The organism is Embleya hyalina (genome assembly GCF_003967355.1).
Lineage (GTDB): Bacteria > Actinomycetota > Actinomycetes > Streptomycetales > Streptomycetaceae > Embleya > Embleya hyalina.
The window spans coordinates 56,584-111,826 of sequence record NZ_BIFH01000029.1; the positions used below are offsets into that span (position 1 = coordinate 56,584).

The 55,243-nt window shown below is 72.4% G+C and carries 57 protein-coding genes (2 of these 57 running past the window's edge); 38 read left to right on the forward strand and 19 right to left on the reverse strand.

The features are described 5' to 3' along the window. A protein-coding gene (locus EMA17_RS31505) for an FtsW/RodA/SpoVE family cell cycle protein (protein ID WP_126640569.1) crosses the window boundary here: on the forward strand, positions 1-434 show its end. Its footprint begins 943 nt before the window's first position; the window shows 434 of its 1,377 coding nt (coding positions 944-1,377); its start codon lies beyond the left edge, outside the window; it ends in the stop codon at positions 432-434. Then, positions 431-1,900: a penicillin-binding transpeptidase domain-containing protein gene (locus EMA17_RS31510; RefSeq protein WP_126640570.1), complete on the forward strand. Its 1,470-nt coding sequence runs from the start codon at positions 431-433 to the stop codon at positions 1,898-1,900. The genes EMA17_RS31505 and EMA17_RS31510 overlap by 4 nt, the downstream gene beginning before the upstream one ends. Before the next feature lie 78 nt (positions 1,901-1,978). On the opposite strand, the gene EMA17_RS31515 is transcribed toward EMA17_RS31510, so the two are convergent. After that, positions 1,979-2,587 carry a TetR/AcrR family transcriptional regulator gene (locus EMA17_RS31515; RefSeq protein ID WP_126640571.1) on the reverse strand — a complete coding sequence of 203 codons (609 nt, stop codon included), beginning with the start codon at positions 2,585-2,587 and terminating at the stop codon, positions 1,979-1,981. Between the two features lie 138 nt (positions 2,588-2,725). Between EMA17_RS31515 and hpnH the strand changes: the two genes are divergently transcribed. From hpnH to EMA17_RS31535, 4 genes are all read left to right on the forward strand, one after another. Beyond that, a complete protein-coding gene (hpnH, locus tag EMA17_RS31520) occupies positions 2,726-3,730 on the forward strand; it encodes an adenosyl-hopene transferase HpnH (RefSeq protein WP_126640572.1) in 1,005 nt (334 codons plus the stop codon). Between the two features lie 267 nt (positions 3,731-3,997). Next, the gene (locus EMA17_RS31525; RefSeq protein WP_126640573.1) at positions 3,998-4,369 is read left to right on the forward strand and encodes a hypothetical protein; all 372 of its coding nucleotides are present in this window, start codon (positions 3,998-4,000) and stop codon (positions 4,367-4,369) included. 373 nt (positions 4,370-4,742) lie between these two features. Then, positions 4,743-5,711 (forward strand): DJ-1/PfpI family protein, encoded by a 969-nt coding sequence (locus EMA17_RS31530; RefSeq protein ID WP_126640574.1) that lies wholly within the window; start codon positions 4,743-4,745, stop codon positions 5,709-5,711. After that, on the forward strand, positions 5,708-6,175 hold the full coding sequence (locus tag EMA17_RS31535) for a GNAT family N-acetyltransferase (protein WP_126640575.1): 468 nt from the start codon (positions 5,708-5,710) through the stop codon (positions 6,173-6,175). The genes EMA17_RS31530 and EMA17_RS31535 overlap by 4 nt, the downstream gene beginning before the upstream one ends. Positions 6,176-6,235: 60 nt before the next feature. On the opposite strand, the gene EMA17_RS31540 is transcribed toward EMA17_RS31535, so the two are convergent. Beyond that, on the reverse strand, positions 6,236-6,490 hold the full coding sequence (locus EMA17_RS31540) for a hypothetical protein (protein ID WP_078978779.1): 255 nt from the start codon (positions 6,488-6,490) through the stop codon (positions 6,236-6,238). Between the two features lie 49 nt (positions 6,491-6,539). Further along, positions 6,540-7,781 carry an MFS transporter gene (locus EMA17_RS31545; protein ID WP_126640576.1) on the reverse strand — a complete coding sequence of 414 codons (1,242 nt, stop codon included), beginning with the start codon at positions 7,779-7,781 and terminating at the stop codon, positions 6,540-6,542. Between the two features lie 246 nt (positions 7,782-8,027). Between EMA17_RS31545 and EMA17_RS31550 the strand changes: the two genes are divergently transcribed. The 8 genes from EMA17_RS31550 (at position 8,028) to EMA17_RS31585 (ending at position 15,379) form a co-directional block, all read left to right on the forward strand. Further along, positions 8,028-8,801, forward strand: a complete 774-nt coding sequence (locus EMA17_RS31550) for an acyl-CoA thioesterase (RefSeq protein ID WP_160161633.1) — start codon at positions 8,028-8,030, stop codon at positions 8,799-8,801. Positions 8,802-8,843: 42 nt separating this feature from the next. After that, positions 8,844-9,230, forward strand: coding sequence for a VOC family protein (locus EMA17_RS31555; protein WP_126640578.1), 387 nt, complete (start codon positions 8,844-8,846; stop codon positions 9,228-9,230). Positions 9,231-9,392: 162 nt separating this feature from the next. After that, positions 9,393-10,172 (forward strand): enoyl-CoA hydratase/isomerase family protein, encoded by a 780-nt coding sequence (locus EMA17_RS31560; RefSeq protein WP_078978775.1) that lies wholly within the window; start codon positions 9,393-9,395, stop codon positions 10,170-10,172. 3 nt (positions 10,173-10,175) lie between these two features. Then, positions 10,176-11,081 (forward strand): SDR family oxidoreductase, encoded by a 906-nt coding sequence (locus EMA17_RS31565; RefSeq protein ID WP_174861462.1) that lies wholly within the window; start codon positions 10,176-10,178, stop codon positions 11,079-11,081. 246 nt (positions 11,082-11,327) lie between these two features. Beyond that, complete coding sequence (locus EMA17_RS31570; RefSeq protein WP_126640579.1) at positions 11,328-12,458, forward strand: magnesium and cobalt transport protein CorA; 1,131 nt, start codon at positions 11,328-11,330, stop codon at positions 12,456-12,458. Positions 12,459-12,580: 122 nt separating this feature from the next. After that, positions 12,581-13,321 (forward strand): alpha/beta fold hydrolase, encoded by a 741-nt coding sequence (locus tag EMA17_RS31575; protein ID WP_126640580.1) that lies wholly within the window; start codon positions 12,581-12,583, stop codon positions 13,319-13,321. A gap of 127 nt (positions 13,322-13,448) precedes the next feature. Further along, entirely contained in the window at positions 13,449-14,765 is a 1,317-nt protein-coding gene (locus EMA17_RS31580) for a sensor histidine kinase (protein WP_126640581.1), read from the forward strand. Further along, positions 14,729-15,379, forward strand: coding sequence for a LuxR C-terminal-related transcriptional regulator (locus EMA17_RS31585; RefSeq protein ID WP_126640582.1), 651 nt, complete (start codon positions 14,729-14,731; stop codon positions 15,377-15,379). Before EMA17_RS31580 ends, EMA17_RS31585 begins: the two co-directional genes overlap by 37 nt. 183 nt (positions 15,380-15,562) lie before the next feature. Here EMA17_RS31585 and EMA17_RS31590 read toward each other — a convergent pair whose 3' ends face one another. Beyond that, positions 15,563-15,766 carry a hypothetical protein gene (locus EMA17_RS31590; RefSeq protein WP_126640583.1) on the reverse strand — a complete coding sequence of 68 codons (204 nt, stop codon included), beginning with the start codon at positions 15,764-15,766 and terminating at the stop codon, positions 15,563-15,565. Positions 15,767-16,312: 546 nt separating this feature from the next. Between EMA17_RS31590 and EMA17_RS31595 the strand changes: the two genes are divergently transcribed. From EMA17_RS31595 to EMA17_RS31605, 3 genes are all read left to right on the forward strand, one after another. Next, on the forward strand, positions 16,313-17,749 hold the full coding sequence (locus tag EMA17_RS31595; RefSeq protein ID WP_126640584.1) for a hemolysin family protein: 1,437 nt from the start codon (positions 16,313-16,315) through the stop codon (positions 17,747-17,749). Beyond that, entirely contained in the window at positions 17,746-18,813 is a 1,068-nt protein-coding gene (locus EMA17_RS31600; protein ID WP_126640585.1) for a hemolysin family protein, read from the forward strand. Before EMA17_RS31595 ends, EMA17_RS31600 begins: the two co-directional genes overlap by 4 nt. Positions 18,814-18,906: 93 nt before the next feature. Continuing rightward, on the forward strand, positions 18,907-19,593 hold the full coding sequence (locus EMA17_RS31605) for a TIGR00266 family protein (protein ID WP_126640586.1): 687 nt from the start codon (positions 18,907-18,909) through the stop codon (positions 19,591-19,593). 21 nt (positions 19,594-19,614) lie between these two features. Here EMA17_RS31605 and EMA17_RS31610 read toward each other — a convergent pair whose 3' ends face one another. Next, positions 19,615-20,376: an AraC family transcriptional regulator gene (locus EMA17_RS31610; RefSeq protein ID WP_126640709.1), complete on the reverse strand. Its 762-nt coding sequence runs from the start codon at positions 20,374-20,376 to the stop codon at positions 19,615-19,617. 162 nt (positions 20,377-20,538) lie between these two features. On the opposite strand from EMA17_RS31610, the gene EMA17_RS31615 reads away from it, so the two are divergent. Both EMA17_RS31615 and EMA17_RS31620 read left to right on the forward strand, forming a co-directional pair. Further along, the gene (locus EMA17_RS31615) at positions 20,539-21,696 is read left to right on the forward strand and encodes an MFS transporter (protein WP_126640710.1); all 1,158 of its coding nucleotides are present in this window, start codon (positions 20,539-20,541) and stop codon (positions 21,694-21,696) included. Positions 21,697-21,735: 39 nt separating this feature from the next. Further along, complete coding sequence (locus EMA17_RS31620) at positions 21,736-22,482, forward strand: HAD family hydrolase (protein WP_126640587.1); 747 nt, start codon at positions 21,736-21,738, stop codon at positions 22,480-22,482. Here EMA17_RS31620 and EMA17_RS31625 read toward each other — a convergent pair. Beyond that, a complete protein-coding gene (locus tag EMA17_RS31625; protein ID WP_078978764.1) occupies positions 22,448-22,900 on the reverse strand; it encodes an RpiB/LacA/LacB family sugar-phosphate isomerase in 453 nt (150 codons plus the stop codon). The two genes, EMA17_RS31620 and EMA17_RS31625, sit on opposite strands and share 35 nt — an antisense overlap. A gap of 75 nt (positions 22,901-22,975) precedes the next feature. Between EMA17_RS31625 and EMA17_RS31630 the strand changes: the two genes are divergently transcribed. The 3 genes from EMA17_RS31630 to EMA17_RS31640 all read left to right on the forward strand — a co-directional run bounded on the left by EMA17_RS31630 (position 22,976) and on the right by EMA17_RS31640 (position 24,931). Continuing rightward, positions 22,976-23,833 carry a helix-turn-helix domain-containing protein gene (locus EMA17_RS31630; protein WP_126640588.1) on the forward strand — a complete coding sequence of 286 codons (858 nt, stop codon included), beginning with the start codon at positions 22,976-22,978 and terminating at the stop codon, positions 23,831-23,833. Positions 23,834-23,968: 135 nt separating this feature from the next. Further along, positions 23,969-24,376, forward strand: a complete 408-nt coding sequence (locus EMA17_RS31635) for a VOC family protein (protein ID WP_126640589.1) — start codon at positions 23,969-23,971, stop codon at positions 24,374-24,376. A gap of 84 nt (positions 24,377-24,460) precedes the next feature. Then, positions 24,461-24,931 (forward strand): GNAT family N-acetyltransferase, encoded by a 471-nt coding sequence (locus EMA17_RS31640; RefSeq protein ID WP_218043127.1) that lies wholly within the window; start codon positions 24,461-24,463, stop codon positions 24,929-24,931. A gap of 121 nt (positions 24,932-25,052) precedes the next feature. Here EMA17_RS31640 and EMA17_RS31645 read toward each other — a convergent pair whose 3' ends face one another. From EMA17_RS31645 to EMA17_RS31665, 5 genes are all read right to left on the reverse strand, one after another. Continuing rightward, a complete protein-coding gene (locus EMA17_RS31645; protein WP_246127023.1) occupies positions 25,053-26,618 on the reverse strand; it encodes an MFS transporter in 1,566 nt (521 codons plus the stop codon). A gap of 71 nt (positions 26,619-26,689) precedes the next feature. After that, positions 26,690-27,247: a TetR/AcrR family transcriptional regulator gene (locus EMA17_RS31650; RefSeq protein WP_126640591.1), complete on the reverse strand. Its 558-nt coding sequence runs from the start codon at positions 27,245-27,247 to the stop codon at positions 26,690-26,692. 99 nt (positions 27,248-27,346) lie between these two features. Further along, on the reverse strand, positions 27,347-27,862 hold the full coding sequence (locus EMA17_RS31655) for a pyridoxamine 5'-phosphate oxidase family protein (protein ID WP_126640592.1): 516 nt from the start codon (positions 27,860-27,862) through the stop codon (positions 27,347-27,349). A 67-nt stretch (positions 27,863-27,929) separates the two neighbouring features. After that, complete coding sequence (locus EMA17_RS31660) at positions 27,930-28,541, reverse strand: hypothetical protein (RefSeq protein WP_126640593.1); 612 nt, start codon at positions 28,539-28,541, stop codon at positions 27,930-27,932. Between the two features lie 222 nt (positions 28,542-28,763). Further along, positions 28,764-29,360 (reverse strand): hypothetical protein, encoded by a 597-nt coding sequence (locus EMA17_RS31665; RefSeq protein ID WP_126640594.1) that lies wholly within the window; start codon positions 29,358-29,360, stop codon positions 28,764-28,766. A 269-nt stretch (positions 29,361-29,629) separates the two neighbouring features. On the opposite strand from EMA17_RS31665, the gene EMA17_RS31670 reads away from it, so the two are divergent. The 6 genes from EMA17_RS31670 to EMA17_RS31695 are packed head-to-tail and all read left to right on the forward strand — an operon-like array spanning position 29,630 to position 36,195. Beyond that, positions 29,630-31,183 carry an efflux RND transporter periplasmic adaptor subunit gene (locus EMA17_RS31670; RefSeq protein WP_160161634.1) on the forward strand — a complete coding sequence of 518 codons (1,554 nt, stop codon included), beginning with the start codon at positions 29,630-29,632 and terminating at the stop codon, positions 31,181-31,183. Beyond that, the gene (locus tag EMA17_RS31675) at positions 31,180-31,956 is read left to right on the forward strand and encodes an ABC transporter ATP-binding protein (protein ID WP_126640596.1); all 777 of its coding nucleotides are present in this window, start codon (positions 31,180-31,182) and stop codon (positions 31,954-31,956) included. The genes EMA17_RS31670 and EMA17_RS31675 overlap by 4 nt, the downstream gene beginning before the upstream one ends. Continuing rightward, entirely contained in the window at positions 31,953-33,173 is a 1,221-nt protein-coding gene (locus EMA17_RS31680) for an ABC transporter permease (protein ID WP_126640597.1), read from the forward strand. The genes EMA17_RS31675 and EMA17_RS31680 overlap by 4 nt, the downstream gene beginning before the upstream one ends. A 39-nt stretch (positions 33,174-33,212) precedes the next feature. Then, entirely contained in the window at positions 33,213-33,992 is a 780-nt protein-coding gene (locus tag EMA17_RS31685; protein ID WP_126640598.1) for a hypothetical protein, read from the forward strand. Further along, positions 33,993-34,721, forward strand: a complete 729-nt coding sequence (locus EMA17_RS31690) for a response regulator transcription factor (protein ID WP_126640599.1) — start codon at positions 33,993-33,995, stop codon at positions 34,719-34,721. Positions 34,722-34,731: 10 nt separating this feature from the next. After that, positions 34,732-36,195 (forward strand): sensor histidine kinase, encoded by a 1,464-nt coding sequence (locus tag EMA17_RS31695; RefSeq protein ID WP_126640600.1) that lies wholly within the window; start codon positions 34,732-34,734, stop codon positions 36,193-36,195. Between the two features lie 40 nt (positions 36,196-36,235). Here EMA17_RS31695 and EMA17_RS31700 read toward each other — a convergent pair whose 3' ends face one another. Continuing rightward, positions 36,236-38,311 (reverse strand): MMPL family transporter, encoded by a 2,076-nt coding sequence (locus EMA17_RS31700; RefSeq protein WP_246127024.1) that lies wholly within the window; start codon positions 38,309-38,311, stop codon positions 36,236-36,238. Positions 38,312-38,617: 306 nt separating this feature from the next. On the opposite strand from EMA17_RS31700, the gene EMA17_RS31705 reads away from it, so the two are divergent. Next, complete coding sequence (locus EMA17_RS31705) at positions 38,618-40,579, forward strand: sensor histidine kinase (RefSeq protein ID WP_126640602.1); 1,962 nt, start codon at positions 38,618-38,620, stop codon at positions 40,577-40,579. A gap of 266 nt (positions 40,580-40,845) precedes the next feature. Then, the gene (locus EMA17_RS31710; RefSeq protein WP_020548622.1) at positions 40,846-41,421 is read left to right on the forward strand and encodes a TerD family protein; all 576 of its coding nucleotides are present in this window, start codon (positions 40,846-40,848) and stop codon (positions 41,419-41,421) included. Between the two features lie 398 nt (positions 41,422-41,819). Here the strand turns inward: EMA17_RS31710 and EMA17_RS31715 are convergent, their stop codons facing one another. Next, complete coding sequence (locus tag EMA17_RS31715) at positions 41,820-42,548, reverse strand: TetR/AcrR family transcriptional regulator (RefSeq protein WP_126640603.1); 729 nt, start codon at positions 42,546-42,548, stop codon at positions 41,820-41,822. Positions 42,549-42,617: 69 nt separating this feature from the next. Here EMA17_RS31715 and EMA17_RS31720 point away from each other — a divergent pair, with 69 nt between their 5' ends. Next, the gene (locus EMA17_RS31720) at positions 42,618-43,067 is read left to right on the forward strand and encodes a PaaI family thioesterase (RefSeq protein WP_246127025.1); all 450 of its coding nucleotides are present in this window, start codon (positions 42,618-42,620) and stop codon (positions 43,065-43,067) included. Positions 43,068-43,109: 42 nt separating this feature from the next. Here EMA17_RS31720 and EMA17_RS31725 read toward each other — a convergent pair whose 3' ends face one another. Beyond that, the gene (locus EMA17_RS31725) at positions 43,110-44,039 is read right to left on the reverse strand and encodes a LysR family transcriptional regulator (protein WP_126640604.1); all 930 of its coding nucleotides are present in this window, start codon (positions 44,037-44,039) and stop codon (positions 43,110-43,112) included. Positions 44,040-44,127: 88 nt separating this feature from the next. Here EMA17_RS31725 and EMA17_RS31730 point away from each other — a divergent pair, with 88 nt between their 5' ends. From EMA17_RS31730 to EMA17_RS31740, 3 genes are read left to right on the forward strand one after another with little or no spacing between them, the layout of a single operon-like run. Beyond that, the gene (locus EMA17_RS31730) at positions 44,128-44,841 is read left to right on the forward strand and encodes a succinate dehydrogenase cytochrome b subunit (RefSeq protein ID WP_174861463.1); all 714 of its coding nucleotides are present in this window, start codon (positions 44,128-44,130) and stop codon (positions 44,839-44,841) included. A 5-nt stretch (positions 44,842-44,846) separates the two neighbouring features. Next, on the forward strand, positions 44,847-46,805 hold the full coding sequence (locus tag EMA17_RS31735; protein ID WP_126640605.1) for a fumarate reductase/succinate dehydrogenase flavoprotein subunit: 1,959 nt from the start codon (positions 44,847-44,849) through the stop codon (positions 46,803-46,805). Then, on the forward strand, positions 46,802-47,548 hold the full coding sequence (locus EMA17_RS31740; protein WP_126640606.1) for a succinate dehydrogenase/fumarate reductase iron-sulfur subunit: 747 nt from the start codon (positions 46,802-46,804) through the stop codon (positions 47,546-47,548). The genes EMA17_RS31735 and EMA17_RS31740 overlap by 4 nt, the downstream gene beginning before the upstream one ends. Before the next feature lie 152 nt (positions 47,549-47,700). Here EMA17_RS31740 and EMA17_RS31745 read toward each other — a convergent pair whose 3' ends face one another. Further along, positions 47,701-48,222, reverse strand: coding sequence for a hypothetical protein (locus EMA17_RS31745; RefSeq protein WP_126640607.1), 522 nt, complete (start codon positions 48,220-48,222; stop codon positions 47,701-47,703). Between the two features lie 412 nt (positions 48,223-48,634). On the opposite strand from EMA17_RS31745, the gene EMA17_RS31750 reads away from it, so the two are divergent. Continuing rightward, the gene (locus EMA17_RS31750; RefSeq protein ID WP_126640608.1) at positions 48,635-48,994 is read left to right on the forward strand and encodes a hypothetical protein; all 360 of its coding nucleotides are present in this window, start codon (positions 48,635-48,637) and stop codon (positions 48,992-48,994) included. Between the two features lie 22 nt (positions 48,995-49,016). Here EMA17_RS31750 and EMA17_RS31755 read toward each other — a convergent pair whose 3' ends face one another. Beyond that, positions 49,017-49,823 carry an enoyl-CoA hydratase/isomerase family protein gene (locus EMA17_RS31755; protein ID WP_126640609.1) on the reverse strand — a complete coding sequence of 269 codons (807 nt, stop codon included), beginning with the start codon at positions 49,821-49,823 and terminating at the stop codon, positions 49,017-49,019. Positions 49,824-49,922: 99 nt separating this feature from the next. On the opposite strand from EMA17_RS31755, the gene EMA17_RS31760 reads away from it, so the two are divergent. Together EMA17_RS31760 and EMA17_RS31765 are read left to right on the forward strand one after the other, a co-directional pair. Continuing rightward, entirely contained in the window at positions 49,923-50,387 is a 465-nt protein-coding gene (locus EMA17_RS31760; protein ID WP_126640610.1) for a DUF4442 domain-containing protein, read from the forward strand. A 76-nt stretch (positions 50,388-50,463) separates the two neighbouring features. Further along, entirely contained in the window at positions 50,464-52,743 is a 2,280-nt protein-coding gene (locus EMA17_RS31765) for a phosphoinositide-specific phospholipase C-related protein (protein ID WP_126640611.1), read from the forward strand. A 29-nt stretch (positions 52,744-52,772) separates the two neighbouring features. On the opposite strand, the gene EMA17_RS31770 is transcribed toward EMA17_RS31765, so the two are convergent. From EMA17_RS31770 to EMA17_RS31780, 3 genes are all read right to left on the reverse strand, one after another. Further along, positions 52,773-53,237 carry a glycoside hydrolase family 3 protein gene (locus EMA17_RS31770; RefSeq protein WP_126640612.1) on the reverse strand — a complete coding sequence of 155 codons (465 nt, stop codon included), beginning with the start codon at positions 53,235-53,237 and terminating at the stop codon, positions 52,773-52,775. Positions 53,238-53,348: 111 nt separating this feature from the next. Beyond that, a complete protein-coding gene (locus tag EMA17_RS31775; protein ID WP_126640613.1) occupies positions 53,349-53,939 on the reverse strand; it encodes a hypothetical protein in 591 nt (196 codons plus the stop codon). Next, positions 53,936-54,658 carry a DUF3558 family protein gene (locus EMA17_RS31780; protein ID WP_160161635.1) on the reverse strand — a complete coding sequence of 241 codons (723 nt, stop codon included), beginning with the start codon at positions 54,656-54,658 and terminating at the stop codon, positions 53,936-53,938. Before EMA17_RS31780 ends, EMA17_RS31775 begins: the two co-directional genes overlap by 4 nt. A gap of 138 nt (positions 54,659-54,796) precedes the next feature. Between EMA17_RS31780 and EMA17_RS31785 the strand changes: the two genes are divergently transcribed. After that, positions 54,797-55,243, forward strand: partial view of a nucleotidyltransferase family protein gene (locus EMA17_RS31785; protein ID WP_078978742.1) — the 5' portion only. The gene runs 300 nt beyond the window's last position; only the first 447 of its 747 coding nucleotides appear in the window; the start codon lies at positions 54,797-54,799; the stop codon falls past the right edge of the window.

The following is a 55,243-nucleotide window of genomic DNA, read 5'->3' on the forward strand; positions in this document are numbered from 1 at the left end:
CCGGCGGCCTGCTCGGCGCGGGCCTCGGCCTGGGCCACTCGATCCTGGTCGGGTTCGCCGCAAAGAGCGACTTCATCCTCGCCACCGTCGGCGAGGAGCTGGGACTCACCGGCATCGCCGCGCTGTTGGTGCTCTACGCGCTCCTGGTCGCCCGCGGCTTCCGGGCGGGGCTGACCGCGCCGGACGCGTTCGGCTCGCTGCTGGCCTACGGGCTGTCCGCCGTGCTGGCGATCCAGGTGTTCGTGGTCGCCGGCGGGGTGACCGCACTGATCCCGCTGACCGGCATGACCATGCCCTTCCTCGCCCAGGGCGGCTCGTCCGTGGTCACCAACTGGGCCCTGATCGCCCTGCTGATGAAGATCAGCGACCGGGGCCGCCGCCCGCTCGCGCCGATCGAGGAACCCGTCCCGCTGCCCGAGGAGGTGCGCGCGTGATCGTCACCGCCCGACGCGCCGCCGGATTCTGCCTGCTGCTGCTGCTCGCGCTGCTCGGCAACGCGACCTGGGTCCAGGCCCACAAGGCCGACACCTACGACCACATGAGCGGCAACCGCCGTCCGCAGATCATCCGTTACCAGCAACCGCGCGGCGACATCCTGGTGGCCGACGCGCCGATCACCGGATCGCCGCACACGGCCGATTCCTTCGACCTGGCCTACGGACGCAGCTACACCGACGGCCCGCTCTACGCCCCGGTCACCGGCTACGCCTCCCAGCTCTACGGCACCTCGCTCCTGGAGGGCGTCGAGGACGACATCCTCGCGGGCACCGATCCGCGCCTGGGCGCCTGGCCGGTGATCACCGCCGTCACCCGCAGGCGCAGCGCCGCCGGCAACGTGGCCACCACCATCCTGCCCGCGGCCCAACAGGCCGCGTTCAACGGCCTGGCGAGCACCGGCAACAAGGGCGCGGTGGTCGCCCTCGACCCCACCACCGGCGCGATCCTGGCCCTGGTCAGCACCCCGTCCTACGACCCGGGCGCGGTGGCCGGCGCGAACCGGGCCGCCCGCGCCGCGTGGGCCGCGCTCGACGGCGACCCCGACCGGCCGATGCTCAACCGCGCGCTGCGCGAGACCTATCCCCCGGGCTCCACGTTCAAGGTGGTCACCGCCGCCGCCGCGCTCGCCTCCGGCACGGTCGCCGACCCCGACGAGCCGACCGCCACCCCCGACCCCTATCCGCTGCCGGAGACCCACACCCTGCTCGGCAACGAGGCCGACGGTTGCCGCAACGCCTCGCTGCGCCACGCGCTGACGGTGTCCTGCAACACGGTCTTCGCCAAGCTCGGGGTGGACATGGGCGCCGAGGTGATGCGTCGTCAGGCCACCGCGTTCGGATTCGACGACCCGAAGTTGCGGATCCCGGTCGCGGTCACCCGGAGCGTGTTCCCCAAGAGCCCCGACCGACCGCAGACCGCGCTTTCCTCGATCGGCCAGTTCGACACCCGCGCCACCCCGCTCCAGATGGCGATGGTCGCCGCCGGCATCGCCAACGACGGCGAGGTGATGCGCCCGTACCTGGTCGAACGGCTCACCCGCGACGACGGCAGCACCGTAGTGGGCACCGAACGACAGACCCTGGCCCGCGCCGTCCCCCCGTCGGTGGCCCGCCGACTCCAGCGCATGATGCAGGACGTGGTCACCACCGGCACCGGCGGCAACGCCCGGATCGACGGCGCGGTCGTCGGCGGCAAGACCGGTACCGCCCAGCACGGCGAGCAAAACCGCGCCGTGCCCTACGCGTGGTTCATCGCGTACGCCAAGCCGAGCCCCGACGCGAAGCCCGCCGTCGCGGTCGCGGTCGTCGTGGAGGACGGCGCGGCCGACCGCGCCGACATCACCGGCGGCGGCCTGGCGGCCCCGATCGCCAAGGCCGTCATGACCGCCGTCCTGTCCCGCTGACCACCCGCCCCGCAGGCCACCGCCGACCCGGCACCCTCACCGACTCCGCCGCCCCGGCCGCGACGGACCCGCCCGCGGTCAGCTCTTCCGCAACCCCGCCAGCACCCGGTCGATGACCTCTCCCACCTCGCGCCGCGCCACCGCCGGATCGGCGGCACGCGCGGTGTACATGCTCGCCTCCGAGATCAACGAGGCCAGCAGCCGAGCCAGCGGCGGCACCGGCAACTCGTCGATCTCGCCGTTGTCCATCGCCTGCCGCAGCCACGCCGCGAGCAACCCGTGCCCGTGCTCGTCCACCAACGCGTCCCACGACCCGGGCCCCAGCACCGCCGGGCCGTCCACCAGCACGATCCGCTGGAAGTCCCCGGTCGTACATACGTCCAGGAACGACTGGAAACCGTGTCGCAACTGATCCCAAGGTTCACTCGGATGGTCCTGGGCATGACGCATCTCGTGGGCGACGAGCGCCTCGGCCGCCTCGGCCGCGACGGTCTCCATCACGGCGCGGAACAGGTCGGCCTTGTCCTTGAAGTGGTGATAGAGCGCACCCCGGGTCACCCGGGCCTGCGCCACGATCTCCTCGGTACCGGTCTGTGCGTAGCCCCGGGTCGCGAACAACTCGCGGGCGGCTGCCAACAGGGCCGCACGGGTGTCTGCGACATGTTGTGCCCGACGCGTGACCGCCATACAACCCCCACGTGACGTACAGCCTGTATGTTGAAGATGTTGTCATCATCGGGCGCCCCCGGGCAACGACGCCACGCCGAGCACGGTTTCAGCGGACGCCGACGCCCCCGGGTACGGGGATAGAGAGGTGCGACGGTCATGGGCCTGCCGCTGAACCTGGCTGTGAAAATCGGCACGCATCTGGTCAAGCAGAAGATCAAGCGCGTGGACAAGTTCGCGATGATCGTGGAGGTCGAGCCACTCTTCGCGTGCAACCTCAAGTGCGGCGGATGCGGCAAGATCCAGCAGCCGCACGACGTGCTGCGCAAGCGCATGTCGGTGGAGCAGGCGGTGGCGGCGGTCGAGGAGTGCGGCGCCCCGATGGTCTCGCTGGCCGGCGGCGAACCGCTGATGCACAAGCAGATCGACCTGATCGTCGAGGAACTGCTCAAGCGCAAGAAGTTCGTGATCATCTGCACCAACGCGGTGCTGCTGCCCAAGCACCTGCACAAGTTCAAGCCGAACAAGAACTTCGCGTGGATGGTGCACATCGACGGCCTGCGCGAGAAGCACGACCAGGCGGTGGCCAAGGACGGCGTCTTCGACGAGGCCGTGGCCGCGATCAGGATGGCCAAGGCGGCCGGATTCCAGGTCTACACGAACAGCACGTTCTTCAACACGGACTCCCCCGAGACCATCGTCGACGTGCTGGACTTCCTCAACGACGACCTCAAGGTCGACCGAATCCAGATCTCCCCCGGATACGCCTACGAGAAGGCGCCGGTGCAGAACCGCTTCCTCGGCGTCGAGCAGACCCGCGCGTTGTTCAAGGCGGCCTTCTCCGGCGGCAACCGCAAGAAGTGGCGGCTCAACCACTCCGCGCTGTTCCTCGACTTCCTCGAGGGCAAGCGCGATTTCGAGTGCACGCCGTGGGCGATTCCGTCCTACTCGCTGCTCGGCTGGCAGCAGCCGTGCTACCTGATGGGCGACGGCTACGTGCAGAGCTACAAGGAACTGCTCACCGACACCGAGTGGGAGAACTACGGTCGGGGCAAGGACCCGCGCTGCGACAACTGCATGGCGCACTGCGGCTACGAGCCGACGGCCGTCCTGGCCACGATGGGTTCACTCAAGGAAAGCCTGCGCGCGGTGGTCTCGGGCTGATCCGCCCACAAACGCGGCACATCGGAAATTGGGAGGCTCGGGCACCCCTCACCGGCGCCCGAGCCACCACAACCTGATGAGGCGTGAGCGTAGCGGAAGCCGCGTTGACACGTGTCGCATGGGGGGCGTCCAAACCAAATCTTGACCCTTTTCTGCACGTGGACACTGGCGTGTCGGGTAGCTTCGTCCCGCTGTCGGCCCACCACGGGGCCGGGGCGACACCGCGAGGCGCATGTTCCGCGGGGTTCGAAATGGGGGCTTGTCCAGATGGTTCAACGTTTTCTTCGGCGTCTCGCCGGTCCGATCCTGCTCGCCGTGTTCGCGGCGGTCCTGACCGCGGCGCCCGCGCAGGCCGCGCCCGACCGGGCGCAGGTGCGTCAGGTCTCGTCCGCCTCGACGCAGACCTCGCTCACCTCGACCGGCGCGTCGACCGGTGTGCACACGGTCGCGGACACCTCTGCTCGAACCACCACCCAGCGGGCCTCGGTCGCGCAGCCGCACCCGGCCAAGAAGACGAAGAAAAAGAAGAAGAAGAGCTTCTTCAAGAAGGCCGGGAAGTTCATCTTCGCGATCATCGGCATCATCGTGCTCGCGATCATCATCTACTTCGTCTGGCGCGCCCTCAAGCGCCGCAGCTGACCGACCGCCGGTCGACCACCGATACGCCATAGGCGATACCCCGTCGATCGTCGACCGATCCGCTTCCCGAAACACCACGCGCGCCCGGCCGGGTCCCCCCGTCCGGGCGCGCGTTTCGCGTATCCGGCCCCACGCCGGACCGCATCAGTGGTGCCACGAGGGGGACTTGCCCCCGTCGCGCGTATCGGCCGACCGCCCCAGGGCGGACAGCACACCGAGAATCACCGTGATCACCAGGAAAATCGCCAGAACCGTCATACCCCGAGCATGCCATTTGCTTGCACATGCATCGAGTGGCCGGACTGCCTGATTACCGCAACATCCTGCCATCCGCGTCCTGTCCTCACGATCACCGCGCCGGCATCCTGGACGCATGCTGCGCAACGTGGTCGTGATCGTCCAGGACGGGGTCGCCCCCTTCGAACTCGGGGTGCTGTGCGAGGTGTTCGGCATCGACCGAAGCGAGGAGGGCTGCCCGGTCTACGACTTCGCCGTCTGCGCGGTCGCCCCCGGTCGGGTGCGCGCCAAGGCCGGCTACGACCTGTACGCCGAACACGGCCTCGACCGGGTCGCCGACGCCGACCTGATCGCCATCCCGGCGGGCGTCGAGCACGACGAACGGGTGGCGTCCGACCCGGTGCTCCTGGACGCGTTGCGGGCGGCCGAGGCCCGGGGCGCGTGGATCATGAGCGTCTGCACCGGCGCGTTCACCCTGGCCCGGGCGGGGCTGCTCGACGGCCGCCGCTGCACCTCGCACTGGAAGTACACCGACCGCCTGGCCCGGCTGTTCCCCCGGGCCGTGGTCGAGCCGGACGTGCTCTACGTCGAGGACCGCCGGGTGATCACCAGCGCGGGCACCGCCGCCGGGATCGACGCCTGCCTGCACCTGGTCCGGCTGGAGGACGGCAGCCGGGTCGCCAACGCGATCGCCCGCCGCATGGTCGTACCGCCGCACCGCGAGGGCGGCCAGGCGCAATACATCGCCCGCCCGCTGCCCGGGCCGACCGGCAGCCCGCTCCAGGCCACGCTCGCCTGGATGACGGAGCGCCTGGCCCGGGACCTGACCGTCGAGCGCATGGCCGAGCACGCGCTGATGTCCCCGCGTACCTTCGCCCGCCGATTCCAGCAGGAGACCGGCACCACGCCCTACGACTGGCTCATCGCGCAACGGGTGCTGCTCGCCCAGGAATTGCTGGAGGAGACCGCGCTGTCCGTCGACGCGGTCGCGGAGCGCTCCGGTTTCGGCAGCGCGGCGACCCTGCGCCACCACTTCCTCCGCCGACGCGGCACCACGCCGCAGAACTACCGCCGGACCTTCTGCCCCGGGAGCGCCACCGCATGACCGAACCCACGATCCGCACCGCCCGCGCCGACGACTACGACGCCGTCGTCGCGGTCGTCGACGACTGGTGGGGCCGGCCGATGACCGCCGCGCTGCCCCGCCTGTTCCTGGACCACTTCCACACCACCAGCCTGGTCGCCGAGGACGCCGACGGGCTCGGCGGCTTCCTGATCGGGCTGCTCTCGCCCGCGCACGCGGACGAGGCGTACATCCACTTCGTCGGCATCCGCCCGGACCTGCGCCGATCGGGCCTGGGCGCCGAGTTGTACGAGCGTTTTCTCGTGCTCGCGCGGGCGGCCGGGCGGGTCCGGGTGCGCGCGATCACCAGTCCGGGCAACACCGGTTCGATCCGCTTCCACACGGCGATGGGCTTCGCCGTGCACGGACCGGTCGCGGACCTGGACGGGCCCGGTCGGGACCGGATGCGGTTCGAACGGCGCCTGGATGTCGGACCGGGCGCGTAGCCTTCGAGGTTCGACGGTCCGGTCCGGCACCCTCTTGCCCCTGTCCGGCCCGGACCGTCGTCAGGACAGCCGGGCCGCGGCCCGCAGCGCGCGCATGACCTTGAACCGGTTCGGCCCCAGCACCATCATCGGATGCGCGTGCAGCGCGTGTATGGCGTTGCGTTCCGCGCGCACCGCCGCCGACCACTGCCGGGTCAGTTCGGCGTCCAGCCGCCCCGGGTTCTCGCGCGCGAAGGTGGTGACCACCTCGGCCGCGTGGTCGCGGTCCCGCTGAAGGGCAATCAGCTCCGCCGGGATTTCCGCCGCTTCATACATGCGGATCATCGTAGGTGGCGGAAAGCCCGACACCTAGGACATGCGTACATCACATATGCCGCGAATCCTCCGGGGTGCTCGCCGGCGTCGCCTCCTCCACCGGCGCCGTCTCCCCGCGCCCCGCCGCGCAGTACAGCGCGACCACCACGCCGAGCGCCGCGGCCCCGAGCAGGATGAGCCGATAGTCCACCACGACCAGCAGACCCGCCACGCCGAGCAGGGCGAACGCGGTGGGCGCGAACATGATCGTCCCGGCCGTCGCCGCGACCCGGCCGACCAGATGCGCCGGCGTCTCCCGCTGCAACACGGTCATCGCCGCCACGTGCACCGCCGGCAGCCCGAACCCGTTCAGCACACTGCCGGTAGCCACCGCGGGCAACCACGGCAGCACCCGCAGCCCCACCCCGATCGCGAACAGCACCAGGCCGAGCACCGCGAACCCCTTCGCGCCCAGCCGCCGGATCAGCGCGCCCGCGGCCAGCCCGGCCGCCACCGAACCCGCGCCCTGGGCCATGTACAGGACCCCGGCGAACGCGGGCGAGCGGCCGAGCCCCTCGTCGACCACGGCGTACACCGCCCCGCCGCTGATCCCCGACACCACCATCGCCAGCCCGCCGGCGACCACCAGGCGGCGCAGCGGACGGTGCGCCCACAGGTGGCGCACCCCTTCCGAGGTCTCCGCGACCCACCCGGTCGCCGTGCGTTCCCGCACCGGCTGTTCGAAGCGCATCAGCGTGAACACCCCCGCCGCGAGCACGAACGTGCCCGCGTCGAGCAGCGCGACGGTGTGTCCGCCCGACCACGCGAACAGGCCCGCGCCCGCGAGCGGGGCGATCAGTTTCATGCCCTCGGAGGCGCTGAGCCGCAGCCCGTTCAGATCGCCCAGGATGCCCGGCGCCACCGCCGCGGAGAGCGCGGTCGACTCCCCCGCGTCGATCAGCACGAAGCCGAAGCCGTAGCCGAGCATCACCGCGAACAGGATCCACACCTGCGCCTCGGAACGCACGGTGAGGGTGGCGGTGAGCAGTACGGCGAGCATCGTGTTGACCACCACGAGCAGCCGTTTGGCCGGCCATCGGTCCGCGAGCGCGCCGAGCACCGGGCCGAGCAGGGTCGGCGCGAACACGCCGAGCGCCATCAGTGCGGCGATGCTGTCCGATCCGGTCAGCGACTTGGCCCAGACCCCCGCGACCAGGGTCATCGCGCTGCTGCCGAAACCGGAGATCACCACCCCGCTCAGATACAGGCCCGCGTTGCGGTCCCGGAGCACTTTTACCCCACTCCACGCCACGCCTTCACCACGCCCCTCGTCGTCGGTGTCGCGGCCGTCATTGCTCTACTTGCAGCCATGAGCAGCGCCGTCAGCCGATTCGTCGCAGAAGTTGAGCCCACCAGACTCAGGCCCGAGGGGGTCGAGCGTAGTGGACCGGGGGGCACCGAAGTTGAGCCTTCCGCACTCAATCCCGAAAAACTTGAGCCCAGCGGACTCAAGTTCGACCTTTTCGAGGGGAAAAGTCCCGATCCGGACGCGCTGCGGGTGTTCGGCGGTTGGCTCGTCGCCCAAGCCCTGGCCGCCGCCGGGGCCACCGTCGACGCGGACCGGGTGCCGCATTCGCTGCACACCTCGTTCCTGCGGCCCGCCGACGCGACGCTGCCGCTGACCTACCGGGTCACCCGGACCCTCCAGGGACGCACGCTGAGCCACCGTCGGGTCGACGTGCTCCAGGGCGACAGGATCGTCGTACACCTGGTCGCGTCCTTCCGGGTGACCCGCCCCGAGAGCCCCTTCGACCACGCTCCGAGCGCCCCCGCCGTGCCCGCCCCGGACACGCTGCCCACCCTGGAGCGGCTCGTGGACACGCTGCCCGGTCCGCTGCGTCGACCGGGCCTGGTCCGGTACAACCCGATCGACATGCGCTTCGTCGACCCGCCGACCTGGGCGGACGAGACGTTCGCCGCCCGCCCGCCGCACAACGCGCTGTGGTGTCGCACCGACGGCGAACTCCCGGACGCCCCGCTGCTGCACGCGTGCGCCGTCGCCTACGCGACCGACCTGACCTTCCTCGACGCGCTGGTGCTGCCGCACGCGGACACCCTGGCCGGGCGCTGGATGCCGCGGGCCAGCCTGGACCACACGATCCGCTTCCACCGCCCGTTCCGCGCCGACCGATGGTGGTTGTTCGACCAGGAGGGCATCACGCTGCACGGCGCGCACGGCACGGCGCACGGTCGACTGTTCGACGCGGCGGGAAAGCTGTTTGCGACGGTCGGTCAGGAGGCACTGTTCGGCGAGCCGGTCGAACACCGGTAGCCGGGCCGCCGACGGCCGGTGGCCCCAGCCGAGGGAGTGCGCATGTCGCAGGTCGGATTGCAGGTCGGAAAGGTCTCGCTCAACGTCAGCGACCAGGACGCGGCCAAACGATTCTGGGTCGAGAAGATGGGCTTCGAGGAGGTCCTCGACACCCCCATGGGCGAGGCCGGCAGCCCGCGCTGGATCGAGGTTCGCGCCCCGGGCGACGGCATCACGCTGATCCTGTTCAGCCAGCGCTTCGACATGGAGAAGGTCGGCAGCCTGAACAACGTCCTGTTCACCTGCGACGACCTGCGACGCGCCTACACCGAGCTGAGCGCGAGGGGCATCGACTTCCCGGACAAGCCCGCGCAGCAGGAATGGGGTTGGTGGGCCACCTTCCGCGACAACGAGGGCAACTTCTACGGCCTGACCCAGCGCAACCCCTGACCGGGCACCGCCGCCGATCCGGCGCGCCCCCGGACCGAACACGGCCCCGGCGACCGGCCGCGGCCGTCGCCCCGCGCGGCCGACTGTGATCTTGGCCGCTTGCGCGGCCCCCGGGCCCACGCCTCTCGATTCCTGCGCACCGTTGGGATATCCCAGGGTGTCATGGCGGACAAGCTGCTCCTCGACTACGACGGTCCGATCGCGACGATCACCAACAACAACCCGGACCGGCACAACGCGTTCGACGACGAGATGGACGCACTGCTGTGGCGGATCCTCGGCGAACTGCGGCAACGTCCCGAGATCCGGGCGGTGATCTGGCGCGGGGAGGGCAAGTCCTTCTCCTCCGGCCGCGACGTGTCCTCGATCGGCGGGCACCGGGTCGAGGACACGCACCACGAGTTGATGACGCGCGGCCATCGCGGCATCCAGCAGCTGTTCGACCTGGACGCGCCGGTACTGGTCGCCTGCCGGGGCTGGTCGATCGGCGCGTCCTTCCAGCGTGCGCTGCTGTGCGACATCCGGGTCGCCGCCGAGGGCGCCCGGTTCATGCTCCCGGAGACCACCCACGGGGTGATCCCGGACACCGGCGGGGTGGCCCGCCTGTTCCAGATCTGCGGCCACGGCGTGGCGGCCGACCTGGTGCTGACCGGGCGGCCGATGGACGCCGCCGAGGCGTACGCGCACGGCATCGTCTCGCGCGTGGTGCCCGCCGACGCGCTGGACGCCACCGTGCGCGAGATGGCCGAGCGCATCGCCGCCGCGCCGGCCGTGACGATCAAGACCGCCCGCCGGATGCTCGGCCGGCTCGCCGAACCCGCCGTGCGCGCCTCGATGGCCGACGAGTTGATCGCCCAGACCTTCGTCAACAAGTCGGACGACTACGCCGAGTTCCGCGCCGCGCGCGCCGAACGGCGGCCCGCCCACTACACGGGGAGCTGACCCATGACCGAGACGACCGGCACGACCGACGGCATCATCGGCCTGCCCGAGCCGCCCGCCCTCGGCGCGAGCGCGCTGCCCGCGGGCACCTACGCGGGCCGTACCGTCTTCGTCACCGGCGGCGGCACCGGCCTGGGCCGGGCGATCGCCCTCGAATTCGCCCGCCTCGGCGCGAACCTCGTCGTCGCCAGTCGCAAGGAGGAACACCTGGCGGCGGCCCGCGAGACGCTGGCCGAGACCGGCGCGAAGATCCGCACCGTGAGCTGCGACATCCGCGAGCCCGAGCGGATCGCCGCCGCCTTCGACGCGGCGGTCGAGTCGTTCGGACCGCCCGACGTGCTGATCAACAACGCCGCGGCCAACTTCCCGGTCCCCGCCGAGGAGATGTCGCCCAACGCCTGGCGCACGGTCGTCGACATCACCCTCAACGGCACCTACTTCTGCGCGCGCGAGTTCGCCCGCCGACACCTGGCGGCGGGCACCCCCGGCTCGATCGTCAACATCGGCGCGTCCTACGCCTGGACCGGCGGCCCCGGCTTCGCGCACAGCGCCGCGGCCAAGGCGGGCGTGAAGAACCTGGTCGAGACACTGGCCGTGGAGTGGGGCCCGTACGGGATCCAGGTCAACGGCCTGGTCCCGGGCCTGTTCCCGCACGAGGACATGACCGCCGACATCAAGGGCAACCTCGCCGGCACCCACGACAAGGACCCGTGCCAGCCCGCGATGCGGGTCGGCCGGCTGCGCGAGCTCGGCTGGGCCGCGACGTTCCTCGCCTCGCCCTACGCCCGCTTCGTCTCCGGCCACACCCTGGTCGTGGACGGCGCCAACTGGCAGCGCCGCGGCCTGGTCAACCCGCCGGTGGTCACCGTGCGGCAGCAGATGGGCAGGGGGCCGTTCGTCCTGCCGTAGCCCGACTCCGGCCGGGTCGGGACGCCTCGATCCGCCCCGCCCCGGCCGGGTTTGCGCCGAAGCCCACCCGGCGGAAGCCCGACGGATCGGCGCGGGCCCGCATCGGGCGATGCCCTGAATGGCATACATACGCGATATCTGCGCGGAAATATGGACAATACGAAAGTAGGGCCGACCGCGACTCCCGGCACGATCGGCCCGATGTGGTGTCCGTGTTCGTCGCCGCCCAGTGTCCCGGAGCCCCGCATGTCCGATCGGCGTCTACCCTTCCGCGCCCGCAGGCACGGCACGCCCGAACCGCCCGAGCGCTCGATGGACCCCCGCGCGGCGGACACCCCCGAGCCCCCGCCCGTCGAGCACAGCCTGATCGACACGGCGATCTACGTGGAGGGGGTACGCGTCGCCTCGCCGACCACCCTCGCCGACACCTACCGCGAACTGCACGCCCGCCCGGGCGCCATGGCCTGGATCGGCCTGTATCGCCCCTCCGAAAGCCAACTCCTCTCCGCCGCCGAGGAGTTCGACCTGCACGCGCTGGCCGTCGAGGACGCGATCGTGGCCCACCAGCGCCCCAAGCTCGAACGCTACGGCGAGACGCTGTTCGTCGTCCTGCGCGCCGCCCGCTACCTCGACGACGTCGAGGAGGTCGACTTCGGCGAGCTGCACGTCTTCCTCGGCCGCAACTTCGTGGTCACCGTCCGGCACTCCGAGTCCCCCGACCTGTCGGCCGTGCGCCGCTGGGCGGAGGAGCGGCCCGAACTCCTGCGCCAGGGCCCCGAGGCGGTGCTCTACGCGATCCTGGACAGCGTCGTGGACGCCTACGCGCCCGTCGTCGGCGGGCTGCAGAACGACATCGACGAGATCGAGGCGGAGGCCTTCCTCGGCGCCCCGAACGTCTCCCGGCGCATCTACGAACTCTCCCGCGAGGTGATCGAGTTCCAGCGCGCGACCCGCCCGCTGCTGCACATGCTCGCCGACCTGTCCACCGGCTTCGACAAGTACCACGTGGACGAGGAACTGCGCCGCTACCTGCGCGACGTCCAGGACCACGCGACGATCGCCGTGGAGCGCGTGGTCGGCTTCCGCCAACTGCTCGAAGGCATCATGCGGGTCAACGCGGTGGTGGTGACCCAGGCCCAGAACGAGGAGATGAAGCAGCTCACCGCGGCCAGCAACGCGCAGAACGAGGAGGTCAAGAAGATCTCCGCGTGGGCGGCCATCCTGTTCGCACCGACCCTGATCGGCACCGTGTACGGGATGAACTTCGACCACATGCCCGAACTGCACTGGGCGTACGGCTACCCGTACGCGATCGCCCTGATGCTCGTGGTCTGCGTCGTCCTGTACCTGATCTTCAAGCGCCGCAACTGGCTCTGAGCCGCCGGGAACCATCGCCGCGTGTGCCATTCCCGAAATCAAACCTGTCGTGATCTGTCAGGTACACGCGACAGGATCTTGATCGCAGGACGAACACCGAACCAAGATCGAGGAGCATCACCATGGCGAACATCGTTCTCGTGCCCGGCTACTGGCTCGGCGCGTGGGCCTGGGACCGGGTCGCCGAACCGCTGCGGGCCGCCGGCCACGAGGTCGTCGCGATCACCCTGCCCGGCCTGGAGCCGGACCGCACCGACGGGACGGGCGTCGACCTGGCCGCGCAGTCCCGCGCCCTGATCGAGGAGATCACCACGCGCGACCTCACCGACGTGGTCCTGGCCGGCCACTCGGGCGGCGCGTTCGCCGCGTACGAGGCGCTGGACCGGATCCCGGAGCGGATCGCCCGGATCGTCTACGTGGACGCCGGCCCGGTGGCCGCGGGCATCTCGCTCCTCGACCTCCAGGAGCCCGAGGAGCGGGCCCGGATCGAGGCCGAGGTCGCCGCCCGCGGCGACGGTCGCTACGTCCACCCCTGGGACCCGGCCGCCGACCCGGTGATGCTCGACGGCCTGTCCGACACCGACCTCGCCGAACTGCGCGCCCGCGCGATGCCCCAGCCGTACGCCGTGGCCGCGAGCCCGCAGCAGGTCGCCGACCCGGCCCGGCTGCGGGTGCCGGCCCACCTGATCACCTGCCTGTTCCCGGCCGAGCAGGTCGAGGCCATGATCGCCGCCGGGCACCCGTTCATGGCCGAGTTCGCCGCGGCCGAGCAGCGCACGGTGCACAGCCTGCCGACCGGTCACTGGCCGATGTTCTCGCGCCCGAAGGACCTCGCCGAATTGTTGTCGGACATCGCCGGCTGACCCCGGCTCCGGGGTGGGCCCAGGCCCACCCCGGTTCGGGGTGCCTCCCCCGTGACCTGCCCCGTCGGCGCCCGACACACTGATGACAGAGGACATCGCAGTCACGGTAGATCCACGGGAGGACCCCATGAGCACGCTCACGCCAGACAGAGCCGACCCGCCGGCAACCCGGTGGCGGCTCGGCTGGGCGCTGCTGTGCGCCTGGCGCGGCTTCGCTCTGGTCTTCCTCTCGATCCCCGCCCTCGCGCTGTTCATCACCTGCGTGGTGTTCATGGCGCTGCTGCCGATCGGCGTCGGCCTGCTGTTCTTCTTCCCCCTGATGTTGCTGCTGCGCGCGACCGCCAACCTGACCCGCAACGCGATGGGCGCCTGGGCGCACGTCCCGATCGGTACCCCCTACCGTCGACTGCCCACGGGCGGCGGCGTGACCGGGCTGTGGGCGCGCACCAAGCGGATGATCACCGAGGCGGCCACCTGGCGGGACCTGCTGTGGGCGCTGCTCTACCTGCCGTCGAGCCTGCTGATCGCGTGCTTCCCGATGTTGCTGATCGTCAACGGCCTGCACGGCGTGCTGATGCCGTTCCTGTGGGAAGTGGCCTACCGGCACGTCGACGACGCGCAGTGGTACACGTTCATCAAGGTGGACAGCTCGCAGCGGGCCGGCCTCGCGGTGCCGTGGGGCCTGGTCCAGATGGCCGCCGGCCTCGCCCTCGCGCCCTGGTTCGCCCGGGTCAACGGACTGTGGAACCGGTCCCTGCTCGCCCCCACCAAGCAGGCCGAGTTGGCGCTGCGGGTCCAGCACCTGACCGAGAGCCGGACCGACGCGGTGGACGCCTCGGCGGCCGAACTGCGCCGGATCGAGCGTGACCTGCACGACGGCGCGCAGGCCCGCCTGGTCGCGATGGGGATGAACCTGGGCGCCGCGGAGGCGCTGATGAAGACCGACCCCGACGCGGCCCGCGTGTTGCTCGCCGAGACCCGCGAGGCGTCCGCGAAGGCGCTGCACGAACTGCGCGACCTGGTCCGGGGCATCCACCCGCCGGTGTTGTCCGACCGGGGCCTGGCCGACGCGGTGCGCGCGGTGGCCCTGGAGAGCCCGCTCGACGTCAACGTCAACGTCTCGTTGCCGGGCCGGCCCGAACTCCCGCTGGAGTCCGCCGCCTACTTCGCGGTCACCGAGGTGCTGACCAACGCGGCCAAACACTCCGGCGGCCGGCACGTGGAGATCGATCTCACGTACACGGACGGCACGTTGCGGATCTCGGTCACCGACGACGGCGTCGGCGGCGCCGATCTGATGAAGGGCACGGGGCTGCGCGGCATCCAGCGCAGACTCGATACATTCGACGGGACGCTCGCCCTGCACTCCCCGGTGGGCGGCCCGACGACTGTGATCATGGAGCTGCCGTGCGACTTGTCCTCGCGGAAGACCTCGCCCTCCTGAGGGACGGGCTGGTCCGCCTGCTCCAGGCGCACGGCTTCGAGATCGTCGCGGCCGTGGACAACGGGCCCGAACTGCTCCGGGCCCTGGTGCAGCACAAGCCGGACGTCGCGGTGGTCGACGTCCGGCTCCCGCCGACCTTCACCGACGAGGGCCTCCAGGCCGCCCTGGAGGCCCGCCGGCAGGTCCCCGGACTGCCGATCCTGGTGTTGTCGCAGTACGTCGAACAGCTCTACGCCCGCGAACTGCTCGCGGACGGCACCGGCGCGGTGGGGTATCTGCTCAAGGACCGCGTGTTCAACACCGACGAGTTCGTGGACGCGGTCCGCCGGGTCGCGTCGGGAGGTACCGCGATGGACCCCGAAGTGATCTCGAAGCTGCTCGCCCGCAACGTGCGGGACAAACCGCTGGCCCAGCTGACGCCGCGCGAGCGCGAGGTCCTGGAGCTGATGGCGGAGGGATGCTCGAACGCGGCCATCGCGGGCCGCCTGTTCGTCTCGGAGGGCGCGGTGAGCAAGCACACCACGAACATCTTCGCCAAGCTGTCGATCGACACGTCGGACGAAACGAACCGTCGTGTCCTGGCGGTTCTGGCCTACCTCAACGGAACCAACTAGGCGAACCCGCACGAACCGCCGGCCCGGCCGAGGGCATCACGAGCGGGCGATCACGCCACGGTGGTCGCACCCGCTCGGCCCGGGACGGCGCGGTGGCGATTCACCCGTGCCGTGCGGACGGGCCGCGACGCGTCGGGGATCGACGCCTTCGCCGTGGCTCGCTCGGCGGTCGGGAACCGGCGGTCAGGAGCCGGTGGTCAGGCGCAGCAGGCGGTCCCGCTCCTCCTCCACGATGCGTTGGGCCCGGAGGACGACGGCCTCGGGCACCCCTTCGGGCAGCTCGCCGAAGTCGCGGAATCGGCGGAGGTCGCGTGGACGAACGCCGGTGATGTCGTAGGCCTTCAACGCGGCGAGCGACACGGCGTAGTCGTCGAGTGTGCGAGGCATGGTCTCCTTCTCGCGCGCTGAGAGGTCCGATCCGGGCACCTCGGGCGAGCCGGCGTCGGCCGGATCAGGGCTGCTGTCGTACACGCTGCCCCCGTCTGATGTTGTCAACGTCATTGCGGCGGTGCGGGTTCCCGATACCAATCTTCCGGACGGGAGGGCGTGGGTCGCTCCCCCGTACGGATGAACTTCGCGACGCCTGTGGCAGGAGACGCGGTTTTTCGCTACTTCACCCGCCGCGATGTGTGCGTCGCACGCACCGGACGAGCCCTCATCACCTCACGGTGTTCGAGGACGCACAGATTGTCATGACGCGGGGTGGAAAGCCAAGCATCTTTGGATACTGGTTCGAATCCGACCCTTCTCGCCCGCATCAACGCCCGGCCCCGGGGAACAAGGGCGCGCGATGATACGTTCGGCGTGGTAAGTGTTTGACCCTGAATCGCCCGTTGAGCAAGGAGCGTGTGTGTCCGCCCAAGAGACGGACCCCCCTAGTACCGGTCCCTCCCGAGACTGTGATCGAAGCCGCGACGTCCGGGAGGCGGTCTCATGACCGCGGCTCTGGGCATAGCCGCGATCGTCGTGCTGACCCTCGGTACCGGTTTCTTCGTCGCCCAGGAATTCGCCTACGTGGCGGCCGACCGGAGCCTGTTGCGCCGTCGCGCGGAGGCCGGTGACAAGGCCGCGGCCCGGGCGATGACCGTGATGGGGCGACTGTCGTTCATGTTGTCGGGTGCCCAGTTGGGCATCACCGTGACGGCCCTGCTGGTCGGTTTCATCGCCGAGCCCGCGCTGGCCGCCGTGATCTCCCCCTTCCTCGAACTGGTCTCGGTGCCCGACGGCGCCGTCCCGGTGATCTCCCTCGTCCTCGGCTTCGCGGTCGCCACCGCCATCCAGATGGTGCTGGGCGAGCTGGTCCCGAAGAACTGGGGCATCGCCGAACCGGAGCGCGTCGCGGTCCTGCTGGGCCGGCCCACCATCGTGTACCTCAAGGTCGCCGGCCCGCTGATCCGACTGTTCGACACCCTGGCCAACCGCATCGTGCGCTCGATCGGCATCGAACCGGTCGAGGAGCTGCACGGCGGGGCCACCACCGAGGAGCTGGCGCACATCGTCGACGAGGCCGGCCGTGACGGCGACCTCGACCCCGGTCTGTCCGGGATCCTGCGCCGCGCGATCGCGTTCGGCGACCTGACCGTGGACCAGGTGATGGTGCCGCGGCCGGACGTGGTCCGGGTCCGCGCCGAGACCACCGCCGCCGAGCTGATCGAACTGGTCGCCGAGCGCGGCCACTCGCACTACCCGGTGGTCGGCGAGCGGGTCGACGACGTGCTGGGCGTGGTCGGCGTGGCCTGCCTGCTCGAGGTGGCCCCCGAGGACGCCGCGCACGTCACCGCCGGATCCATCGCCCGGCCCGCGCTGCTCGTCCCCGACACCGCCGGGCTGGCCTCGCTGCTCGAACAACTGCGGGCCGCCAACGAGGAGTTCGCGGTCGTCCTGGACGAGCACGGCGGACTCGCCGGGATCGTCACCTACGAGGACGTGGCCGAGGAACTGGTCGGCGAGATCGCCGACGAGAGCGACGACGAGGACCCCGTCGACACCGAGCCCGAGGACGGCTGGTGGCGCCTGGACGCCGGACTGCGCGTGGACGAGACCGAGCGGATCGTCGGCGCCGAGTTGCCCGACGGGCCGTACGACACCCTCGGCGGTCTGGTCATCGCGCACCTGGGTCGGCTGCCCGAGGTGGGCGACCGGATCCGGGTCCCCGACCCCGACGAGGTCCGCGCCGGGCGCTCGGCCGAGGAGGACGACGAGCCGATCCGCTACACCGAGATCGAGGTGCTGGCGGTCGAGCGGCACGTGCCCGCCCTGGTCCGGCTCCGGGTGCTGACCTCCGAGCCCGCGTTCCCCCGCGACATTCCCGAATGGAGCGCCGATCGGCGCGCCGGACACGAGACACGCACCACAGAGGTGACCGCATGACCCCGTCCCTGGCCTCCGCCGGCGGCCTGGGCTCGATGGAGCTGGGCCTGTGGCCGGCCCTGGCCGTCACGGTCGCGCTGCTCGTGGGCAACGCGTTCTTCGTCGCCGCCGAGTTCGCGATGGTCGCCGCGCGGCGACACCGTCTGGAGGCCCTGGCCGCCGAGCGCAAGCGCGGCGCCAAGTCGGCGCTGGCGGGCGTGCGGGAGTTGTCCCTGATGCTGGCCGGTGCCCAGTTGGGCATCACCATGTGTTCGCTGGGCCTGGGCATCGTGTCCGAGCCGGCCATCGCCACCATGCTCGACCCGCTCTTCGACGCCGTCGGCATGCCGGCCGCGGCCGGGCACGCGGTGTCGTTCGCGATCGCGCTGGTGGTCGTGGTGATCCTGCACATGGTGCTCGGCGAGATGGCGCCCAAGTCGTGGGCGATCGCCGGCCCCGAGAAGGTCGCGCTCGTCCTCGCCCCGTCGTTCCGCGGCTACACCCGCGTGGTGCGACCGCTGCTGCGCGCGATGAACGGGGTCAGCAACGGGATCCTGCGGCTGGCCCGGATCGACCCCAAGGACGAGTTGTCGCACCCCAAGGACGCCGAGGGGCTGCGCCGCCTGGTGGGCGAGTCCCGTCGGCTCGGCCTGATCGACAACGCCTCGCACGACGTGCTCTCGGGCACGCTGCGCACGCACACCGAGCCACTGGCCCGGCTGATCGTGCCGACCGCCGAGATCGACTCGGTGCCGGCCGACGCGGGGCCGGAGGAGATCGCCGCGGTCTCCCGCCGCAACGGCCGCAATCGGCTGCTCGTGCGGAGCGAGGACGGCACGCTGTTCGGGGTGGTGCACATCCGCAAGGTGCTCACCTCCCGCACGCAGGCGTCCGGGAACACCGCCGGCGAACTGGCCACCGCGGTGCTCACCCTCACCGTGGACACCCCGATCCAGCGCGCCGTGGCCGCCCTCCAGGAACGCCGCGCGTCCCTGGCCCTGGTCCACGCCGCCGACGGCACCCTGCTGGGCCTCGTCGGCCTGGACGACCTGCTCGGCAGCGTGCTGGGCGCCAGAGCCGCGTGACCGCGCCCCGGGCCGACCCGATCGGGTGATGCCGGTCGGCCGGTCGGGTTGCTTTGGTCGGGGGTCGGGGGCGGGGCGTGTCACGTTCGCGGGATGAGAGTCGAAGTCAGACACGGTCCCGCCTTCGCCGCCGCGCGCTGCCTGCTCGATCCGGGCGAGGCGATGCGGGCCGAATCCGGCGCGATGATGGCGCACAGCGCGGACGTGGAGATCTCCTCCAAGGTCGAGGGCGGCCTCATCCGGGGCCTCAAGCGCAGCATGCTGGGCGGGGAGTCGTTCTTCCAGACCACGTTCACCGCGCCCGCGCGGGGCGGGTGGGTGGACGTGGCCACCGCCCTGCCCGGCGACATCGCCAACGTCACGCTCACCCCCGAGGTGCCCGAGTTCCTGCTCACCCGGACCAGCTGGCTGGCCAACTCGGCCGGGGTGCACATCGACACCCGGTGGGGCGGGCTGCGCAACCTGGTCGGCGGCGAGGGCGGGTTCCTCGTGCACGCGTCCGGGCAGGGCGAGGTGATCATGGGCTGCTACGGCGCGCTGGACGTGCTGGACCTGGAGGCCGGCGAGCAGGTCGTGATCGACACCGGCCATGTGGTCGCCTACGCGCCGACCATCACGTTCACCACCCGGCGGGCCGCACGCGGGCGCACGATCGCCTCGGTCACCTCCGGCGAGGGTCTGGTCTTCGACTTCACCGGGCCCGGCCGGGTGCTCACCCAGACCCGCAACCCGTCCGCGTTCGCGTCGTTCGTCGCCGGTCTGCCGGGTGTTCGCAACTGAGCGGCGGCGAGCGGCGGCGGCTCAGCCCGACGCGCGGTGCGCTCCCGGCGTGTGGCCGAAGGCGCGCCGGAAGACGTCGATGAACGCGCTCGCCGAGGACCACCCGCAGCGGTGCGCCACGGTGGTCACCGGTACGTCCTCGGCGAGCAGTACCAGCGCGTGGTGCAGCCGCGCCTGGGTACGCCACTGCGGGAACGTCATGCCCACCTCGGCCGCGAACAGCCGGGTCAGCGTGCGCTCGCCCGCCCCCACCTCCGCGCCCAGGGCGGCCAGGGTGCGCTGATCGGCGGGATCGGCCCGCAGCAGCGCGCAAACCGCCACCAGGCGCGGATCCCGGCCGGTGGGCAGGTGCAGCGCCTGCCGGGGGCTGTGCCGGAGCTGGTCCAGCAGGACCGCGAGGATGCGCCGCCCCTCGTCGGTGCCCACGAGGTCGGGGCGGCTGTAGGCGATGATCAGCTCGCGCAGCAGCGGGCCGACGGCGAGCACCGCGGGGCGGGCCGGGTCCAGCGGGTCGGCGCCGGCGGGGATGCCCACCGCGTGCAGCACGGTCCGCCCGTGCGCGCGATGCCGGTGCAGGGTGCCGGCCGGGATCCACAACGCGCGGGTGGCGGGCGCGACCCAGGTGCCCGCGTCGGTGCTCACCGACAACACGCCCCGACCCGCGTAGACGACCTGGTGCACCTCGTGCCGGTGCGGCGCCACCCCGCCCCCGGCGGGCAGGTGACGGGTGGTCGTGCTGAGGCCGGTGGGCGGCTCGGCGAGGGGTTGGCGGGAGATCGGCATCACTTGGCAGATTATCGGAAGCCCGCCGACGGTGTCGGAATCGACGATCGACGGGTGACCAATCCCCCGCCCACCGGGCACCCCGAACAGCTTCGATCGACTCCCGACGCCGACCCCACCGCCGACGCGTCGCCCACCGCCGCCGACCGACGGGCCATCCCGATGATGGCCGTCGGGCACGCGACCGTGGACTTCTACCAGGGGGTCGTGCCCTGCCTGGTGCCGTTCCTGGTGGCCGAGCGGCACTACGGCTATGTGGCGGCCTCCGGGATCGTGCTGGCCGCGACCCTGCTGTCCTCGATCGTGCAGCCGCTGTTCGGCGCCCTCACCGACCGCTGGACGATGCCGTGGCTGATCCCGCTCAGCACCACCGGCGCGGGCCTGGGCATCGCCTTGGCCGGACCGGCCGACTCGTACCCGCTGACCTGGCTGGCCATCGCGCTGTCCGGGATGGGCGTGGCCGCCTACCACCCCGAGTCCGCGCGGCTGGCCCGGGTGGCCTGCCGAGGCAGTCACGTCGCGATGGGCTGGTACTCGCTCGGCGGCAACGTGGGCTTCGCCCTCGCCCCGATCATCGCCTCCCCGATCCTGTCCGCCGGCGGTCTCGACGCGACCCCGTGGCTGCTGCTGCCGGCCCTCGCCGGGGTCGCCGTCACCGCCTCCGTGATCCGCCGACTGGCCCGCTACGCCGCCGCCACCCGAGCCGCCTCCGTCCCCACCCGCCCGGACGACTGGCCCGCCTTCACCCGGCTGACCGCCGTCATCGTGTGCCGGTCCATCGTCTTCGTGGGCCTGAGCACCTTCGTCGCGCTGTTCGCCGAACGGCACCTCGCCGGCGGCGACACGGCCGGCTCGATCGCGCTGTTCTGCCTGTTCGCCGGCGGCGCCGTCGGGACCGTGCTCGGCGGTCGGCTGGCCGCCCGCTGGGGCCGTACCCGCACCCTGCGCCGCGCCTACGCCGCGTCCGTGCCGGCCACCGCCGGCCTGGTGCTGATCCCGGGCCCGACCCTGTACCTCTTCGCCGCCGCCACCTCGATCGCCCTCTACGTCCCGTTCTCGCTGCACGTCACCCTCGGCCAGGACTACCTGCCGCACCGCATCGGCACCGCCAGCGGCGTCACCCTGGGCCTCGCGGTCAGCATCGGCGGCGTGGCCACCCCCGCCATCGGCGCGCTCGCCGAGGCGAGCACCCTGCGGATCGCGCTCACCCCGTTGATCGCGCTGTGCGCGCTCGCCTGGTACCTCGGCCGCACCCTGGCCGAGCCCGAGGACCGCCCCGGGCCCGGCCCGTCGCGCACGGCCGACGCCTCCGCGGGGTAGGCCGGTGTAGGCCGCTCGCGGATCGGGGACCGGCCGGGCATGAACGTACGCGCGCTGGCCGTCGACTTCGGGGACACCCTGGCGGTACCCGGACCCAACCCCGACGGCCGCGTCGTCCTGGAGGTGCTGCGCGAACTGCCGGACACGCGCGTCCCGGACGCCTTCGTGGCCGCCTACGACCACGTGCACCGGATCACCCGCGAGGGCGACCGGGTCCGGGACACGCACACCTCCTTCGCCACCGAGATCCACTGGGCCGCGCGGTTGTGCGGGGCGCGGATCCCGGACCCCGGGGCGGCCCTCGAACCGGTCTTCGAGCGGGTCCCGGACTCCCGGGTGATCCGCCGGGCCGCCGAGGCGCTGCTGCGCATCCGGGCCCGCGGCGACCTGGTGTGCGTACTCGCGTGCGACACCCAGCGCCCCGAGTCGGTACGCCGGCGGACCCTGGCCGAGGCGGGCATCGAGGACTGCTTCGACGCCGTCGTGCTCTCCTGCGCGATCGGGCTGCGCAAGCCGCACCCGGACTTCTACGCCGAGGTCGAACGCGCCTGCGGCGTCCCGCGCGAGGAGATCATGTTCGTCGGCAACACCCCGAGCAAGGACGCCACCGCGCCGCACGTGTACGGGATGCGCGCGGTGCTGGTCGCGCCGACCGGCCGCCCGCGGGGCCTGGCCGACCCGATCGGGGTGATCGGGCACTTCGCCGAGTTGCCCGACTACCTCGGTCGCGCCGCCGCCGACCGGCCCGCGCTCAGCGGCGGATCTCCGCCACGTGCTCCACGTTGAGTACGTCCGCGACCTCGCGGCTCGGCGCGGTCGCGAACCACGCGTCCAGGATCTCCATCAGCACCGGCCCCGAGGTCAGCCGCATGCTCAGCGCCAGCACGTTCGCGTGGTTCCAGCGCCGCGCGCCGGCCGCCGTCTCCGCGTCCGAGCACAGCGCCGCCCGGATCCCGTCCACCTTGTTCGCCGCGATCGACGCCCCGGTACCCGTCCAGCAACACACGATCGCCTGATCGGCCCGCCCCGCCGCCACCTCGCGCGCGGCGGCCGCGCTCACCGGCGCCCAGTCGTCGGCGAACTCGGGCGTGTGCGCCGGGTCGAAGGCGCCGTACGGCAGTACTTCGTGGCCACGCTTGCGCAGTTCGTCGGCGAGGTACAGGCCGCAGCCCTTGATCTGGTCGGCCGAGATCGCGATGCGCATCGGATACTCCCTGGTCGGTGCTTCGTCTGGTCGGTGGTCGGCGCCTTGTCGGCACCGGGTGTGAGACTGGACAGCATGGTCCCCACGGACACTCTGCACGTGACCCGACACACCTCCGCGCTCGGGTCCATGGAGACCGTGTCGGCACCCGCGCATCCCGCGCTCGCGCCGCTGCTCCACTCCTGCCTCGGCTACGACGAGCGCCTCCACGCGCCACTGCGCCGCCGCGAGGTGGCCACCGGCTCGATCACCGTGATCATCGGTTTCGTGCCGATCCGGGTCCACTCCCCGCACGCGGGCCTCGACACGCCGGGCACCACCCACTCGTTCGTGGCCGGACTGCACGGCGGGCCCGCGATCGTCGAGCACGACGGCCGACAGGCCGGCATCCAACTCGACCTGACCCCGCTCGGCGCCTACACGCTGCTCGGCCTGCCCCTGGCCGAGATCGCCGACCGGGTGGTGCACCTCGACGACCTGCCCGGATGGGACGGCGACGCGCTGGTCGACCGGCTGGTGTCCGCGCCCGACTGGGCGACCCGCTTCGCCCACCTCGACGAGATCCTGCTTCGGCGCCTGGACATCGGCCCCGAGCCGCTGCCCGAGGTGATCCGCTCCTGGGACCTACTGACGGCGAGCGCGGGCCGGATCGACGTCACATCGCTGGCCCGGGAGACCGGATGGAGTCGGCGCCACCTCGGCGCCCGCTTCCGGGAGACCGTCGGCCTGCCGCCCAAGACGATGGCAAGGGTGTTGCGCTTCCGGCACGCGATCGCGCTGCTGGACGGGGCGCCGCGCTCGTGGGCGGAGGTCGCGGCGGAGGCCGGCTACTACGACCAGGCGCACTTCAATCGCGACTTCAAGGTGCTCGCGGGCTGCACCCCCGGGGCCTACCTGGGCTCCCGGCTGCCCGCCGGCGGTTTCGCGGGCTGACCGGCGGCACGGCGGGGCTCGTTCCCGTTTGTCCAATACCGCGAGGGGTCACCAGCCGGAAGCTGGTCTCGACCCGCCCGGCACACACCGGACCCACCGCGACAGGCCGCCACACCCGGCCGCAAGGAGCGCACCATGAGCGACAACACGCTGATCGCCGACCTCGTCCCGACCCTGCGCTACAACGACGCGACGGCGGCGATCACCTTTCTCCGGGAGGCGTTCGGGATGACCGCGGTCATGGTGGTCCCGGGCGACGGCGACACCGTCGCACATGCCGAACTGACCTTCGGCAACGCCATGGTGATGCTCGGCAGCAACCCGCCGGAGGGACGGGACGACCGGCTGCGGTGGCCCGTCGGCGGCTCGGCGCTCTACGGCGTGATCGACGGCGACGTGGACGCGCACTGCGCGCGGGCGGTGGCGGCGGGCGCGACCGTGGTGCTCGAGCCGAAGGATCAGGACTACGGCGGTCGCGGCTACACCGTCCGCGATCCCGAGGGCAATCTCTGGAGCTTCGGCGGCTACCGCCCGAACGTCTGAGGTCCGCGTGCGTCGGCGGGCCGGCGCGGGGCCCGGCCCGCCGACGATCGCGCCGCCCACACGGGCTAGCGTCATGCCGTGGAGATGAAGACTCTGGGGTACGACCACCCCGACGTGCGCAAGCTGGTGGCGGATGTGCAGCAGGAATACGTGCACCGCTACGGCGACCCCGACGAGACGGCGGTGGACCCGGCCGAATTCCTGCCGCCCGAGGGCCTGTTCTGCGTGGCGTACGACAACGGCGCCCCGATCGCCTGCGGGGGCTGGCGGGCTCGCGGCACGTCGCCGGAGGACCCGAGCCTGTGCGACGGCGACGCCGAACTCAAGCGGATGTACGTGGTGCCGCACGCCCGCGGGCGCGGTCTGTCCCGGGTGATCCTCGCGCACCTGGAGGAGACCGCCCGCGCGGCGGGCCGGCTGCGGGTGGTCCTGGAGACCGGGTCCAAGCAGCCGGAGGCGATCGCGCTGTACCGGTCCTCCGGATACGAGCGCATACCCGGGTTCGGCTACTACAAGGACTACCCGAGCAGCATGTGCTTCGCCAAGGCGCTCTGAGCACGCTCCCGGGGATCCTCCGGGCGAGTCGTCGCGGCGGTTTTCCGGGATCGGCGCTCGTGGACGGGGGGAGCGCCGGGCCGGTTCGCCGGCGGGGTCGCCCCCGCCGGCGGACCGGCCGTCAGTGCTCCACGTCGGACCCGGCGGTCTGCGCGCCGCGCAGCATGAACCAGGCCGCGACGGCGGCGGCGAGCAGCACCACCGCGCCCGCGCCGGCCGCTATCCGCAGTCCCTCCAGGAACGCGTCGTTCGCCGAGTGCGTGAGGTCGGCGGCGACCTGCCCGGACACCGTGTCGGCCGCCTCGGCGGCGCCGGCGAGCGACTCGCGCGCACCGTCGGCCGCCGGGCCGGACACCCCCTCGGGCACCGTCAGGTGGCCCCGGTAGATCCCGGTGACCACCGAGCCGAGCAGCGCGATGCCCAGCGCCGCGCCCAGTTCGTACGCGGTCTCCGAGACGGCGGAGGCCGCGCCCGCGTTCTCCTTCGGCGCGCTGCCCAGGATCAGGTCGGCGGTGACCGTGAACGAGAAGCCCGCGCCGACACCGACCAGGAGCAGCACGCCGCCCAGGTAGAGGTACGGCGTGTCCTCGGCCAGCACGGTGAGCGCGCCCAGGGCCAGCCCTATCGCGGTCAGGCCCGACGTCACCACCACGCGCGGGGTGAGCCGGCGGGCCGCCGCGCCCGCGAGCAGACCCGACACGATCGCCCCGACGGTGGCCGGCAGCTCGGCCAGACCCGCCTGCAACGGGCTGCGCCCCTGGACCAGTTGGAGGAACTGGGACAGGAAGAAGATCAACCCGGACATGCCGAGCACGGTCAGCAGGTCGGCCAGTACCGATCCGGAGAACGCCCGGTTGCGGAACAGGCGCATGTCGAGCAGCGGCACCGGCAGCGACAACTGCCGGCGGCCGAACCACACCAGCGCGGTCACCCCGATCGCCAGTGCCGCCCACACGTCGGGGCGCAGCAGGCCGTGGGTCGCGGCCTCCTTGACCGCGTACACGGTCGCGATCATGCCGACCAGGGACAGTGCGGCACTGAGCATGTCCCACGGGCCCGGGTTCGGGTTGCGCGACTCGGGGAGCATCTTGACGCCGACGGCGATCAGTACGGCCATCACCGGCAGGTTGATCAGGAAGACCGAGCCCCACCAGAAGTGTTCGAGCAGGAAGCCGCCGACGACCGGGCCGAACGCGGCGCCGGCCATCGACATCGCGCCCCACACGCCGATCGCGAAGCTGCGCTCGCGCGCGTCGGGGAAGATGTTGCGGACCAGGGCCAGGGTGGAGGGCATCAGCGACGCGCCGGCGACGCCCATCGCGACCCGGGCGGCGATCAGTGCCTCGGCGCTGGGCGCGTAGGCGGCGGCCACGGACAGCGCGCCGAACGCGGCCGAGCCGAAGAGCAGCAGCTTCTTGCGGCCGATCCGGTCGCCGAGGGTGCCGGCGGTGACCAGCAGACCGGCGATGACGAAGGAGTAGACGTCGCCGATCCACAACAGCTGGGTGCCGGTCGGCTCCAGGTCCTCGCTGAGGAACGGGATGGCCAGGCCGAGCACGGTGGCGTCGATCGCCACGAGCAGCACCGACAGGGTCAGTACGCCGAGCGCGATCCAGCGGCCCGGCGCGCCCTTGGCGGGGCCGCCGGTGCCGGTATGAGCGGGAATCGAGGAAGTGGGAGCTGCCATGATCGAAAGTCCAAAAAAGAGATGGAACCAGGGGTGGGGCGACGGATCGGGTGTCGCGTCGCCCCGGGGGGTCAGTCGGGGTTGCCCGGGGTACGCCGGGCGCCGCCGAGCAGGAGTTCGGTGACCGAGCGGGCCGCGTCGCGGCCGGCGAGGCGGCCCTCGTGCACGGCCCAGCCAGCCGCGGCGACGAACGCGAACAGCGCCTCGGTGACCCACTGGGCGGTGAGGTCGACCCGCATCGAGCCGTTCTCCTGGCCGCGCCGGACCACGGCGGCCACCTGCTCGTCCATCACGCCCCAGGCCCGCTCCAGGTCCGGGTCGCCGACCAGCGAGCTCTCGCCGTACAGGAACGCCAGGTAGTCGGCGCAGGGCATCAGCTGCTCGACCAGGTCGCGCAGCGCCCGCGGTACGTCGTCGGCGCTCAGGTCGGCGGCGTCGATCGCGCACCCGATCCGGGCGGAGGCCTCCGCCCCGAGCGCGGTGATCAGCGCCGGGCGGCCGGGGAACATCCGGTGCAGCGTGGCCCGGCTGATCCCGGCCGCGCGGGCGATCTCGTCCATGGACGAGGCGGGGCGCCGGAGCAGCAGGGTGACGGCGGCGCGCAGCACCTGCTCGTTGTCGGTGGGCATGGATCAACTCTAGCCCAGATGAGACATCTTTGTCTCAGGAATTACGTGACAGGCTCAGCCGGCACACCGTGCCATCGGGCGGCGCGCCGTGGCGTCGGGTCAACCCGCGCCCTGCGGGGTCAGCTCCGGACGGGGTTCCTGCCAGGTCAGCACCGCGCCGCCGAGCCCGGCGTTGAGCCCGGCGCCCGGAAACACCCGCAGCCGCCACGGCGACAGGCGCATCACCGCGAAGTCGGGCGAGGAGGGCTTCTCCCACCCGGGCACCCCGGCCGGGTCGTAGCCCAGCGGCTCCGGGGTGTCCCGGAACAGGTGCCACACCCGCTCGCGGACCTCCTCGTCGAAGAGCAGGTCCGCGCGGCACTCGGCGGCGCACGTGTCGTGCGTGGGCGACCAGTAGTTGCAGGAAACGAACGGGTTGCGGGCGATGTGCGCGCGTTTGGTCGCGGTCGGCGCGGTGACCACCCAACCGGTGAGTCGACCGTGCTCCCACACCCAGTAGGGGTGCAGGATCCGGGTGCGAGGGCGGCCGGCGCTGTCCACGGTGGCGATCGAGGCCCACACGATCGAGTGCGCCATGGCGACGAAGGCCGGGGCCGCGGTTTCCAGATCGGTCATGGCGGCAACCCCTGTCTCGTCGTGACGGCCCGACACCCACCCCATACTGTCGTGAACGGGCGCGACCCTAAAGGCCCATCGGGAAGTCGTACGAGGCCGGCGGCTTGATCCGCACCCGATCGTCCTGGAACATCACCGAGATCTGGTCGTGCGGACGCAGCTCGATCCGGGCCGGATCGCCGGTCACCGACTCGCCGTTGAGGTAGGTGCGATAGGTGTGCGTGGCATCGGGGGTGAGCGCGCCCAGGTGGGTGTCGTCGAACCTGACGTTCCACATCGCGAACAACTGGCCCAGGACGAAGCGGGCGTTCGCGTCGTGGCTCTCCACGTGCAGTACGCCGCTGTTGTCGTGGGTGTGCAGGTCGGCCAGCAGCCCGGACGTGTGGTCGATGCCCAGATTCGGGGCGACCTCGACGCGCTCCGGGCCGACGAAGATGTCCAGATGCACGTGGAAGTGCTGCTTCGCGCCCTCCATCGTGTCCAGCGCCAGTCCGGCGTCGGCCCCGCGCCGCGCGCTGTCGGCGGGCACCGGCCAGGGCGGCAACTCGGCGTTGGTGGACGCCTTCGGCCGCGGCAGCGGGGGCCGGACGTCGGCGGCCACGGGGGCGCCGGCGGCGAGTGAGCAGGCGGACAGGAGCGCGGCGACCACGCCGACTCCGCCGCGGAGATGACGGTTCATCAGGGGCGCCTTCCGGAAGCGGGACGAAATCACCAACCTCGCGGCTTCGGCGACCCCGACGAAAGCCGATCGGGCGCGTCGGACCCGGACTTCACCCATACGGAGCACGGTGCGGCGCGCCCCCGGCGGTGTTCGGGATTCGGGCCGAACGCGGAACGCGCCGCCGCGCGACCACATGCCGCCCGCCGCGCCGCGGCGTGTCCTCGATCCCCCGGGCGTCGGCTACGACGAGGCCGGCGGGCTCGGGTTCGTCGTCGGCAGGAGTGCCTCGCAGGTCTTCAGGGCCTCGACCACCGCGGGGTCCGTGCGGTCGAGGGCCGACGGGCCACCCGGGGGGAGGTCGACGTGGTGGTCGTGGAGGCAGCTCGCGAACGCCCGGGTGCCGGAGTCGTTCGGGCCGCCGTTCGGGGCGGCGGTGCCCCGGCCGCCCGGTGTGCGGGAGGGGCGCAGCGTCGCGCAGGTCTCCTCGGCCTTGCGCAGGGCGGGATCGGTCGCGCGTGGGCGGCCGGGGAAGCCCGAGGGGCGTTCGCCGGCCGGGCGGCTCGGGCGATCGGATGGGCGGGCGGTGCCATCGGGCCGACCCGACGGGCGGGCTCCCCCACCCGGCCGTCCGGTCGGCACCGTGACCCCGTTCGCGCGCAGGCAGTCGGTGTACGCCTTCGTGGCGTCGGCACCGGCGCTCGGCGCGCTCGACGGACCCGCGACGCTCGTGCTCCTGCCGCCGCTCCCCCCACATCCGGCCAGCAGCAACACGAGTGCCGAGGCGGCGACCGGCACTACCGCCGTGGTCCATGCCGGTCGACCCGGGTACCTCGTCATGACGTCCTTCCCACGCGACTCGGGATCGGCCGCCGGACGACGCACCGCCCATCCGCCCCGGACTCAAGCACGGCGGGATGGTGGTTGGCCGCGCGCCGCCTGGGAGTTCGCTGGGAGCCCGAGCCGAATCCCACGGAAGACTTGTCGTTATTGCAATGATTTCATCCGGTACGCGCCCGGCCTCCGGCCTCGATCCGCCGTCGCGTTGCCGGCCAACTCCCAGACGGCCGACAGCCTTCCGGTACGTGTGCGGTTCAGTCTTGACCGCCATGAGGCGTGTACGACTACGACGCAAGTCGGTCCTGCTCAATCTGACCCTGGCCGCGGCGTTGGTCACCGGCGCCGGCTTCGCCTACGCGGCGGTGGACGACGGGGGCGGATCGACGCGCACCGGCCGGGCGCGTACGGGCAAGGTCACCAAGGGCACGGTGATGGCCACGGTGTCCGCGTCCGGGTCGTTGAGTTCGCCCTCCGACACGGGGGTGGCCTTCACCGCCGCGGGCAAGGTCACCGCGGTCGCGGTCAAGGTGGGCGACCGGGTCACCGCCGGCCAGGTGCTGGCGCGGATCGATCCGGCCCAGGCCGGGGAGGCGCTGGACGCGGCGAAGTCGGCCGTGACCGTGGCCCAGGCGAATCTGACCAAGGCCCGCGCGGGCACCCCGGTCCAGAGCGGAGGCGGCAACGGAGGCGGCAGCAACGGCGGTGGCAGCGGCAACCAGGGCAGTGGCAACCAGAGTTCCGGCATCGAGAACACGGCCGTACGCAGCGGCGGCACCGCCTCCCGCGATGTGCCCGCCGCCACGCCCACGACGGCGCCGCCCGGGTCCGCGTCCACCCCTGTCGCCCAGCCGCACCCGACCGTCACCGTCACCGTCACCAAAACCGCGACGGCCACCCCGTCGCCGAGCACGACGGTGGACGCCGCGGCGGTCACCCAGGCCGAATCGGCCCTGGTCACGGCGAACAACAAGGTCGCCGACGCGCAACGGGTCCTGGACGGCTGCACCCTGATCGCCCCCTCCGACGGCGTGGTGGCCTCGGTGTCGGGCAAGGTCGGCGACAGCGTCTCCGCCGGCGGCTCGGGCGGTACCGGCGCCTCCACCGGCTCTTCCGGCTCTTCCGGCTCTTCCGGCTCGGGCGGTTCCGGCGGCCAGGGCGGCTCGTCCGCGTCCTCGAACAGCACGGCGAGCGGATTCGTGGTGCTCGCGAACCCGACCGGCATGGAGAGCCGGGTGTCCTTCTCGGAGGCCGACGCGGCCAAGGTCAAGGCGGGACAGCCGGCCACGGTCACCCTCAACGTCGACTCCGCGATCCGGCTGAACGCCAAGGTGGTGAGCGTCAATCCGCTCCCGGACAGCGGCGGGTCGGCCGGTTCGGTCAAGTACGGCGCCACCATCGCGCTCCAGGGCGACGTGTCCACGCTGCGCACCGGCCAGACCGCGAACATCTCGGTGATCGTCGCCCAGGCGGACAACGCGCTCCAGGTGCCCTCGGGAGCGGTGACCGGCGGCACGAGCGGTTCCGCCGGCACCGGCGGCTCCGGCGCCTCGGTACGCGTCCTCGTGGACGGCGTCGAACAGCGCCGCACGGTGACCCTCGGCGTGGTGGGCGACCAGACCACGCAGATCCTCTCCGGCCTGGCCGAGGGCGACGAGATCGTGATCGGCACCGTTGCCGCCACCGGTTCCACCTCGGGCCGCTCCGGCCAATCCACCCGCGGCGGCGGTACCGGCGGCGGAGTCCCGGGCGGCGGCGGGGTCTTCCCCGGCGGCGGCAACGGCGGCGCGACCGGCGGCGGCTTCCCGCGCGGCGGCTCACGATGAGCGGGCCGCACGGGGGCCGCCCCGCGCCGGTGATCGACGTCCGCGCGGTGACCAGGTCGTACGGGCACGGCGCCGCCGCCGTGCAGGCGCTGCGCGGCGTCGACCTGACCATCGAGGTCGGCGAATACGTGGCCATCATGGGCAGTTCGGGCTCCGGCAAATCCACCCTGATGAACGTCCTGGGCTGCCTGGACGTCCCGTCCTCGGGCCGCTACCTGCTCGACGGCCTCGACGTCGGCCGGCTCGACGAGCACCAACTCGCCCTGGTCCGCAATCGCCGCATCGGCTTCGTCTTCCAGTCGTTCAACCTGATCCCGCGCACCACCGCGCGCGCCCAGGTCGAACTTCCGCTCTCCTACGCGGGGGTGCGCGCCAGGGAACGCCGGCGCCGCGCCCGCGCCGCGCTCGACCTGGTCGGCCTGTCCGATCGCGCCGACCACGCGCCCAACGAACTCTCCGGCGGCCAGCAACAACGTGTCGCGCTGGCCCGGGCCCTGGTCACCGCCCCGGCCCTGCTGCTCGCCGACGAGCCCACCGGCAACCTGGACAGCCACAGCACCCGCGAGGTGCTGGGCATCCTGGACCGGCTGCACGAGGCCGGCCGCACGATCGTCGTCATCACCCACGAGGACGAGGTCGCCGCCCGCGCCGAACGGGTCCTGCGCCTGGTCGACGGCCTGGTGGTATCCGACCGCCGGCGATCCCCCGCGTCCGCGCCGGCCGCGCCGGAGCCCGTCGCGGCCGGCCCGCTCGTGGAAGGTCCCCGTCGGTGAACCCCGTCGAAGTGCTCCGATTCGCCGTCCTGGGCCTGGCCGCGAACAAGATCCGGACCGCGCTGACCATGCTCGGCGTACTGATCGGGGTCGGCGCGGTGATCCTGCTCGTCGCCGTCGGCAACGGCTCGTCCAAGTCGGTACAGGCCTCCATCCAGCGCCTCGGCACGAACCTGCTCACCGTCTCGCACACCGCGGGCGGCGGGCGATTCGGCGCGGCCGGACAGGGCGGCACGCTCAAGGACCTCACTCCCGAGGACGCCCGGGCGCTGGTCGACAAGACCCTGGCCCCGCACGTGAAGTCGGCCGCCCCGGTGCAGACCACGTCCCAGAGCGTCACCTACGCCGGCCAGTCGGTCACCGTGTCCCAGATCGTCGGCACCACACCGGACTGGTTCGCCACCACCAACCACGACCTGGGCCGGGGCGCGCTGTTCGGCGCCGACGACGTGGACTCCCGGCGTCGGGTGGCGGTCCTGGGCAGCACCACGGTGGAGAACGTGTTCGGCACGGAGAACCCGATCGACAAGGAAATCCTGGTCGGCGGCGTGCCGTTCCGCGTCGCGGGCGTCCTGCGCACCAAGGGCGGCAACGGCGCGGCCGACTCCGACGACACCATCGTGCTCCCGGTGACCACCATGCGCGACAGCCTGACCGGCTACGGTTCGTTGTCCGCGATCGCCGTACAGGCCACCTCCTCCGACGACACCACGCTCGCCCAGGACGAGGTCACCTCGATCCTGAACAACCGGCACCGGATCACCGATTCGGCGCAGAGCGACTTTCGGATCACCAACCAGCAGTCGCTGCTGAGTGCCAACGACGAGACCAACAAGACCTTCACGGTGCTGCTCGCCGCGGTGGCCGCGATCTCGCTCCTCGTCGGCGGGATCGGCATCACCAACATCATGCTGGTGACGGTCGCCGAACGCACCCGCGAGATCGGCATCCGCAAGGCGATCGGTGCGCCGCGCGGGGCGATCCTGGGCCAATTCCTCGCCGAATCCACGCTGTTGTCGGTGATCGGCGGCGGACTGGGGGTGGCCGCCGGGCTGTTCGCGGCCCGCTTCGAGGTGGTCGGGATCACGCCCGTCGTGGTGCCGAGTTCGGTGGTCGGCTCGTTCGCCGTGTCGGTCGCCATCGGCCTGTTCTTCGGCGGCTACCCGGCCGCGCGCGCCGCCGCGCTGCGGCCGATCGAGGCGCTGCGGCACGAATAGCCCGACCACCCACCGCCGTTCCGGAGGAGAATCCCGACCATGACGCCGAAGCCCGGCCTCGACCCGCACGACACCCGCCCGCTCGACCCCGTCCCGGGCGAGCCGGCGCCCGATCCCGGCGCGCCCGCATCCCCCGCGCACGAGCCGACCGACTTCGTCGGCGGCTTCCGCGCCGAACCGGCCGCCGGCCCCGCTCCGGACGAGTCGCCGGAGGACATCCTCGCCCGACCGCCCGCCGCCCGCGACGTCGCCGACGAGTTGGCCGCCCCGCCCCGCCGCCGACTGCCCGCACTGACCCTGGCCCTGGGCGCGGGCGTGCTGCTGTCCGCGGGCTTCCTCGCCGGCGTCGAGGTACAGAAGGACCACGCCGGCGGCGGCACCGGGCAGGGTGCGGCGCAGCAGGGCGCGAACCCCTTCACCGCCCGCACCGCCGGCGGCGGCAACGGCACCCAACCGGGCGGAGGCCGCGCGGCCGCGCCGGCCGGCGGCACCACGTCCGGCGCGGGCTCCGGCTCCGGCTCCGATCTGACCACCGGGACCGTGAAGGTCGTCGACGACTCTTTCATCTATGTCTCAGATTCGGCCGGCAACATCGTGAAGGTGAAGACCGACGCCGGAACGAAGATCCAGGTGACCCGCGACGGGCGCACCGTCGACCTCAAGCCGGGCGACACCGTCGTGGTGCGCGGCGCGACCGGCGCCGACGGCGCGGTGACCGCGACCTCCGTCGCCCAGGGCACCGCTCCGCTCGGCCGCGGCGGCGCGGGCACGGCGGGCCCCGCGGGCGGCACCGGCGGCGCGACCGGCGGGGCGGGCTAGATGACCACGCCCGCCGAGGGCACCCGCACCCGCCTGCTCGTCGTCGACGACGAGCCGAACATCCGTGAACTGCTCTCCGCCAGCCTGCGTTTCGCCGGATTCGAGGTCGACTCGGCGGCCGACGGCGCCGACGCGCTGGCCGCAGTCGCGCGATGTCGGCCGAACCTGGTCGTGCTCGACGTGATGCTCCCCGACCTGGACGGCTTCGAGGTGGTGCGCCGACTGCGTGCCGACGGCACCCGCCTGCCGGTGTTGTTCCTGACCGCGAAGGACACCACGAAGGACAAGATCACCGGATTGACCCTGGGCGGGGACGACTACGTCACCAAGCCGTTCAGCCTCGAGGAGTTGATCGCCCGGATCCACGCGGTGCTGCGCCGGGTGCACGGCGGCGAGACGGTGCCGACCTCCTCCAACCGGATCGTGGTCGCCGATCTGGAACTCGACCCCGACGGCCACGAGGTGCTGCGCGGCGGACGGCCGGTGTCGCTGTCGCCCACCGAGTTCAAACTGCTGCGCTACCTGATGCTCAACACCGGCCGGGTGGTGTCCAAGACGCAGATCCTGGACCACGTCTGGCAGTACGACTTCGGCGGCGATCTGAGCATCGTCGAGTCGTACATCAGCTACCTCCGCCGCAAGATCGAACTCGACGTCGGCGGCGGCAAGTTGATCCACACCGTGCGCGGGGTCGGATACGTGCTGCGGCGCCCGCAGCCGTCGGCCTGACGGCGCCGGAATGCGCCTCCCGCACCCGAGCCGATCGTCGCTGCGCGTCCGCGTGCTGATCATCGCGATGACCCTGGTCGCCGTCGCCCTGCTGGTCAGCCAGACGGTCGTGGTGGGCTCGCTGCGCGGCTACCTCACCGACCAGGTGGACCGGCAACTGGGCCAGGCCGCACGGGGGATGGCGTACCGTCCGCCCGAGTCCCCCGGCGAACCGCGCGGCAACGGGCCGCCGCCGCCCGGCGGTCGCGGGCGGGCGTTCGGCGTGTTGCCGAGCCGGATCGTGGCCGAGTACCTGAACCCCGACGGCACCACCCGCCAGCGGGTGCGCTCGCCCGGCGCCGAGGAGGAGTTGGGCCCGCGGCTGCCCCGCCTGGACACGGTCACCGTGGCGGCGCTGGGCCGGCGTCCGTTCGAGACCGACTCGATGTCCGGCGACACCCGCTGGCGGGTGCTCGCGGTGCCGACGGCGGGCGGCGAGGGCAGCGTGGTGCTGGCCCAGCCGCTGAACGACGTCCGGGCGACGGTCGACCGGATGCGCACGGTGTGCCTGCTGATCGGCCTGACCTGCCTGACCGTACTGGCCGCGGCCGGCTGGTTCGCGCTGCGCGGCGGGCTGCGTCCGCTGCGCCGGATCGAGGAGACGGCGGCGGCGATCGCGGCGGGCGACCTGTCCCACCGGGTCCCGGTACCCGCGCCCGGCACCGAGATCGGCCGGTTGTCCACGTCGATCAACGGCATGCTGGCCCAGATCGAGACCGCGTTCGCGGCCCGCGCCGAGTCGGAGACCCGGATGCGCCGGTTCGTCGCCGACGCCGGGCACGAGCTGCGCACCCCGCTGGCCAGCGTGCGCGGCTTCGCCGAGTTGTACCGGATGGGCGCGCTCACCGATCCGGCCGAGGTGGCCCGCACGATGCGGCGCATCGAGGACGAGGCGATCCGGATGGGCGGCCTGGTCGAGGACCTGCTGCAACTGGCCCGCCTGGACGAGCAGCGGCCGCTGTGCAACGAGCCGGTGGACCTGCGCATCCTGGCCGCCGACGCGGTGCACGACATCAAGACCCTGGCCCCGGACCGCACGGTGACCCTGACCGGCCTGGACGGCGGCCCGGCGCATCCGGTGACGGTCTTCGGCGACGAGTCCCGGCTGCGCCAGGTGGTGGCCAACCTGGTCTCCAACGCGTTGACCCACACCCCGGCCAGTACCACGATCCGGATCGCGGTGGGCCGGACCGGACCGCCGGACCGGTGCGCGGCCCTGGAGGTCGCCGACGCCGGCCCCGGCCTGACCCCGGCCCACGCCCAGCGCGTGTTCGAACGTTTCTACCGGGTCGACTCCTCGCGCAGTCGCGCCGCCGGCGGCGGTTCCGGCCTCGGCCTGGCCATCGTCGCCGCCCTGGTCGACGCGCACGGCGGCCGGGTGGAGGTACGCACCGCCCCGGCCGAGGGCGCGGCGTTCCGGGTGCTGCTGCCCTGACCCGGGACCGGCGGCCCGACGGTCCCGACCGCCCCGCCCCTCAGCCCACCGGCGCGCCCGCCCGCTCCTTCTCCCCCGCCGGCTTGGTGTCCCCGTGCCCCGGCCACCACGCCGTGTGGCCGATCAGCGCGGTCAGGCTCGGCGTGAAGATCAGCGCCATGATGAAGGCCGCGATCGCGATCCCGCTGGAGAGCGCGAAGCCCATCTGGGACAGCGTCGAGTTGCCCGCGAGCATCAGCGTGGCGAAGGTGCCCGCCAGGATCACGCCGGCGGCGGCGATGGTGGGCCCGGAGTGCTTGACCGCCACGGCCGCCGCGTCGTGCGGGTTGTGCCCCTCGCGGGCCTCCTCGCGCAGTCGGGACACCATCAGGATGTTGTAGTCGGTGCCCAGCGCGACCACGAACAGGTACATGATCACCGGCAGCATGAACATCAGTCCGGGCTGGTCCCCGATCTTCTGGAACAACACCGAGGTCGCCCCGAGGGTGGCGCCGAACCCGAGCGCCACCGAGGCCATCAGATACCACGGCGCGACCAGGCTGCGCAGCAGCAGTCCCAGGATGATCATGATGCACACCGCCGCGACCGGGAAGACCACCGAGTAGTCCCGGTCCACCGCGCGGTTGATGTCCACGTAGACCGCGGTGATCCCGCCCACCAGCGCCTCGGTGCCGGCCGGCGCGGCCCGGTGCATGGTCGGCCGCAGCCGGTCCTTCACCGTGGACAGCGCCGCGTCGGTGGCCGGCGAGTCGGAGAGCACCACCGAGTAGAACGCGGTCGCCAGGTCGGGGGTGAGCACCGGCTCGGCCACCGAGCCGACCCCCTTCACCCCGCGCAGCTCCGCCTCGAAGGCGGCCCGCTCCTGCGGGGTGAGCGGCCGGCCGGTGGTGGACTCGAGGTAGACCTCGGTCGGATCGGTGGTCCCCGGCGGGAAGCCCTTCTCCAGGTTCTTCATCGCCTTGACCGACTCCTTGTTCGACGGCAGCGAGGAGCCGGCGAGGTCGAAGTTGGCCTTGTAGCCCAGCGCGCCGATCGCGAGCACCCCCATCACCAGCGCGGACGCCACCGCGAACACCACCGGGCGGCGGCCGATCCCGCGCCCGAGTCGGGCGAAGCCGGTGCCGTGCGGGGCCACCCGCCAGGACTTGGACGGCCAGAACACGCGCGTGCCGAGCAGCGAGACCACGGCCGGCACCAGCGTCAGTCCGGCCAGCAGCGTCACGAACACGGCGATCGCGAGCGCCGGCCCCATCGAGCGCAACATCCCCAGGGTGGACAGGGTCAGCGCGGCGAACGCGACGATCACCGCCGCCGCGGCGGAGGCGATCGCCTCGCCCACCCGGGAGACCGCGCGCACCATGCCGTTCTTCGGGTCGACGCCCTCGCGCAGCACCTCGCGATAGCGGAACAGCAGGAACAGCACGTAGTCGGTGCCGACGCCGAACAGCACCACGGTGAGCAACTGTTCGATCGAGCTGTCGGCCTTCATGTCGAAGACCTTGTTGGCGGACGCGATCAGTCCGGTGGCCATCGGCGAGATCAATCCGATGATCACCACCGGAAGCAGCGCGATGATCGGGCTGCGGAAGATGATCAGCAACAGCAGCACGATGATCACGATCGTGCCCACCGCGACCAGGGTTCCGGCGGTCTCGGACGAGTCCCGTTCGTCCAGCGCCTGGGCGGCGGAGCCGGTGATCCCGGCGGTCAGGTCGGTCCCGGCGACCTGCGCCTTGACCTCCTTGCGCATCGCCTCGACCGCGTCCTGCGGGGTCTCGTCGTTGGGGTCCTTGACCTCCGGCATGGCCACCATCGCGGTCTGCACCAGCCCGTTCGGCGAGACCTGGCCCGGCGTCACCCCCAGCACGTCCTTGATCTTCCGCGCCTCCACCGCCGTGGAGACCCGCGCCACCACGGCGCTGTCCGCCGGGGTCAACGGCTTGCCGTCGGTGCGCTGGAAGACGATCACCGCGCCCACGTTCTCCTGCTGCGGGAACGCCCGCTCGCGCAGGTCGGAGGCGCGGACCGACTCGTAGGACTTGGGGAGGAAGCTCTTCTCGTCGGTGGAGGAGGTCAGCTTCGGCGCGAGGCCGATCACCACACCGGCGGCGATCACCCACGCGAGGATGACCCACCAGGGCCTGCGAACGACAAATCCCCCCAGGGCCGCGAACATGGGCGCCTCGCTTCCTGCTCGTGCCGGATCCCGATCACCTCTCGTCACCATCGAACGGACCGGTCGGCCCCGCCGGCGGGGTGATCCGTGCGGGTGACACCGCGTGACCGGTGCGGGAATCGGGCCCCGGGGTGACGGTCGGATGTCCGGTGGGTACGGTTTGCCCTGCCGTTGCGGGAGCGGCCGGGTGTACGGGCGGCCCGACATCGCGTCCGTCGAGCGCACCGGTATCAGCACGGGAGAGTCATGGCGTCGAGGGGTCGCCGCAGCGTGCCGCGGATCGCCGCCGGTCCCCGGGACGACGCCGCGTGGGCGCCGCTGCTCGCGCGCGTCGTGGTCGCGACCGTGACCTGCGGCTTCTTCTTCGGCGGCTTCGTCGGCCTGGTCCAGTCGACCCGGCTGTCCACGACGGCCGAGGCCACCGCGCTGGCCATGCTGCTCGCCCTGGTCGCCCTGCACATGCGCAACTGCGTACGGCCGGCCGACGGCTCCCGGCCGCGCGGCTGGGTCTGGACGCTGGGCGCGCAGGCGGTGCTCACCTATGTGCCGATGATCTGGTTCCACGACACCTGGTACGGCAACCCGGGCTTCCTGGCCGGCGCCGCGCTGCTGCTGCTCCGGCCCGCGTGGGCGGGCTGGGCCGGGTTCGCGGCGGTGGTGGCCGTACAGGTGCCGGTGGGTCTCGCGGTGCGGCCCACCGTGGTCGAGGCGCTGTATCTGGTCTTCGGCCAGGCCGCGCTGGTCGGGCTCGCGGTGTACGCGCTGGCCGGGCTCACCGATCTGGTGGCCGCGCTGGCCGCGACGCGCACCGCGCTCGCCGACGCCGAGGTGGCCCGCGAGCGATTGCGCTTCACCCGGCACCTGACCGACGGGGTCGGGGCCAGTCTGACCCGCATCGTCGAGCGCGGCGAGGCGCTGGTCGCCGAACTGCGCGAATGTCCGGAGCGGGCCCGGGCGGCGCTGACCGAGGCGCTGGCCGAGGCCCGGGGCGCGATGACCGAGGTGCGCGCCTACGCGCACGCGCACAAGAGCGTCGCGGGCACGCCGCCGCCGGCCATCGCGGTCGAGCCGACGCCGCGGGCGGTGTCGGTGCTGCGGGTGGTGATCCTGGTGCTGATCGTGGTGCCGCTGCCGGTACGGATGCTGGCGGCGAGCCACTACTCCCCCGCGCGGCAGGCGCTGTTCCTGCTGCTGCTCGCCGGCTTCGTCGCGCTGTACATCCGCAACTGCACGCCGGCCTCGACCGGTCGGCCCCGGGGGTGGCGGTGGACGTTCGCGGCGCAGGTCGCGCTCGCGTACGTCCCGCTGACGGTGTTCGACGCGAAGACGTGGTCACTGGGACTGTTCCTGGCCGGCATCGCGCTGGTACTGCTGCGCGGGCCGTGGCGGGTGCTCGCGGTGATCGGGTTCGCCTGCCACGACCTGTACTTCGGGACGTGGAGTCCGACCGCGCTCGACCACGTCTACCACGTGGTGTGGATCCTGGAGCGGGCCGCGCTGGTGTACGGGCTGGTGCGGATGGCCGACGTGGCGCGGGCGTTGAACGCGGCGCGCGCCGAGTTGGCGGCCGTGCGGGTGGCCCGCGAGCGGCTGCGGTTCGGGCACGATCTGCACGACCTGCTCGGGTTCAGCCTGTCCGCGCTGGTGTTGGAGAGTCAGCTGGCGCTGCGGCTGGCCGATCGGGACCCGGAGTCGGCGGCGGAGCGGGTCGCCCAGGGGCTGACCATGGCCCGGCAGGCGCTGGCCGACGTGGGCACGGTCGCGGGCGGGTATCGCGGGATGTCGCTGGCCGTGGAGGCGCGCTCCGCCCGGGACGTGCTGGCGGCGGCCGGGATGGCGGTGGAGGTCTCGGTCGAGGTCGGCGCGTTGCCGGTCGGCGTGGACACCGCGCTGGCCACCGTGTTGCGCGAGGGCACCACCAACGTGCTGCGGCACAGCGACGCGAGCCGGTGTGCGATCACCGCGTCGGTGGCCCCGTGCGGCGAGGTGGTGTTGGTGCTGACCAACGACGGGGTCCGTGCCCCGGTGGGTCCGGCGCCGACCGCGGCGGGCATGGGTCTGGGCTCGCTCGGACGCAGACTGGCGGCCGAGGGGGGCACGTTGTCCGCCGGCGTGGTCGACGGGGGCTTTCGACTGGCCGCCCGAATACCGGGCCGGACCCCCGGGCGCATACCCGGCGGCGAGCCGACGGAGCCCGCGCGCGGATGATTCGCGGACGTCCCGAACCCCCACCACGACGGCGGATGTGGCGGAATCGACGGAACCGCGCCCACAGTTCGGCAGCCCGTTGTCGTCCACCCGTGGTGGGATGGGGTATCACTGCATGGGCGATCGCACGATGCGCGTCACCCGCGCGTCACGGCGGCGCACATCGGACTTCTACATTCCTGTAGATTTACCCCGGTGGGCGGCCGTCGCGGTGGTCACCCGATCCGCCCGTACCCCGAATATGCACGAGGGAAGGAAGCACTGCCATGGGAGTCAGTCTCGCCAAGGGCGGCAACGTATCCCTGTCCAAGGCCGCGCCCGGCCTCACCGCCGTCGCGGTGGGTCTCGGATGGGATGCGCGCAGCACGACCGGTGCGGACTTCGACCTCGACGCGAGCGCGCTGCTGCTCGGCAACGACGGTCGGGTGCTGTCCGATCTGCACTTCGTCTTCTACAACAACCTGACCAGCCCCGACGGCTCGGTCCAGCACACCGGTGACAACCTCACCGGTGAGGGCGAAGGCGACGACGAGACCGTCAACGTCGACCTGGCCTCGGTGCCGGCCGACGTGCAGCGGGTCGTCTTCCCGGTCTCCATCCACGACGCGGTGGCCCGGGACCAGTCGTTCGGCCAGGTCCGCAACGCGTACATCCGCGTGGTCAACCGCGCCGACAACAACGAACTGGCGCGCTACGACCTCACCGAGGACGCGTCCACCGAGACCGCGATGGTCTTCGGTGAGCTGTACCGCAACGGCAACGAGTGGAAGTTCCGCGCCGTCGGCCAGGGCTACGCCTCCGGTCTCGCGGGCATCGCGAAGGACTTCGGCGTCAACGTCTGAGCCGGCTCCCCGTCCGGGGATCCGCTCGCGCACGGCCCGCGGACACGCCGCGCGGCGGGGTCGCACCGTTTCCGGTGCGACCCCGCCGTCGCCTCGGGGGAACGAATCGGCCCGGGGGAACGATTCGGCCCGGTCCGCGGTTGATCCTGAACCAGAGCAACACCGAACCGCGGCGGTGGCGACCCGATCGCCCCGCGAGGAACAAGGAGTGGGCGTCATGGCCGGTCTCGACAAGCTGATCAAGAAGGCGACCGACTACGCCAAGCAGAACCCGGACAAGGTCAAGTCGATCGTCGACAAGGTGAAGAAGCAGGCGGACAAGCGCAAGGGTCGCTGACCCTCGACCGTCGGACGCGCGGCCGTCTCCCCTCCTGCCCCACGGGAGCGGCCCGCCGCCCTCACCCTCGCCCGTCGGGCCCGGCGGCCGGATCCGGCCGCAGCCGATCGGCGAGCGCGTCGAACGCCGCCGTGAACGCGCCGGCGGTGGGCGCCGGACCGGGCCCGCGCAGCCGCCCGGCCAGCGCCGAGCCGAGCCCCGCCATTCGGGTCACCTCGTCGGCCATGGTCTCCACGTCGTCCGGCCACGGATAGTCGGGCCGGGCCAGATACAGCGCCACCAGGCCGTGCAGCGCGGCCAGCATCTGCAACGCCAGCCGGGTCGGGTCGCCGACCAGGACGCCCGCCTCCAGACACGGCCGGATCGCCTCGCCGACGTAGGCCAGGCACGCGTCGGCCGCGCTCCACTCGGCCTCCTCGCCCGAGCGCGGGCGCATCATCAACAGGCGGTACTGCACCGGGTGTTCGAGCCCGAAGCGGACGAACGCGGCGCCGTGTCGACGCATCGCCTGGTACGGGTCCTCGACCCCCGCCCCCGCGTCGCGCATCCGCCGCCCCAGGTCCTCCCAGACCGCCAGGCACACCGCGTCGACCAGTTCCCGCTTGTTCGCGAAGTGCAGGTACACCGAGGGCGTGGTCACCCCGGCGCGGGCGGCCACCGCGCGCAGCGTCAGCGCGGACTCGTCGCCGGCCTCGTCGAGCAGGGCGGTGGCGGCGGACAGGATCTCGCCGCGCAGCAGCGCCCCGTCGCCGGGTCGGGCGCGGGCACGGGATCGACGGGTGTCGGGCACGCGCCCAGTTGACAGCCGGCGAGTTGACGTTGTCAACTTGACAGCGTCAACTCAGATGAGGGGTTCGGGATGAGCACTATGTCGTCGACCACGGGACCGACCGGTCTGGAACAGCTGCTGGCCCTGCGGGACCACGGCATGCCCACGGGGATCGGCCCGTTCATCGGGATGACGCCCGAGGAGGTCGAGGACGGCCGGGTCGTCTTCGGCGCGAGCGCGCGACCCGAGTTCGCCAACCCGATCGGCACCATGCACGGCGGCATCGCCGCCACCCTGCTCGACTCGGCGATGGCCTGCGCGGTGCACACCACGCTGCCGCCCGCGACCGGCTACACCTCGCTCGACATCTCCGTGCGCTACCTGCGCCCGGGCCCGCTGGACGGCAGCAGGCTGCGCGCCGAGGGTCGGGTCGTGCACCGGGGCCGCACCATCCGCACCGCCGAGGCCGAACTCACCGACGACCGGGGCCGGCTGCTCGCGACGGCGACCACGACGTGCCTGATCATGACACTCGGCTGAGACCGACTCCGGGCGCTCGGCCGAGACCGCCTCCGGCGGGCGTCACCCGTCCGGGGTCGTCGCCCGCCCGATGCGCTCGACGCCCACCGGCAGTCGTTCGGGGGTCAGGAACGCCACCAGCTCCTCCCGGAACGCCCGCGCCGCGTGGGTGAGCGCGGCGTCGCTGCGATGCGCGAGCGCGATGGTGCGGGACAGGCCCGGCGGGGCCAGCGGCGTCGCGGTCAGGCCGGGTCGCCCGGCCAGCACCATGCTCGGCACGATGGCCGGTCCCAGGCCCACCTCGACGAACCGCAGGACGGCGTCCATCTCACCGCCCTCGATCGCGAACTCCGGCTCGAACCCCGCCTCGTGACACGCCGTCAGGGTCGCCTCGCGCAGGTCGTAGCCGTCCCGGAACATGACCAGGCGCACCCCCCGCAGCGCCGCGATCGGCACGCTCGGGCCGGCCACCGGCGGGCGACCCGCGAGCACCAGGTCCTCGCGCAGCAGCGGCTCGGTGGTCAGCGCCGCGCCGACCCCCTGCGGCGGCACCACGATCAGCGCCAGGTCCAGATCACCCCGCAGCAGCGCGCGCACCAGGTCGCGCGAGCCGTTCTCGTCGACCAGGAGCCGGATCCCGGCGTAGCGGTCCTGGAAACTGCGCAGCACCTCGGCCAGCAGACTCGCCGACAACGACGGCGTGGCCCCGATCCGGACCCGCCCCGAGCGCAGTCCGACCAGCTCGGCCACCTCCAGATGGGCCACGTCCACGTCGGCCAGGATCCGCCGCGCGATCGGCAGCAGCCGCTCCCCCGCCGGGGTGAGCGCGATGTTGCCCCGCACCCGCGTGAACAACTCCGCCCCCAACTCGTGCTCCAGGGCCCGGATCTGCTTGGACAACGACGGCTGCGCGACGTGCGTGCGAACCGCCGCGCGGGTGAAGTGCCGGGTCTCGGCGACCGCGACGAAGTAGACGAGCTGCTGGAACTGCATGGATCAAGCCTTGCATAGCCTGTGGCTATCGAAACAAGGCATTTCCGATCTTGGACGGCATGACGTCGATCCCCCTACCGTCGACGACATGGCGACCCTGACCCGCGCTCCCGGCTCCGCCGGACGGCGCAGGCAGGGAGCGTCGCACCGCTCCACCGTGACGATGAAGATCGCGATGGCGCTCAGCGGTGCCGTGCTCCTTGCCTACCTGACCGCCCACATGCTGGGCAATCTGAAGATCTTCTTCGGCGAGTCGAGCTTCGACCACTACGCGCACTGGCTGCGCACCATCGGCGAGCCGCTGGTGCCACACGAGGGCGCCCTGTGGATCATCCGCGTCGGGTTGACCGTGAGCGTGGTCGTGCACATGGCGATGGCGATCCTGCTCACCCGACGGGCCAGGCGGGCCCGTCCGGTCAAGTACGTACACCGCCCGCCCGTACAGGGCTCCTACGCGGCCCGCACGATGCGCTGGGGCGGGGTGATCATCGCCCTGTTCGTGGTCTACCACCTGCTCGACCTGACCGTCGGGGTGGCCAACCCGACCGGCGCCGCCGGCAAGCCGTACACCAACGTCACCGCCGACTTCGAGCACTGGTACATCACCGTGATCTACACGGTCGCCGTGGTGGCGGTCGGATTCCACCTGCGCCACGGCGTGTGGAGCATGACCCGCACCCTGGGCCGGCGGCGACCGGGCACCGAGCGCCTGGCGGGTCGGATCGCGACCGGCTACGCCGTGTCGATGACGGCCGGATTCCTGTCCGTGCCGTTCGCCGTGACCGTCGGAATCGTGGGGTGAACGAGATGGCCGAGCACACCGGACACACCGAGTACGCGCACTACACCGTCGGCGCCGAGATCGCCGACCACGCCGCGCCCGAGGGCCCGTTGGCCGAGCGCTGGGAGCGGCGCCGGTTGGGCGCGCGGTTGATCAATCCGGCCAACCGGCGCCGACTGCCGGTGATCGTGGTCGGCACCGGCCTGGCCGGCGCCTCCGCCGCCGCGACGCTGGCCGAACTCGGCCACCCGGTCGTCTCGTTCTGCTACCAGGACTCGCCGCGCCGGGCGCACAGCATCGCCGCGCAGGGCGGGATCAACGCCGCGAAGAACTACCGGGGCGACGGGGACAGCGTGGCCCGGCTGTTCAAGGACACGATCAAGGGCGGCGACTTCCGCGCCCGCGAGTCCAACGTGCACCGGCTGGCCGAGACGAGTACGCGGATCATCGACCAGTGCGTGGCCCAGGGCGTGCCGTTCGCGCGCGACTACGGCGGTCTGCTCGACACCCGCTCGTTCGGCGGGGCCCAGGTCTCCCGGACGTTCTACGCGCGCGGCCAGACCGGTCAGCAGTTGTTGCTCGGCGCGTACCAGGCGATGTCGCGCCAGGTCGCGGCCGGCAACGTCACCGTGCACGCGCGCACCGAGATGCTGGACCTGGTGGTGGTGGACGGGCGGGCGCGCGGCGTGGTGGTGCGCGACCTGGTCACCGGCGAGGTCTCCACCCACCTGGCCGAGGCCGTGGTGCTGGCCACCGGCGGCTACGGCAACGCGTACTTCCTGTCCACGAACGCGATGGGGTGCAACGCGAGCGCGATCTGGCGGGCGCATCGACGCGGCGCGCTGTTCGCCAACCCGTGCTTCACCCAGATCCACCCGACCTGCATCCCGGTCTCCGGCGCGCACCAGTCCAAGCTCACCCTGATGAGCGAGTCGCTGCGCAACGACGGTCGGGTGTGGGTGCCGGTGGCCGGCGGCGACACCCGCGCGCCGGGCGAGATCCCGGCGGCGGAGCGGGACTACTTCCTGGAGCGCATGTATCCGGCGTTCGGCAACCTCGTCCCGCGCGACATCGCCTCGCGCGCGGCCAAGCGGGTCTGCGACGAGGGGCGCGGGGTGGGTCCGGGCGGGCTCGGCGTCTACCTCGACTTCGCCGACGCCATCGAGCGGCTGGGCGTGGCGACGGTCGAGGAGAAGTACGGCAACCTGTTCGCGATGTACGAGCGGATCACCAGCGAGGACCCGTACACCGTGCCGATGCGGATCTTCCCGGCCGTGCACTACACGATGGGCGGCCTGTGGGTCGACTACGACCTCCAGTCCACGATCCCCGGGCTGTTCGTGATCGGCGAGGCCAACTTCTCCGACCACGGCGCGAACCGGCTGGGCGCCTCGGCGCTGATGCAGGGGCTGGCCGACGGCTACTTCGTGTTGCCGACCACGCTCACCCACTACCTGGCGGCGGGGCCGTTCGGGGCGGTGGACGCGGACGATCCGGAGGTGGTGGCGACCGAACAGGGCGTCCAGGACCGGGTCAAGCGGCTGCTCGCGGTCGACGGCGACCTGTCCGCCGACCACTTCCACCGCGAGTTGGGCCTGCTGATGTGGGACAAGTGCGGGATGGAGCGCGACGCGGCCGGGCTGCGCGAGGCGCTGGCGCGGATCCCGGAGTTGCGGGCCGAGTTCTGGGCGCGGTTGCGGGTGCCCGGCGGCGGGGCGGGGCTGAACCAGTCCCTGGAGAAGGCCGGCCGGGTGGCCGACTTCCTGGAGTTGGCCGAACTGATGTGCCTGGACGCGCTGCACCGCGAGGAGTCCTGCGGCGGCCACTTCCGCGCCGAGCACCAGAGCCCCGGCGGAGAGGCGGCCCGGGACGACGACTCGTTCGCCTACGTCGCCGCCTGGGAGTACACGGACGGCCCGCCGGTCCTGCACCGCGAACGACTCGCCTTCGACAACGTCACCCTGGCCACGAGGAACTACGCATGAAGCTCACCCTGCGCATCTGGCGCCAGAAGGGTCCGAAGGACCGGGGCGGCATGGTCGCCTACGACGTTCCCGACGCGTCGGCCGACATGTCGTTCCTGGAACTGCTCGACGTGCTCAACGAACGGCTCATCGAGTCGGGCGAGGAGCCGGTGGCGTTCGACCACGACTGTCGCGAGGGCATCTGCGGGGCGTGCAGCCTGGTCATCGACGGGGTGCCGCACGGGCCGCAGAAGGCCACCACGACCTGCCAGTTGCACCTGCGCCACTTCCGGGACGGGCAGAGCATCGACGTCGAACCGTGGCGCGCCGCGGCCTTCCCGGTGGTCAAGGACCTGGTGGTGGACCGTGGCGGCCTGGACCGGATCATCGAGGCGGGCGGCTACGTCAGCGCGCCCACCGGCTCGGCGCCCGAGGCCCACGCCACGCCGATCCCCAAGGCGGACGCGGACGCCGCGTTCGAGGCCGCGACCTGCATCGGCTGCGGGGCGTGCGTGGCGGCGTGCCCGAACGGCTCGGCGATGTTGTTCACCGCCGCCAAGGCCACCCACCTGGGCCTGCTCCCCCAGGGAAAGGTGGAACAGGACACCCGGGTCGACGCGATGATCCACGCCCACGACGAGGCGGACTTCGGCGGCTGCACGAACACGGGCGAATGCACGGCGGTCTGCCCGAAGGGCATCCCCCTGGGCGTCATCGGCCGCTTCAACGCCGACGTCCTCGGCGCCGTCCGGCGCGGCCGATAACCAACCTCGCGCGCCGGCCGGGTCGGGTGGTTTCGAGCGCCGCCCCGGCCGGAGTCGGTGCGGGTTTCGCGCGGTCGGGGCGGCGAGGGGCCCGCCCACCCGGATCGGTGGGCGGGCGGGCGGTGGGTCGGATGGGTCTCGGCGCCGGGGAACTACCGCGACGGGCCGGGCGGAAGGACCTCCGCGACGGCGGCGACCAGGGCGCGCAGGAGTGGGGTCTCGTCGATCCAGGCGACCGGGTCGCCGCGTCGGCGCGGGTCGGCGTCGGCGCGGATCGCCGCCGCGTTGCGCTGGAGCCAGGCGGCGGCGTTGGCACAGTGGTACGGGTGCATGTCGGCGATCTCCAGCACGTCACCGCCCGCGGTGGTCCAGGTCAGTTCCTGGTCCAGGAGCGCGGCCCACGCGCCCTTGCGGTGCCGGCCGCGGGCGATCAGCGCCTGGCGACCGGCGCGGGTGATGCCCATGTTCCGGCCGCGCAGCGGTACTTCGGTGCCGAGGCGGACCAGTCGGCCGCGCTGGAGGGTGGCCAGGGTGCGCAGCGAGATGCCGGGTGCGCCGGGCCGCCCGCCGTCGGGGTGGGTGCGCACGGTCTTGGTGTCGATCCGGGTCAGGGCCCGGCGCACGGTCGCGGGTTTCACGGGGGTCAGCCGGGTCATGGTGTTGATCGTGGACATGGAGGATCCTCCTCTGCGTCGAGCCGCGGCGGGTCGGCCGCGGTGGCGCTCAACCCATGCGTCCAGCATCCCACCCGGCACCGACATCGGGCCCGCCGCGACCTGCGCGTATGTGGGGCCAAGTCCGGCTTTCGGGGCGGGAGTTGCCGCCGGGTCGGATGGGTTGCCGGACCGGTTCGGCAAAGCCCCACGGGTCGGCGGGAGAAGCCGCGCCGATTCACCCACGGGCCCGGCCCCGCGCGTTGAGGGCGGCGGTGATCGGGCCGGGGTGTCGGGCGGCCACAGCGGGTCGACGCTCTCCGAACGTGGCCGCGCCCGCACCGTGGGCGGCCGTGCAAACCTTTGGTCACTCGTTTGTGGAGGGGTTGTGCGGTTTGCCCCCTGGGGGTGGACCGTATTCGAGACTCGGGGCATGAGGCGGATCTGGGGTGGGGACGGCGATTCGGGGCTCGGGTCCCACGACGCCCTGCTCAAGGACGCCCGGTTGAGCGTGTCGGCCCGCGGTCTGGCCGTGTATCTGTTGCTGCTGCCCGACGGGGCCCGGCCCGATCCCCGGGTGCTGGGTTCGCGCCCGGGAGAGAGCGTGGCGTCGATCGCGGGCTATCTGGCCGAGTTGGCCGAGGCGGGCTACCTGACCCGGGTCGCCGCGGGGCGCGACGCGCGTGGAGGGGCACTGGAGCAGGTGCGACTCGCGGCGAATCCGGGCGAGCACGCGGCGGCGGCCGGCCGGGTGTTCCGGTGGCCGGTGCCGGGCCCGGTCGGGGCCGGGTGAGGCGCGGGTCGCCGCTTGTGGCTCACATGTCCCGCCACACGGGTGTGCGGCGTTCGCGGAAGGCGACGGCGGCCTCGGTCATGTTGCCGGTGAAGGTGCCCAGGACCTGGGTGCGGTTCTCCAGTTCGATCTGTTGGCGCAGCGAGGAGGCGCCGATCCCGGACCACAGGCCCTTCTTGGTCATCCAGACGCCGTATTCGCTGTTGGCCGCGATCGCGCGGGCCAGGTCGAGGGCGGCGGACACGTGTGCGCCCGCCTCGGTGCGGGCGTTGAGCAGGCCGTACCGGTCCGCCTCGGCGGCGTCGAAGTGGCGTCCGGTGAGCATCAGTTCGGCGGCGCGGGTGGGACCGACCAGGCGTGGGAGCAGGTAGCTGGTGCCCACGTCGGCGGACGACAGGCCGACCTTGATGAACACCGAGCCGAAGCGGGCGCTCTCGTCCGCCACGCGCAGGTCGCAGGCCAGCGCGAGGGCCAGACCGCCGCCCACCGCCGCGCCGTGCACGGCCGCGATCACCGGCTTCTCGCACTCGTGTACGGCCAGGATCAGCTCGGACAGGTGTTCCTGCGAACGGTAGACGTGTCCGACCGGGCCGCGGTCCTCGGCGTCGGGCGCGTGGTCGGGGTCGCCGGACAGGTCGGCGCCCGAGCAGAAACCGCGCCCCTCGCCGGTCAGCACGATCGCGCGTATCCCGCGCTCGCGGTGCAGGGCACCGAAGGCCGTCTTCACGTCCGCGACCATGGTCGCGGACAGGGCGTTGAGGCGGTCCGGGCGATTGAGGCAGACCACGGCGAGGCGGGGTTCGGGGTATTCGACGCGCACGTATTTCATGTGACTCAGTCAAGCAGATTGGCCCGGTGAAGGAAACGTCCACACCTCGGGCGCGAGGCGCCGCCCCGGACGAAGTTACCTGCGGGTAGCATCGCGCCCATGAGCGAATCGACGATCGACTTCGATGCCGTCGCCGAGGGCCTGCGTGCCTCGGTGCCCTTCGTACGCACCCTCGGCCTGGAGTTCGTGGAACTCGCCGCCGACCGGGCGGTGCTGCGCCTGCCGGACGAGCCCGCGCACCACAACCACATCGGCGGTCCGCACGCGGGCGCGATGTTCACCCTCGCCGAGTCCGCCTCCGGCGCCATCGTGATCGCCGCGTTCGGCGACCAGTTGGGCCGGGCCACCCCGCTCGCGGTGGACTCCACCATCCGCTACCTCAAGATCGCGCGCGGTCCGGTGCTGGCCGAGGCCCGGCTCGGCCGCCCCGCCGCCGAGGTGATCGCCGAACTGGACGCGGGCACCCGACCGGAATTCGTGGTGGCGATCACCGTTCGGGACGAGGCGGGCGTGACCACCGCGGAGATGACCGTCACCTGGACGCTGCGCCCCCACCGCGCGTAAGTCCCGCACACTCGGGCAGGCAAGGCCCCGTACCCGGTCGGGAAGATCCCGATCACGTACTTGCTTCGGGTTGGTGATGATTTCCTATCGTGCTGAGACGACCGGTCCGATCGTGGTGGGCAAGGTGTCCCGCCGAGTCCGGGCCCGCGACGCCTGGCTCCGGTGGCGCCGGGTGTGGCGGGCCCTGCTGACCGCGCTGGTCGTACTGTCCGTCACGGTGATCACCGGGCTCGGGGTCGCCCGGAGCACCGTGCTCTCCGCCGACTGGTACGACGGCGTGTTCGAACGCGAACACGCCTACGACCGGCTGTACGACGAGGTCCTGGTCGACCCCCGACTGGCCGGCGTGCGCAACGACCTGCTCGGCCGGTTGCCGATACCGCCCAACCAGGTCACCGCCAATCTGCGCCTGGTGCTGCCGCCGTCCACGCTGCGCGGCATGGTCCGGGTGCAGGTCGGCCACATCGTCGGATACCTGCGCGGCGACGAGCGCGAGTTGCGGCTGAGCGTCGACCTCAAACCGGTGATCAACAACCTCGGCAAGGCCGCCGACGTCTACGTCGGCGACCTCACCGGCGACGTGCCCCGGGTGACCCAGGACAACGCGCCCGCGCTCGTGGACAACGTCTCCAAGGCCCTGGACGCGCTGGCCCAGGGCCGACCGCCCGAGGCGCTGCCCGCGCTGAACCTGGACCCCGCGGCGGCCCCCGAGGTGGCCGACCTGATCCTGGCCCGGCTGCCGGTCGAGGCGCGTGAGCCGATCCGCGGGCAGGTGGTGGCCTCGCTGCGCGCCGACGACCTCGGCGGGGTACTGGTCGCCGTCGTCCCGGTGATCTTCGGCGAGAAGGTGCGCCAGGCCCAGCTGGGCCTGACCGGCCTGTCCCACGGCGGCAGTTGGGACCTGACCCTGGACCTGCGGGCGAACCGGGCCAAGCAGACCGAGATGCGCCTGGGTCAACTCGAACAACTGCGCGCGATGACCGTGTTCGGGCTGGGTCGGCTGCTGATCGCGGCGAGTGTCACCGCGCTGCTCGGCCTGGTGCTGCTGTGGTGGACCGGCCCCACGCGCGGCGCGGCCCGGTTGCGGCTGCCGGCCCTGGCGCTGGCGGGCGGCGGGCTGCTCGCGGGAGCGGGCTGCCTGATCGGCTGGGCCCTGCTGCCGCACGTGGTGCCGGAGGACCGCGACGGGTGGGCGCCCTCGGTGACCCGGCTCACCGGCGACCTCCAGGAGGCGGCGGCCCGGGACGTGGTCGGGGTGTGGCTGGCCGCCGCCGCGGTACCGCTGGTGTTCGGCGGGGTCACCTTCGGCGCAATCGCGCTGTGGGAGCGGCACCGGCACCGGCGGGCCGCGCCGGTGCGCCACACCACCCGCCGCGTGCTCACCACCGGCGCGGCGGTGGCCGCGGCCGGGGCGCTCGCGCTGACCGTCTTCGTCCCGGTGCCCACCTCCGGCTCGAAGTCGCACGGCGAGCGCTGCAACGGGATGACCGAGTTGTGCGGTCGGCGCTACGACCAGGTCGCCTACCTGGCCACGCACAACTCGATGTCCTCGACCGCGGCGCGCTTCCTCAGCCCGCTCCAGGACGCGGACATCGTCACCCAACTCGACGCGGGCGTGCGGGGCCTGCTGGTGGACTCCTACACGTGGGAGGCGCCCGAGGAGGTGGCGAGCCGGCTCGCCGAGTCGGACCTGGACCCCGACTCGCGCCGGATCATCGCCGGGGTGGTCAACGACGTCGCGCCGGCCCGACCCGGGTTGTGGTTCTGCCACTCGGTGTGCCGGGGCGGCGCGCTGCCGATGGTGGACACGCTGCGCGCGGTGGGGCAGTGGATGGACCGCAACCCGCGGGAGGTGGTGACCCTGATCGTGCAGGACGCGATCAGCGCCCAGGCGACCGAATGGGCCTTCCACGAGGCCGGGTTGGACCGGCTGCTGTTCACCCCGGCCGCGGATCCGAGCGAACCGTGGCCCACCCTCGGCACGATGATCGACCGCGGCCGACGCCTGGTGGTCTTCGCCGAGCGCGCCGACGGACCCACCCCGTGGTACCGCAACTTCTACCGCTACGGGATGGAGACGCCCTACGCGTACGCGAGCCCGACCGAGATGAACTGCCTGCCCAACCGCGGCGGTACCGACAAGCGGCTGTTCCTGCTGAACAACTTCGTCACCGCGACCGGCGGCAGTCGCACCGACGCCGCACAGGTCAACGCGCGCCCGTTCCTGCTGGATCGGGCCCGCCGGTGCGAGCGCGAGCGCGGCGCGCCGGTGAACTTCGTCGCCGTCGACTTCGCCGGCATCGGCGACACGAAGGGCGCGGTGGACGTGTTGAACATCACCCGGAAATCACACTGATGGACCGTCAATTTATCGACAGTAGGTGGTCAATAGGACAGGCCGTGCCCGGTTTCGAAGAGCGGTTCCGCGTCGGCCGGCAGCGCGTCGACCAGCCGGCCGGCCGGCGCGTAGCGGCCGAACACCACGTCGAGCACGCCCACGTCGTCGGCGCCCCTGGTGCCCAGCAACGCCGCGCAGTAGCCGACCAGATCGGCCACCGCGGCGGGGCGGAACAGGTCGATCACGGCCACTGTGGGCACCGACGCGGCGATGTCCACGATCCGGTCGAGTTCGGCGTCGGCGTGGTCCTCGGGCAGCCGCAGCAGGGCCACGTCGGCGTCGGCGAGATCGCTCACCACGGTCGCGTAGCGGGCCGCGACGCCGATGTCCAAGTGCTCGGTGTACACGCGCAGCGCGTCGCGCAGCGGCAGGGCCGGGCCGCCGCTGGTGCTGATCCGTGAGCTGGTGCGGTTCGTGAGCAGCACGACGGCGTGCGGGTCCCGATCCGGCATGGGTGAGCCCTCCTCCTGGCCGCGGCACGCGCCGCCCTGACCCCGGACCCTACGCGCCGGGGACGACGTCTCGAGCACCAGGTTGCCGGCGCCTACCCCGAATCGGCCCGCTCAGCCGGCCACTTCCAGCGCCGCCGCCGCCGTGCGGGCCAGCGCGACCAGGCGCTCGCGGTCGGCGACGGGCACGGTGATGTCGACCGCGACGACCAGGTCGCCCCGGGCTCGGGCGAAGGCCAGGCCCAGACCGCGGACGGGGTCCTGGTACAGCACCGCGGCCTCGGCGATCCCGGGCAGCGTCTCGCGCGGGCCGCTGCCCGTGGCCGACGAGCGCGCGGCGTCGACCGGCCCGCCGACCATCGCCTGGGGCAACTGCCCGACGGTGACGGTCAGTACCCGCTGCTCGCGCCCGTCCAGGTAGTCGCAGGTGCGGCCCGCCTCAGCGGGGCGGGTGTGCACGGGGCCGATCGCCAGCACCTCCTCGACCCGGGTGAGCGAGAGCAGGTCGCAGCCGCTGCCCGGCGGCGCGTTGCCGGCCGGCGCCGCGCGGGTGGGCCGCGGCGGGGCGCCCGCGGGATCGCCCGGAGTGAGGGTGGCCGAGGCCGTGTGTCGCGGCGCCGGGTCGTCGCCGTCGCAGCCGCCGAGCAGGCACGCCAGGCCCACCACGGCCACCAGGCCGGCGGTGGACCCGGCGCGCCCGGTCACACCCGGCCGATCATCGTCCGGGCGATCGTGGCCAGCACATCGGGCGGGACGTCCTTGTCGCTGCGGGTGACGTAGACGTCGGCGTCCAGGTAGGTGTCGCCCACGCGCTTGGCCCACACGACGCCGTTGGCGGTGGAATCGCGGTAGGTGAAGGCCGCGTCGCCCACGCCGGCGAGCGCCACGGGGTTGTCGCTCGCGCCGATCGTGCCCTTCGCGGCCTGCTCGGCGCTGCTGTACCGGGGATCGCTGGTCGACATCATCACCGTCATCATGGACAAGCCGCGCGAATCGCGGTAGTCGCAGAACGAACTGCTCGAAGAGTGGAGTTTCTCGTCCACTTCGGCCTTGACCACCGGAAGTCCGATGAACGAGGCCACCTCGGCGACGGTGAGCAGCTTGCACGGGTCGTTCACATAGGGCGCCGCGGGCCCGGTCGCGGGCGCGGCGGTGCCGCTCGACGACGAACTCGCGGACGCGCTCGGCGAGGACGACGTGCCGCCGGTGGGCGGCGCGGTGGTGCGGCGCGGCGGGCGGGTGGTGCTCTCGCTGGGGCGATCCGTGGGCCGGTCGCTCGCCCGGGGGCTCGACGCGGGCGGGCTCTCCAGCGCGCGCACGGTGTCCAGCGGGGATCGATTGTCGGTACCGCAGCCGGCCGTCGCGCCGGCCGCGGCCAGGGCGAGGAGTACCGCGACGCCGGCGCGGACGGTCCTGATGCGCACTTTGGTGTTCCCCCCGATGTTCGAAGTGCAGTCGTCCATGAGATGAACCTAGGCCCCCGAGGGTTCCCCGAACGAGCGGTACCTCCCTTGCACCTGCCCGGGGACCCCGAGGCGACTCCCGCACGGGATAATGCGCCCATGACTTCCGCTCCACACTCGACCACCCATCCGGGGGCCCGCGCGGTGACGCAGGCCGTGATCCTCGCCGGCGGGCAGGGTTCACGGTTGCGCCCCTACACCGACGATCGGCCCAAGCCGATGGTGGAGATCCCGGGCACCGGTACCCCGATCATCGGACATCAGCTGCGCTGGCTGGCCGCCGAGGGCGTGACCGACGTGGTGGTCTCCTGCGGACACCTCGCCGAAGTGCTGCAGGACTGGCTGAAGAGCGCCGAGTTGCCGGTGCGCGTGGAGACCGTGGTGGAGACCGAACCGCTGGGCCGGGGCGGCGGGTTGAAGTTCGCCGCCGCCGCGCTGCCGCGTCCGGACGAGCCGTGGTACGCCACCAACGGCGACATCTGGACCAGGTTCTCGCTCACCGAGATGGCCGCCTTCCACCACGAGCGCACCGCGCTGGCCACGCTC

Coding starts and splice junctions, on each gene's coding strand:
- EMA17_RS31745 (WP_126640607.1), bottom strand. CDS start 48,222: ATGTCCACGATCAACACCATGACCCGGCTGACCCCCGTGAAACCCGCG.
- EMA17_RS31670 (WP_160161634.1), top strand. CDS start 29,630: ATGAGGCGTGTACGACTACGACGCAAGTCGGTCCTGCTCAATCTGACC.
- EMA17_RS31540 (WP_078978779.1), bottom strand. CDS start 6,490: ATGTATGAAGCGGCGGAAATCCCGGCGGAGCTGATTGCCCTTCAGCGG.
- EMA17_RS31740 (WP_126640606.1), top strand. CDS start 46,802: ATGAAGCTCACCCTGCGCATCTGGCGCCAGAAGGGTCCGAAGGACCGG.
- hpnH (WP_126640572.1), top strand. CDS start 2,726: ATGGGCCTGCCGCTGAACCTGGCTGTGAAAATCGGCACGCATCTGGTC.
- EMA17_RS31565 (WP_174861462.1), top strand. CDS start 10,176: ATGACCGAGACGACCGGCACGACCGACGGCATCATCGGCCTGCCCGAG.
- EMA17_RS31615 (WP_126640710.1), top strand. CDS start 20,539: ATGATGGCCGTCGGGCACGCGACCGTGGACTTCTACCAGGGGGTCGTG.
- EMA17_RS31725 (WP_126640604.1), bottom strand. CDS start 44,039: ATGCAGTTCCAGCAGCTCGTCTACTTCGTCGCGGTCGCCGAGACCCGG.
- EMA17_RS31665 (WP_126640594.1), bottom strand. CDS start 29,360: ATGACGAGGTACCCGGGTCGACCGGCATGGACCACGGCGGTAGTGCCG.
- EMA17_RS31685 (WP_126640598.1), top strand. CDS start 33,213: ATGACGCCGAAGCCCGGCCTCGACCCGCACGACACCCGCCCGCTCGAC.
- EMA17_RS31625 (WP_078978764.1), bottom strand. CDS start 22,900: ATGCGCATCGCGATCTCGGCCGACCAGATCAAGGGCTGCGGCCTGTAC.
- EMA17_RS31590 (WP_126640583.1), bottom strand. CDS start 15,766: ATGCCTCGCACACTCGACGACTACGCCGTGTCGCTCGCCGCGTTGAAG.
- EMA17_RS31575 (WP_126640580.1), top strand. CDS start 12,581: ATGGCGAACATCGTTCTCGTGCCCGGCTACTGGCTCGGCGCGTGGGCC.
- EMA17_RS31620 (WP_126640587.1), top strand. CDS start 21,736: ATGAACGTACGCGCGCTGGCCGTCGACTTCGGGGACACCCTGGCGGTA.
- EMA17_RS31630 (WP_126640588.1), top strand. CDS start 22,976: ATGGTCCCCACGGACACTCTGCACGTGACCCGACACACCTCCGCGCTC.
- EMA17_RS31705 (WP_126640602.1), top strand. CDS start 38,618: ATGGCGTCGAGGGGTCGCCGCAGCGTGCCGCGGATCGCCGCCGGTCCC.
- EMA17_RS31695 (WP_126640600.1), top strand. CDS start 34,732: ATGCGCCTCCCGCACCCGAGCCGATCGTCGCTGCGCGTCCGCGTGCTG.
- EMA17_RS31650 (WP_126640591.1), bottom strand. CDS start 27,247: ATGCCCACCGACAACGAGCAGGTGCTGCGCGCCGCCGTCACCCTGCTG.
- EMA17_RS31735 (WP_126640605.1), top strand. CDS start 44,847: ATGGCCGAGCACACCGGACACACCGAGTACGCGCACTACACCGTCGGC.
- EMA17_RS31555 (WP_126640578.1), top strand. CDS start 8,844: ATGTCGCAGGTCGGATTGCAGGTCGGAAAGGTCTCGCTCAACGTCAGC.
- EMA17_RS31560 (WP_078978775.1), top strand. CDS start 9,393: ATGGCGGACAAGCTGCTCCTCGACTACGACGGTCCGATCGCGACGATC.
- EMA17_RS31635 (WP_126640589.1), top strand. CDS start 23,969: ATGAGCGACAACACGCTGATCGCCGACCTCGTCCCGACCCTGCGCTAC.
- EMA17_RS31660 (WP_126640593.1), bottom strand. CDS start 28,541: ATGAACCGTCATCTCCGCGGCGGAGTCGGCGTGGTCGCCGCGCTCCTG.
- EMA17_RS31760 (WP_126640610.1), top strand. CDS start 49,923: ATGAGCGAATCGACGATCGACTTCGATGCCGTCGCCGAGGGCCTGCGT.
- EMA17_RS31655 (WP_126640592.1), bottom strand. CDS start 27,862: ATGACCGATCTGGAAACCGCGGCCCCGGCCTTCGTCGCCATGGCGCAC.
- EMA17_RS31750 (WP_126640608.1), top strand. CDS start 48,635: ATGAGGCGGATCTGGGGTGGGGACGGCGATTCGGGGCTCGGGTCCCAC.
- EMA17_RS31770 (WP_126640612.1), bottom strand. CDS start 53,237: ATGCCGGATCGGGACCCGCACGCCGTCGTGCTGCTCACGAACCGCACC.
- EMA17_RS31730 (WP_174861463.1), top strand. CDS start 44,128: ATGGCGACCCTGACCCGCGCTCCCGGCTCCGCCGGACGGCGCAGGCAG.
- EMA17_RS31640 (WP_218043127.1), top strand. CDS start 24,461: ATGAAGACTCTGGGGTACGACCACCCCGACGTGCGCAAGCTGGTGGCG.
- EMA17_RS31765 (WP_126640611.1), top strand. CDS start 50,464: ATGATTTCCTATCGTGCTGAGACGACCGGTCCGATCGTGGTGGGCAAG.
- EMA17_RS31530 (WP_126640574.1), top strand. CDS start 4,743: ATGCTGCGCAACGTGGTCGTGATCGTCCAGGACGGGGTCGCCCCCTTC.
- EMA17_RS31605 (WP_126640586.1), top strand. CDS start 18,907: ATGAGAGTCGAAGTCAGACACGGTCCCGCCTTCGCCGCCGCGCGCTGC.
- EMA17_RS31710 (WP_020548622.1), top strand. CDS start 40,846: ATGGGAGTCAGTCTCGCCAAGGGCGGCAACGTATCCCTGTCCAAGGCC.
- EMA17_RS31525 (WP_126640573.1), top strand. CDS start 3,998: ATGGTTCAACGTTTTCTTCGGCGTCTCGCCGGTCCGATCCTGCTCGCC.
- EMA17_RS31675 (WP_126640596.1), top strand. CDS start 31,180: ATGAGCGGGCCGCACGGGGGCCGCCCCGCGCCGGTGATCGACGTCCGC.
- EMA17_RS31580 (WP_126640581.1), top strand. CDS start 13,449: ATGAGCACGCTCACGCCAGACAGAGCCGACCCGCCGGCAACCCGGTGG.
- EMA17_RS31755 (WP_126640609.1), bottom strand. CDS start 49,823: ATGAAATACGTGCGCGTCGAATACCCCGAACCCCGCCTCGCCGTGGTC.
- EMA17_RS31535 (WP_126640575.1), top strand. CDS start 5,708: ATGACCGAACCCACGATCCGCACCGCCCGCGCCGACGACTACGACGCC.
- EMA17_RS31595 (WP_126640584.1), top strand. CDS start 16,313: ATGACCGCGGCTCTGGGCATAGCCGCGATCGTCGTGCTGACCCTCGGT.
- EMA17_RS31690 (WP_126640599.1), top strand. CDS start 33,993: ATGACCACGCCCGCCGAGGGCACCCGCACCCGCCTGCTCGTCGTCGAC.
- EMA17_RS31610 (WP_126640709.1), bottom strand. CDS start 20,376: ATGCCGATCTCCCGCCAACCCCTCGCCGAGCCGCCCACCGGCCTCAGC.
- EMA17_RS31600 (WP_126640585.1), top strand. CDS start 17,746: ATGACCCCGTCCCTGGCCTCCGCCGGCGGCCTGGGCTCGATGGAGCTG.
- EMA17_RS31515 (WP_126640571.1), bottom strand. CDS start 2,587: ATGGCGGTCACGCGTCGGGCACAACATGTCGCAGACACCCGTGCGGCC.
- EMA17_RS31720 (WP_246127025.1), top strand. CDS start 42,618: ATGAGCACTATGTCGTCGACCACGGGACCGACCGGTCTGGAACAGCTG.
- EMA17_RS31570 (WP_126640579.1), top strand. CDS start 11,328: ATGTCCGATCGGCGTCTACCCTTCCGCGCCCGCAGGCACGGCACGCCC.
- EMA17_RS31645 (WP_246127023.1), bottom strand. CDS start 26,618: ATGGCAGCTCCCACTTCCTCGATTCCCGCTCATACCGGCACCGGCGGC.